The sequence below is a fragment of the Robertmurraya kyonggiensis genome (assembly GCF_005116465.1).
Taxonomy (GTDB): domain Bacteria; phylum Bacillota; class Bacilli; order Bacillales; family Cytobacillaceae; genus Robertmurraya; species Robertmurraya kyonggiensis.
The window spans coordinates 2,188,700-2,232,037 of the sequence record NZ_SWBM01000001.1 but is presented as its reverse complement, the minus strand read 5'-3'; the positions used below and the strand labels follow the sequence as shown (position 1 = coordinate 2,232,037).

At 39.1% G+C, this 43,338-nt stretch carries 40 protein-coding genes, 1 other RNA gene, 1 pseudogene and 2 other annotated features; of the genes and pseudogenes, 38 read left to right on the top strand and 4 right to left on the bottom strand.

Annotation, left to right across the window (positions count from 1 at the left end; translation table 11 throughout):
• Positions 1–118 precede the first annotated feature (118 nt).
• From FA727_RS11270 to pheA, 16 genes and pseudogenes are all read left to right on the top strand, one after another.
• Positions 119–322 (top strand): annotated as a pseudogene (locus FA727_RS11270) (JAB domain-containing protein); the annotation flags it as partial.
• Between the two features lie 207 nt (positions 323–529).
• The gene (locus FA727_RS11265) at positions 530–1,552 is read left to right on the top strand and encodes a rod shape-determining protein (protein ID WP_136830968.1); all 1,023 of its coding nucleotides are present in this window, start codon (positions 530–532) and stop codon (positions 1,550–1,552) included.
• Between the two features lie 154 nt (positions 1,553–1,706).
• Positions 1,707–2,591 (top strand): rod shape-determining protein MreC, encoded by an 885-nt coding sequence (mreC, locus tag FA727_RS11260; RefSeq protein ID WP_136830967.1) that lies wholly within the window; start codon positions 1,707–1,709, stop codon positions 2,589–2,591.
• A complete protein-coding gene (mreD, locus tag FA727_RS11255) occupies positions 2,588–3,106 on the top strand; it encodes a rod shape-determining protein MreD (RefSeq protein ID WP_136830966.1) in 519 nt (172 codons plus the stop codon). Before mreC ends, mreD begins: the two co-directional genes overlap by 4 nt.
• A gap of 228 nt (positions 3,107–3,334) precedes the next feature.
• Entirely contained in the window at positions 3,335–4,015 is a 681-nt protein-coding gene (minC, locus tag FA727_RS11250) for a septum site-determining protein MinC (protein WP_136830965.1), read from the top strand.
• 1 nt (position 4,016) lies between these two features.
• Positions 4,017–4,820, top strand: a complete 804-nt coding sequence (minD, locus tag FA727_RS11245) for a septum site-determining protein MinD (protein WP_136830964.1) — start codon at positions 4,017–4,019, stop codon at positions 4,818–4,820.
• 102 nt (positions 4,821–4,922) lie between these two features.
• Positions 4,923–5,717 (top strand): peptidoglycan DD-metalloendopeptidase family protein, encoded by a 795-nt coding sequence (locus FA727_RS11240; protein WP_438646615.1) that lies wholly within the window; start codon positions 4,923–4,925, stop codon positions 5,715–5,717.
• Positions 5,710–6,576, top strand: coding sequence for a M50 family metallopeptidase (locus FA727_RS11235; RefSeq protein WP_194138512.1), 867 nt, complete (start codon positions 5,710–5,712; stop codon positions 6,574–6,576). The genes FA727_RS11240 and FA727_RS11235 overlap by 8 nt, the downstream gene beginning before the upstream one ends.
• 64 nt (positions 6,577–6,640) lie before the next feature.
• Entirely contained in the window at positions 6,641–8,098 is a 1,458-nt protein-coding gene (locus tag FA727_RS11230; protein WP_136830963.1) for an Rne/Rng family ribonuclease, read from the top strand.
• A 72-nt stretch (positions 8,099–8,170) separates the two neighbouring features.
• Positions 8,171–8,249 (top strand) — a sequence feature (ribosomal protein L21 leader region).
• Between the two features lie 13 nt (positions 8,250–8,262).
• Positions 8,263–8,571, top strand: a complete 309-nt coding sequence (rplU, locus tag FA727_RS11225; protein WP_019154671.1) for a 50S ribosomal protein L21 — start codon at positions 8,263–8,265, stop codon at positions 8,569–8,571.
• 11 nt (positions 8,572–8,582) lie between these two features.
• Positions 8,583–8,915, top strand: coding sequence for a ribosomal-processing cysteine protease Prp (locus FA727_RS11220; protein ID WP_136830962.1), 333 nt, complete (start codon positions 8,583–8,585; stop codon positions 8,913–8,915).
• Between the two features lie 14 nt (positions 8,916–8,929).
• Positions 8,930–9,220: a 50S ribosomal protein L27 gene (gene rpmA, locus FA727_RS11215; RefSeq protein WP_126407387.1), complete on the top strand. Its 291-nt coding sequence runs from the start codon at positions 8,930–8,932 to the stop codon at positions 9,218–9,220.
• Positions 9,221–9,584: 364 nt separating this feature from the next.
• On the top strand, positions 9,585–10,127 hold the full coding sequence (locus tag FA727_RS11210; RefSeq protein ID WP_136830961.1) for a Spo0B C-terminal domain-containing protein: 543 nt from the start codon (positions 9,585–9,587) through the stop codon (positions 10,125–10,127).
• Positions 10,128–10,192: 65 nt separating this feature from the next.
• Positions 10,193–11,479 carry a GTPase ObgE gene (obgE, locus tag FA727_RS11205; protein ID WP_136830960.1) on the top strand — a complete coding sequence of 429 codons (1,287 nt, stop codon included), beginning with the start codon at positions 10,193–10,195 and terminating at the stop codon, positions 11,477–11,479.
• Positions 11,480–11,506: 27 nt separating this feature from the next.
• Positions 11,507–11,962, top strand: coding sequence for an ACT domain-containing protein (locus FA727_RS11200; RefSeq protein WP_136830959.1), 456 nt, complete (start codon positions 11,507–11,509; stop codon positions 11,960–11,962).
• 64 nt (positions 11,963–12,026) lie between these two features.
• Positions 12,027–12,887, top strand: coding sequence for a prephenate dehydratase (gene pheA / locus FA727_RS11195; protein ID WP_136830958.1), 861 nt, complete (start codon positions 12,027–12,029; stop codon positions 12,885–12,887).
• 423 nt (positions 12,888–13,310) lie between these two features.
• Here pheA and FA727_RS11190 read toward each other — a convergent pair whose 3' ends face one another.
• Positions 13,311–13,844, bottom strand: coding sequence for a transcription repressor NadR (locus FA727_RS11190; RefSeq protein ID WP_136830957.1), 534 nt, complete (start codon positions 13,842–13,844; stop codon positions 13,311–13,313).
• 225 nt (positions 13,845–14,069) lie between these two features.
• Between FA727_RS11190 and safA the strand changes: the two genes are divergently transcribed.
• From safA to yajC, 9 genes are all read left to right on the top strand, one after another.
• The gene (gene safA / locus FA727_RS11185) at positions 14,070–16,091 is read left to right on the top strand and encodes a SafA/ExsA family spore coat assembly protein (protein ID WP_136830956.1); all 2,022 of its coding nucleotides are present in this window, start codon (positions 14,070–14,072) and stop codon (positions 16,089–16,091) included.
• A complete protein-coding gene (locus FA727_RS11180) occupies positions 16,084–17,073 on the top strand; it encodes a phosphotransferase (RefSeq protein ID WP_158318838.1) in 990 nt (329 codons plus the stop codon). Before safA ends, FA727_RS11180 begins: the two co-directional genes overlap by 8 nt.
• 61 nt (positions 17,074–17,134) lie before the next feature.
• Positions 17,135–17,824: a YhcN/YlaJ family sporulation lipoprotein gene (locus FA727_RS11175; RefSeq protein WP_136830954.1), complete on the top strand. Its 690-nt coding sequence runs from the start codon at positions 17,135–17,137 to the stop codon at positions 17,822–17,824.
• 388 nt (positions 17,825–18,212) lie between these two features.
• Entirely contained in the window at positions 18,213–18,725 is a 513-nt protein-coding gene (locus FA727_RS11170) for an intercompartmental signaling factor BofC (RefSeq protein WP_136831067.1), read from the top strand.
• A gap of 117 nt (positions 18,726–18,842) precedes the next feature.
• A complete protein-coding gene (gene ruvA / locus FA727_RS11165; RefSeq protein ID WP_136830953.1) occupies positions 18,843–19,454 on the top strand; it encodes a Holliday junction branch migration protein RuvA in 612 nt (203 codons plus the stop codon).
• 60 nt (positions 19,455–19,514) lie between these two features.
• Complete coding sequence (gene ruvB, locus FA727_RS11160) at positions 19,515–20,516, top strand: Holliday junction branch migration DNA helicase RuvB (RefSeq protein ID WP_136830952.1); 1,002 nt, start codon at positions 19,515–19,517, stop codon at positions 20,514–20,516.
• Positions 20,517–20,557: 41 nt separating this feature from the next.
• A complete protein-coding gene (gene queA, locus FA727_RS11155; RefSeq protein WP_136830951.1) occupies positions 20,558–21,586 on the top strand; it encodes a tRNA preQ1(34) S-adenosylmethionine ribosyltransferase-isomerase QueA in 1,029 nt (342 codons plus the stop codon).
• Positions 21,587–21,635: 49 nt separating this feature from the next.
• Positions 21,636–22,775 carry a tRNA guanosine(34) transglycosylase Tgt gene (gene tgt, locus FA727_RS11150; RefSeq protein ID WP_126407364.1) on the top strand — a complete coding sequence of 380 codons (1,140 nt, stop codon included), beginning with the start codon at positions 21,636–21,638 and terminating at the stop codon, positions 22,773–22,775.
• A gap of 38 nt (positions 22,776–22,813) precedes the next feature.
• Positions 22,814–23,110 (top strand): preprotein translocase subunit YajC, encoded by a 297-nt coding sequence (gene yajC / locus FA727_RS11145; protein WP_126407362.1) that lies wholly within the window; start codon positions 22,814–22,816, stop codon positions 23,108–23,110.
• Positions 23,111–23,153: 43 nt separating this feature from the next.
• On the opposite strand, the gene FA727_RS11140 is transcribed toward yajC, so the two are convergent.
• Positions 23,154–23,546 (bottom strand): TIGR04086 family membrane protein, encoded by a 393-nt coding sequence (locus tag FA727_RS11140; protein ID WP_136830950.1) that lies wholly within the window; start codon positions 23,544–23,546, stop codon positions 23,154–23,156.
• 229 nt (positions 23,547–23,775) lie between these two features.
• On the opposite strand from FA727_RS11140, the gene FA727_RS11135 reads away from it, so the two are divergent.
• Positions 23,776–24,420 carry a DUF421 domain-containing protein gene (locus FA727_RS11135; protein ID WP_136830949.1) on the top strand — a complete coding sequence of 215 codons (645 nt, stop codon included), beginning with the start codon at positions 23,776–23,778 and terminating at the stop codon, positions 24,418–24,420.
• 40 nt (positions 24,421–24,460) lie between these two features.
• Here FA727_RS11135 and spoVB read toward each other — a convergent pair whose 3' ends face one another.
• Positions 24,461–26,023, bottom strand: a complete 1,563-nt coding sequence (gene spoVB, locus FA727_RS11130; RefSeq protein WP_136830948.1) for a stage V sporulation protein B — start codon at positions 26,021–26,023, stop codon at positions 24,461–24,463.
• A 205-nt stretch (positions 26,024–26,228) separates the two neighbouring features.
• Here spoVB and FA727_RS11125 point away from each other — a divergent pair, with 205 nt between their 5' ends.
• The 7 genes from FA727_RS11125 to dtd all read left to right on the top strand — a co-directional run bounded on the left by FA727_RS11125 (position 26,229) and on the right by dtd (position 36,292).
• Positions 26,229–26,522 carry a post-transcriptional regulator gene (locus FA727_RS11125; RefSeq protein WP_136830947.1) on the top strand — a complete coding sequence of 98 codons (294 nt, stop codon included), beginning with the start codon at positions 26,229–26,231 and terminating at the stop codon, positions 26,520–26,522.
• A gap of 134 nt (positions 26,523–26,656) precedes the next feature.
• On the top strand, positions 26,657–28,921 hold the full coding sequence (secDF, locus tag FA727_RS11120; protein ID WP_136830946.1) for a protein translocase subunit SecDF: 2,265 nt from the start codon (positions 26,657–26,659) through the stop codon (positions 28,919–28,921).
• 106 nt (positions 28,922–29,027) lie between these two features.
• Positions 29,028–29,924, top strand: a complete 897-nt coding sequence (locus tag FA727_RS11115; protein WP_136830945.1) for a cation diffusion facilitator family transporter — start codon at positions 29,028–29,030, stop codon at positions 29,922–29,924.
• A gap of 118 nt (positions 29,925–30,042) precedes the next feature.
• Positions 30,043–32,403, top strand: a complete 2,361-nt coding sequence (gene recJ / locus FA727_RS11110) for a single-stranded-DNA-specific exonuclease RecJ (protein WP_136830944.1) — start codon at positions 30,043–30,045, stop codon at positions 32,401–32,403.
• On the top strand, positions 32,394–32,906 hold the full coding sequence (locus FA727_RS11105) for an adenine phosphoribosyltransferase (RefSeq protein WP_136830943.1): 513 nt from the start codon (positions 32,394–32,396) through the stop codon (positions 32,904–32,906). Before recJ ends, FA727_RS11105 begins: the two co-directional genes overlap by 10 nt.
• Positions 32,907–33,310: 404 nt before the next feature.
• Complete coding sequence (locus FA727_RS11100) at positions 33,311–35,506, top strand: RelA/SpoT family protein (RefSeq protein ID WP_136830942.1); 2,196 nt, start codon at positions 33,311–33,313, stop codon at positions 35,504–35,506.
• Between the two features lie 345 nt (positions 35,507–35,851).
• The gene (dtd, locus tag FA727_RS11095) at positions 35,852–36,292 is read left to right on the top strand and encodes a D-aminoacyl-tRNA deacylase (protein ID WP_136830941.1); all 441 of its coding nucleotides are present in this window, start codon (positions 35,852–35,854) and stop codon (positions 36,290–36,292) included.
• 140 nt (positions 36,293–36,432) lie between these two features.
• Here the strand turns inward: dtd and FA727_RS11090 are convergent, their stop codons facing one another.
• The gene (locus FA727_RS11090) at positions 36,433–38,166 is read right to left on the bottom strand and encodes an N-acetylmuramoyl-L-alanine amidase family protein (RefSeq protein WP_136830940.1); all 1,734 of its coding nucleotides are present in this window, start codon (positions 38,164–38,166) and stop codon (positions 36,433–36,435) included.
• 202 nt (positions 38,167–38,368) lie between these two features.
• On the opposite strand from FA727_RS11090, the gene FA727_RS24400 reads away from it, so the two are divergent.
• The 5 genes from FA727_RS24400 to FA727_RS11070 all read left to right on the top strand — a co-directional run bounded on the left by FA727_RS24400 (position 38,369) and on the right by FA727_RS11070 (position 43,274).
• Complete coding sequence (locus FA727_RS24400) at positions 38,369–38,545, top strand: hypothetical protein (RefSeq protein ID WP_170209257.1); 177 nt, start codon at positions 38,369–38,371, stop codon at positions 38,543–38,545.
• A gap of 58 nt (positions 38,546–38,603) precedes the next feature.
• Positions 38,604–38,848: a binding site (T-box leader), on the top strand.
• 69 nt (positions 38,849–38,917) lie between these two features.
• Positions 38,918–40,189: a histidine--tRNA ligase gene (gene hisS / locus FA727_RS11085; protein WP_136830939.1), complete on the top strand. Its 1,272-nt coding sequence runs from the start codon at positions 38,918–38,920 to the stop codon at positions 40,187–40,189.
• Positions 40,190–40,202: 13 nt separating this feature from the next.
• Complete coding sequence (aspS, locus tag FA727_RS11080; protein WP_136830938.1) at positions 40,203–41,969, top strand: aspartate--tRNA ligase; 1,767 nt, start codon at positions 40,203–40,205, stop codon at positions 41,967–41,969.
• 211 nt (positions 41,970–42,180) lie between these two features.
• A non-coding RNA gene (gene ssrS, locus FA727_RS11075) (6S RNA) lies at positions 42,181–42,366 on the top strand.
• A 140-nt stretch (positions 42,367–42,506) separates the two neighbouring features.
• Positions 42,507–43,274: a tRNA threonylcarbamoyladenosine dehydratase gene (locus tag FA727_RS11070; RefSeq protein ID WP_126407334.1), complete on the top strand. Its 768-nt coding sequence runs from the start codon at positions 42,507–42,509 to the stop codon at positions 43,272–43,274.
• The last annotated feature ends 64 nt before the right edge of the window (positions 43,275–43,338 follow it).

Here is a 43,338-nt window from a genome sequence, read left to right as displayed (position 1 = left end):
GGGAAGTTAGATTGATAAATGGAAAGCCGTATACTCTGAGAGGAGTACGTACGGTTTGGGGGGGAGTTCTTGGAAACCTACTTAGGAAACTAAGCAAGGCACTGGGTTCTTACCCTACTTCAAGGAAGCACTTCGGCGCTCTGCAGCATCCGTTATTTGCCTTCATAATCATCCCTCAGGAGACCCCCAACCGAGTAGAGAAGATATTGAAGTTACTAAGCGTCTTGTGGAATCAGGGAAAATCATTGGCATTGAGGTCTTAGACCACTTAATCATAGGGGAAAATAAATTCGTTAGTTTAAAGGAAAAAGGATATTTGTGAGCCATTATGAAATTGATTCAACATTTATGCTCTAATGGCACTATGATTTTAAGTATGGTTGATCTATAATAATGGTTGTGATTTTAGAGCTTGATTAACTAATTAAATTTAATGAAACATGCTATAACAAACGAGGCATGGATGAACTTTTAAATCAAGGCATTTTAAGATTGCTTTACGATTCGTTTCAGAAAGGGAGATACAACTATGTTTGGAATTGGAACAAAAGACCTTGGAATAGATTTAGGGACAGCGAATACGCTCGTGTATGTTAAAGGACGAGGTGTCGTCGTTCGTGAACCATCTGTTGTCGCGTTACAAACTGATACAAAGCAAATTGTTGCTGTCGGAAATGACGCAAAAAATATGATCGGACGTACGCCAGGAAATGTTGTCGCACTTCGTCCAATGAAGGATGGAGTAATTGCTGATTATGAAACAACAGCAACGATGATGAAATATTATATTCGCCAAGCGACGAAATCGAAGGGTGTATTTAATGGAAAACCATATATTATGGTTTGTGTCCCTTCAGGTATTACAGCGGTTGAAGAACGTGCTGTTATCGATGCAACACGTCAGGCTGGCGCAAAAGATGCTTATACCATTGAAGAGCCGTTTGCAGCTGCCATTGGAGCAAATCTTCCTGTATGGGAACCAACAGGTAGTATGGTTGTCGATATCGGTGGAGGAACTACTGAAGTAGCAATCATTTCCCTTGGAGGAATTGTAACTAGTCAATCAGTACGCGTTGCTGGTGATGAAATGGACGAGGCGATTGTCAACTACATAAGAAAGACGTACAATCTCATGATCGGTGACAGAACCTCTGAAATGATTAAGCTAGAAGTTGGAAGCGCAGGAGATCCAGAAGGAATAGAAAACATGGAAATCCGTGGTCGTGACCTATTAACTGGTCTTCCAAAAACAATTGAAATTACGGCAGAAGAAATTTCAAAAGCTTTACGCGATACAGTGTATGCAATTGTGGATGCTGTAAAGGTAACATTAGAAAAGACGCCTCCTGAACTTGCGGCAGATATTATGGATCGAGGCATTGTTCTTACTGGTGGCGGTGCACTTCTTCGTAATCTTGATAAAGTAATTAGTGAAGAAACAAATATGCCAGTTTTAATTGCTGAAAATCCTCTTGATTGTGTGGCAATTGGAACAGGTAAAGCACTAGATAATATCAATTTATTTAAAAATCGAGCTAAGGAATCTCGTTAAGAAAATAAGGGGTGGCATTTTATGCCTCCTCCCTATTTTTTCTTTTATAAGAAAGTGTGCGTTGCCAAAGAATTATCTTAGATTACTATTTGCTTATGCCTTTCTTATATTCGAGATCTATTCTATTAATATGGTGATAAATGAGGTGTAACAGGTGCCACAATTCTTTCTGAATAAACGCCTGATTCTTTTGCTTGTCAGCATTATTATTCTCGTGGCATTAATTGGATTTTCTTTAAGAGAACGAGAAGAATTAACCGTGCCTGAGCAATTTTTGAAGGATGCAACTGGGTGGATACAAAATGTTGTTTCCCGGCCCCAAAGCTATGTAACAGGGATCTTTGAAAATATTAAGGATCTACAAAATACATATTCTGAAAATAAAGAGCTAAAGTCCCGTTTAGATGGATTGGCGAAGCTTGAATCAGATGTTCAACAACTAAAAAAAGAAAACAATGAGCTACGTGAAATATTGGATAAGAAGGATTCATTAAGTGCCTATTCTCCAATTCAAGCAACGGTAATAGGGCGAAATCCAGACCGTTGGCATGAGCTTTTAATCATTAATAAAGGGAAAACAAATGGGATTGAGCAGAACATGGCTGTTGTCTCTTCTAATGGTTTTATCATCGGAAAAGTTAAGAGCACGCAGCAATTTACTTCAACGATTCAGCTCTTAACCGCAATGGATCCAACAAATCGCATTTCAGCAGAAATTCAAGGAACTGATTCCTATTTTGGTACCATTGAGGGCTATGATGTTGAGCGTGAATTATTGGAGCTAAAGCGTATCCCGTATGATGCCAAAATCGAAAAGGATCAAACAGTCGTTACATCGGGATTAGGTGGGATTTTTCCAAAAGGATTACCGATTGGAAAAGTGGTTGACACTGAGCCGGATGAATTTGGTTTGAATCAGACTGCTTATGTGAAACCTGGAGCAAACTTTTATGATATTCAAAATGTAATGGTTGTGAAGAGAGACATGATGCAACCAGATTTAAGTGATATGGTGGATGATGAGGAGGAGGAACTTTGAGAAAATATCTTCTTCCTCTTTTGTTCATTCTCTTTTTTATCCTAGAGAGCTTATTTGTTCAAACACTTCCGGCAGAAGTTTTTAATAGTGAACGAATTCTCGCTCCACGATTCTTAATGATTGTGATATTGTTTATGACTCTTTATGGTCATCGCGATCAAGGATTGGTTTATGGCTTAGTATTCGGTCTTCTCTTTGATGTCGTCTATACAGAAATCATCGGGATTTATTTGTTCATGTTCCCTTTAATTGCCTATATAGCTTCGAAATTGATGAGAATTCTCCAATCGAATATAGTCGTTGTTTCTGTCATTTCTATCTTATGTGTTGTCTTACTTGAGCTAGGCGTGTATGAAATGAATTACTTAATCAATATCACAAATATGGACTTTTCGTTATTTTTAAATCAACGATTATTTCCAACGATCGTCTTAAATTTGGCGTTTATCATTATTTTTGCATATCCTTTAAAGCGAATTTTTGAAAAATATGCAACTTCTTTACGAGAGGACTAATGGAAAAAGATTGATTCCTTCTTGTGTTTTATACGATAAGGATCAACTAAGAGAAAATAACTTTCAAACAAAGTACGTGAAAAGATTATTGGAAAAAGGACTTTTTGCTATCTTTGTCGAATTGAATAGTGGTATATGTTTCGTAGAAAAAAACCGAATTTAAATCGATTAAAAAAATAAATCACTGCAATAAGTGAATTCGCTTTTCCATGAGGTGAACATCTTGATATGAAGAAAACACAAAATGTCCTGATTAAAGGGACAAAAGACGGTTTAACATTGCATTTAGATGATCAATGTTCCTATGAAAAATTAAAAATGGAACTGAATGAGAAACTGACAGAAAATCAAAGGGTGAATGAAGATCATCCCCTTATAAGTGTCAGTGTTAAAATCGGCAACAGATTTTTAACGGATGTGCAACAGGAAGAAATCAAAACGATTATCCGTCAAAAAAAGAATCTAGTTGTTGGCTCAATTGACTCAAATGTAATAGCTAAATCAGACGCTGAGCAAATGATGCGAGAAAATGAAATTGTTTCCGTAGCGCGAATTATTCGCTCGGGACAAGTCCTTGAGGTTCCTGGCGATTTATTGTTAATTGGCGATGTAAATCCAGGTGGCAAGGTCGTGGCAGGCGGAAATATTTTTATTATGGGTGCATTAAAAGGAATTGCTCATGCAGGTGCCAATGGTAATTCGAATGCGGTCATCTCAGCTTCTCTTATGATGCCAACACAATTAAGAATTAATGATGCCATAAGCAGATCTCCAGATATTACTGGAGATGAGGAGAAACGAGAAATGGAATGTGCTTATATTGATCATACTGACCAAATTATTATTGATAGATTACAAGCTTTGATGCATCTAAGACCAAATTTAACGAGATTGGAAGGGGGATTCTAAAGTGGGAGAAGCAATTGTTGTAACATCTGGTAAAGGTGGCGTTGGAAAGACGACCACATCTGCTAATATTGGTACGGCTTTGGCCCTTCAAGGTAAAAAAGTTTGTTTAGTAGATACTGATATTGGTTTAAGAAATTTGGATGTCGTAATGGGCCTTGAGAATCGCATTATTTACGACTTAGTGGATGTCGTTGAAGGCCGTTGCAAAATTCATCAAGCTCTTGTTAAGGACAAGCGTTTTGAAGATCTACTTTATTTATTGCCAGCTGCTCAAACAAGCGACAAGTCTGCAGTGAACCCAGAGCAAATGAAGGTTCTAATGGAATCTCTTAAACAGGAGTACGACTATATTATAATCGATTGCCCAGCAGGAATCGAGCAAGGTTATAAAAATGCTGTTGCAGGTGCTGATAGGGCGATTGTTGTCACAACTCCTGAAGTTTCTGCTGTAAGAGATGCGGATCGAATTATTGGCCTTCTTGAAAAAGAAGAAAATGTTGCTCCACCTAAATTAGTCATTAATCGTATTCGTAGTCATATGATGAAAAGCGGAGATATGCTTGATGTAGATGAAATTACGACACACTTATCAATTGAGTTAATTGGAATTGTAGCTGATGATGATGAAGTGATTAGAGCTTCAAATCATGGCGAACCAATTGCTTTAAATCCAAATAGTCGTGCATCTATTGCTTACCGCAATATCGCCCGAAGAATTTTAGGGGAATCAGTCCCCCTTCAACCGCTTGATGAAGTGGATACAGGTGTCTTTTCCAAACTAAAAAAATTCTTTGGAGTTAAATAATATTACACACAAACACCGAGGGAAACCTCGGTTTTTTCTATGCGATTTTTTCCCTACCATTCTTGTCATATCTCAGGTGGACAACTCATAGACTTGTACAAAATGGTTAAAGGGAATGGTGGGGACATGTCTAGAGCGGATGATGTAAGAAGAAGATTGGCAAAGCGGAGGCGTGATAGAGAGAAATTTTCTCGAAATAGTGATGCAGATCGCTATTTGGTAGTGGATGATGAAGAGAAATATGGCTTTGATAAGTTTTCTTCTTATGAAGGTGGGCCTGGAGAAGGAGGTCACCCTTTATTCAATAAAGAGATGTTTCTTTTTAAAATATTGGCTTCTGCCAGCTTAGTGCTTGTAGTGGCCATTCTTTTTCGCAACGGAGAGGCAAAACTAGAGCCGATCAAGAATTTTGTAGCACAATCGATGGAACAAGATTTTCAATTTACTGCCGTTTCTGATTGGTATGAAGAGCAGTTTGGGAAACCATTGGCACTCCTTCCAAGCGACAACAAAGAGGAAGCGAATGAAGCAGAGGTCACACAGGAATATGCTCTTGAGGCTGCCCGCATTTTAGAAGACTTTGAAGAAAATGGGCAAAAGGTTTCGATTGAAACAGAAAAGGGTGCGGCCGTTAATGCGATGAGTGAAGGAAGAGTACGCTATGTTGGTAATGAGGAGGGCTTTGGAAAAACAGTCATCATCCAGCATGCCGATAAAAGTGAAACTTGGTATGGAAACTTGCAATCGATTGACGTGAGTCTTTATGAATCGATTAAAAAGGGGACAAGTGTTGGGGTGGCATCTGATAATGCAGACGGTACAAAGGGAATGTTTTACTTTGCTATAAAAAAAGGGGATGATTTTATCGACCCGATACAGGTGATACAATTTGACTAACTTCCTTTCCATGTTAAATAAGATCTATATCCATCCATTGCTATGGGTTGTTGTGGCAATAGCGGTTGTGACTGCGCATTTTATTGAACTATCCCTCCTCCTTTTGATTATTTTCTTTCATGAAATGGGACATGCGGTCGCAGCTTCTTTTTTTTCATGGAGAGTAAAACGGATATCTTTTCTACCCTTTGGTGGCGTGGCGGAAATTGATGAACACGGAAATCGTCCTCTAAAAGAAGAAGCTATTGTGACCTTGGCTGGACCGATTCAGCATCTGTGGTTACTGGTTGTCGCTTTTTTACTTTATCAATTTAATCTAATCTCCGATTTTATTTATACGAATTTCGTCCAATTTAATTTAATGATTCTTATTTTTAATTTACTCCCCATTTGGCCTTTAGATGGAGGGAAATTTGTATTTCTGTGGCTTTCTTTAAAGGAATCATTTCCGAAAGCGTTCAGACTAACGTTACATATTTCAATATTTGCATTAACGATATTTGTCCTCATGATTCTTTTAATTGAACCGATCAATTTGAATGTGTGGATTATTGTCGCCTTTATTATCTTTACTTTGCATTATGAATGGAAGCAAAGTCGCTATGTGTTTATTCGATTCCTAATGGAACGGTATTATGGAAAAACGAGTGAATTTCGAAAGCTTAAGCCGATTGTGGTTGAAGAAGATGCTCTCGTTATGGATGTTTTAGAGCAATTTCAAAGGGGCTACAAGCACCCAATAGTTATTGAGAAGGATGGGAAAGAAACGGGACTTCTTGATGAAAACGAACTGCTCCATGCCTATTTTGCTGAAAAACAACTAACAGCCAAGGTCGGAGAGCTATTATATCCATATTAAGATTTGAGAAATCCAGCCTCTTATCAGATAATATAAGGAATGTAGAAGATAAGGGGTATTTGGAGTGGAACAATTAATTGTAAATAGTTTGGGAAGAGAAAAACGGTATGCATTATTAAATAAAGGTGTACTTGAGAAGTTAGTCATTGAACAGCCAGCGATGCAATCAATGGTTGGGAACATATATTTTGGAACGGTTGAGAAGGTTCTTCCTGGGATGAATGCCGCTTTTATTGATATTGGCCTAGAGAAAAATGGTTTTCTCCATCGAGATAAGCTTCCTTCTTTTTTAGCAAAGAAAGAGGATAAGAATATTTCTTCTTATGTTCATCAAGGTGAAAAATTACTTGTTCAGGTGGAAAAGGATCCAACAGGTAATAAGGGTCCGAGGCTTACTGGGATTATTGAATTGAACGGAGAATTCTTAGTTTATATGCCAAAAGGTAGGCAAGTGGCTGTTTCGAAAAAAATAGAGAACTCAGAAGTTCGAGAACAGTGGCGCCAATTTGGGAATCAAGTAAAGAACGAAGAAGAAGGATTTCTATTTCGAACGAATTGTGTGGAACGGACGGAAGATGAGGCTAGTAGAGAGTTGTTGCGATTAAGAGAAAAATACGAGCAATTGCTCACATTCGCAAAAGGGATGAAAAGGACGGGGCTTCTATATGAGAAAAATTCCTTTTTGGCAGAAGTGACAGCAATCATGAAACAAATGAAGACTGGAGCAGTGGTTGTTGATCAGCTTGAATGGAAAAAAGAGCTTTCGTTATTGAATCCGAATCCAGAAATTGAAGTCGTATATCATCAGGCAAAGGAAAATATTTTTTCCACCTATCGAGTAGAGCATGAAATTGAAAGAGCATTGAACTCGGTCGTTCCTTTAGAAAATGGTGCCTATTTGATTTTTGATGAAGCCGAAGCATTAACGATTATTGATGTGAATACGGGGAAGTTCTCAGGAAAGCAGCTATTACAAGATACGGTGTTAAAAACAAATGAGCTAGCAGCAGAAGAAATTGCTCGTCAAATTCGAATTCGAGATTTAGCAGGTATTATCCTTATCGACTTTATTGATATGGTCGATTCAAAAGCGCGAGAGCAAGTAAAGCGGAAAATGGAAAATGCGCTAAAAAAGGATGAGCGGAGGACGAGAGTTGTTGGCTTCACTCCACTCGGCATTTTACAGTTAACAAGAATGAAAACAAAGGTGTCTATTTCAGAAAGCCTGATGACATCGTGTAACACTTGTGAGGGCCTCGGAAAGGTGTTAAGCCCTGCGACTGTTGCCTATCAAATGGAGCGAGAATTGCTGGAACAAAGAGGTCGTGATGAAGAAGCCATTTTAATTGAGGCAACAGCTGTAGTAAGAGATGCTTTTGCTGGTGAAAGTAATATGCACCAGAAAACATTGGAAGAAATCATCGGGATGAAAATCTTTTTTACAATCGAAGAAGCTCCTAAACCTTACTATTTGATTAGACAGTTAGGTGGATTGAGGGATATTGAGCAAGAAACGAATTAGACGTGCTCTGGAATTAATATTGACACGTATAGTCGGTCTATGATAATATTTTCATGTTATGTTTGTAGCGCACCCGTGCTACAACCGCACAGACCAGGTCTTAAAGTTTTTCTTTTTGAAAACACCTGAAATGGCGAGTCTGAGTCTAAGAGGAGGTGCAGTTCATGTACGCAATTATCGAAACTGGTGGTAAGCAAATCAAAGTAGAAGAAGGTCAAGCTATCTACATTGAAAAGCTAAACGCTGAAGCAGGCGAAACAGTTACATTTGATAAGGTTTTATTCGTTGGTGGCGAAAACGTTAAAGTTGGTAGCCCTGTTGTAGAAGGAGCTTCTGTAACAGCTAAAGTTGAAAAACAAGGTCGCGCTAAGAAGATCATTGTTTTCAAATACAAAGCGAAGAAAAACTATCACAAGAAGCAAGGTCATCGTCAGCCATACACTAAAGTTGTTATTGAAAAAATCAACGCGTAAGGCGGTTTAAGATGATTCAAACAACGATTTATCGTACTGAATCTGGACGAATACAATCGTTTACTATTAGTGGTCATGCCCTCTTTGCAAACCATGGCAATGACATTGTTTGTGCAGGAGCTTCTGCTGTTTCCTTCGGAGCGATTAATTCCATTATCGCCCTCACGAAAGTGGAACCAGAAATTGAGCAAGAAGAAAATGGCTTTCTCCGCTGCGTTATTCCTGATAATCTCTCGGAAGACGTTCAAGAGAAGGTACAGCTATTGCTTGAAGGGATGATCGTGTCTTTACAGACGATTGAAAGAGATTATGGGAAATATATAAAAATAACCTTCAAAAAGTAGGAGGTGGAATAGTAATGTTAAGATTAGATCTTCAGTTTTTCGCTTCTAAAAAGGGAGTAGGTTCTACAAAGAACGGTCGTGACTCAATCTCTAAGCGCCTTGGTGCTAAACGTGCAGATGGTCAGTTCGTAACAGGTGGTTCTATCCTTTATCGTCAACGTGGAACAAAGATTTATCCAGGTGTGAACGTAGGTAAAGGTGGAGACGATACTCTATTCGCGAAAGTGGATGGTGTCGTTAAATTCGAACGCCTAGGACGTGACCGTAAGCAAGTGAGCGTCTACCCAGTAGCTCAAGAAGCTTAAGTCTTTAAAAACTCTAACCGCTTTGGTTAGAGTTTTTTTAGCTTTTAGGGGCGGTGGCATTTGAGTGTGATTTTTGGTTTTGACCGATATAATCGATTGAAGACCGATATTTTTGGACGAAGACCGATATAATTGGATAAAGACCGATATACTTGGACGAAGACCGATATACTCGATTGTAGACCGATATGTCAGTTTTAAGCCAACATTTTTAGACCGAATTACCCTTATTTCACAGTTAAGAATCAGGGTGAATAACTCATTTTTAACGGATATCAAAAAACGAATCTGAAAACTAGCCTATATACTGATTTTTTTTGATATACTAGCAAGAAGAAGGCAGTTATACTTAGGAGTGCTTTGTATGAAAAAAGATTGGGACACTGTTGAGATATTACGACACACTCGACATGATTGGCTAAATAAAATTCAATTGATAAAAGGGAATCTTTCTTTAAACAAAATCGACCGCGTCAAAGAGATTATTAATGAAATCGTGGATGAGACTAGGCAAGAAACGAAGCTATCCAACCTTAACATTCCTCAGTTTGCAGCATTGCTTCTTACATATAATTGGGAAAGTCATTCCATTCACCTTGAATTTGAAATCATAGAAGACATACATGGTTCAACAAGTAGTTATATTAATGATGAGCTACTTGCTAATTGGACAATTGGATTTCTAGAAGAATTAGACAAATCCATTAAAGCTTTTCACGAAAATCATTTGTCTGTAACGATTGAAAGACAACCATCAGGCATCGGTTTCTTTTTTGATTTTAGAGGAATAATAACAGACATAGAGCAAGTTCAACAATTTTTACAACAGCAATCATCCATTGAAAATAAAGTGCATGAGCTTTCAGAACAAGAGCTATCACTTGAAGTATTTTTACCATATCAATAAAAAATGGTGGATTCTCGTCATGTGATGATTCATTGATTTAGCTACTACCGACGGGAGGAACAAAAATGTTCGTAGATCAGGTTAAGATATATGTTAAAGGCGGAGATGGCGGCAATGGAATGGTCGCATTTCGTCGTGAAAAATATGTACCAAAAGGTGGCCCAGCTGGTGGCGACGGCGGAAAGGGTGCAGACGTTGTTTTTGAAGTAGAAGAAGGTCTAAGAACGTTAATGGATTTTCGCTACAAACGTCATTTTAAAGCACCACGTGGTGAGCACGGCATGTCTAAAAATCAGCATGGTCGAAATGCGAAGGACATGATTGTAAAAGTACCACCGGGCACAGTTGTGACTGATGCAGCAACAAAAGAAGTTATCGCTGACTTAACGGAACATGGTCAAAGAGCGGTTATTGCTCGAGGTGGACGTGGCGGAAGAGGAAACTCAAGATTTGCGACACCTGCCAACCCAGCTCCTGAGCTATCTGAGCATGGAGAGCCTGGAATTGAAAAAGAAGTGGTATTAGAATTAAAGCTTCTTGCTGATGTGGGTCTTGTAGGGTTCCCGAGTGTTGGAAAATCAACCTTACTATCGGTTGTTTCTTCTGCGAAACCGAAAATTGCAGACTATCATTTCACAACCATTGCTCCAAACTTAGGAATGGTTGAAACCGAAGATAGCCGAAGCTTCGTTATGGCTGATTTACCGGGATTAATTGAAGGTGCCCACTCTGGCGTAGGGTTAGGTCACCAATTCCTAAGACATATCGAAAGAACGCGTGTAATCGTTCATGTCATCGATATGGCTGCAATGGAACAAAGAGATCCATATGAGGATTATGTAACCATCAATAATGAATTAAAAGAGTATAACTTAAGGCTGACAGAAAGACCACAAATTATTGTTGCGAATAAAATGGACATGCCAGAAGCAGAAGAAAATTTAGAGAAATTTAAATCTCAGCTGCAGGAGGACTATCCGATTTTTCCAATATCAGCAGTGACGAGAAAGGGATTAAGAGATCTTCTATTTGCAATTGCTGATAAAATTGAAGAAACACCTGAATTCCCTCTTGTACATGAGGAAGAATCAGAGGTTAATCGAGTTCTTTATAAGCATGAAGCAGATCAAAAGGAATTTGTCATTACAAGAGAGTCTGATGGCAGCTTTGTTGTTTCGGGTGATGCAGTTGAGCGTCTATTTAAGATGACAGACTTCTCAAGAGATGAATCAGTCCGCCGTTTTGCAAGACAGCTTCGAGGAATGGGTATAGATGATGCCCTTAGAGAACGTGGTATCAAGAATGGCGATATCGTTAAACTGTTAGATTACGAATTTGAATTCCTTGATTAATTGCCGTTTTGTACTGGAGTGGGGAATATGAGTAAAGATAAATTAGATAAGAAATTCTACTTGGTTCGTGAGGATGTTTTGCCTGAAGCAATGAAGAAGACTCTTGAGGCAAAGGAAATGATCGAGCGAAAAAAAGTAGAATCAGTATGGGATGCTGTACAACAGGTTGATTTAAGTCGCAGTGCTTTTTATAAGTACCGCGACACGGTTTTCCCTTTTCACACAATCGTAAAAGAAAAGTTAATCACCTTATTTTTTCATTTAGAGGATCGTTCAGGCACGCTCTCTCAGCTATTAGGGGTCGTTGCTTCAGCTGGATGTAACGTGTTAACGATCCACCAAACCATTCCGTTACAAGGAAGAGCTCAAGTGACGCTTTCTTTGAATATTACAGGGATGGTGATCGAAATTAATGAGCTTTTATCGAACTTAAGAAAGCTTGAATTTGTTGAAAATGTAGAGGTATTAGGTTCGGGGGCATAAGAGAATAGAGTAAAGGCGTCCTGTATATAAAGAAAAGGATGAGCTTCAGGGGAGGAAAGGCATAATGAAAATAGCTTTTTTGGGTCCGAATGCAACGTTTACGGATATTGCAGTACGTGAACTTTTTCCGAATGATGAAGGTATTCCCTATATTACGATTCCAGATTGCCTGGATGCTGTTATAAAAGACGAAGTAGATGCTTGTGTGGTACCGTTAGAAAACGCACTTGAAGGTTCGGTCAATATTACACTTGATTACTTAATTCATGAAATGAATCTTCCGATTTTAGCAGAAGTAACAGCTCCAATTCGACAGCATTTAATGGTTCATCCCGATCATCAGCACGATTGGCAACAGATAGAGGTCATCTATAGTCACTCTCATGCCATTGCTCAATGCCATAAATTTCTTCATCATCAATGTAAGGGTATGAAAAGAATTAGTGTTACCTCTACAGCAGCGGCAGCAAAATATGTTCTGGAGCATCCAGAAATAAAGGCTGCTGCTATTGCGAATGAGCTTGCTGCAAAGGAATATGGATTAACGATTGCGAAGGCTGATATTCATGATTTTGATTTTAACCATACGCGTTTTATTGTTTTAGCGAAACAACCCATTGAAATGGTGAACCAAACATTACAGGTTGCAGGTAATAAAACGACTTTGATGATTACTTTGCCAGATGACGACCGCTCTGGTGCGTTACATCAAGTTTTATCCGCTTTTGCTTGGAGAAAGCTGAATTTATCTAAAATCGAATCCCGTCCAACGAAAACGGGATTAGGCAATTATTTCTTCATTGTCGACATTGAAATGAGCATGGATGATGTCTTGATTCCAGGTGCCATTGCAGAATTAGAAGCTCTAGGCTCTACAGTTAAAGTGTTAGGGAGTTATCCATATTATCATATTAATAAAAAATAAGGCAGGGATATTTCCTGCCTTTTTAGATCCACTATGGGCAAAATCCTTCGCTTGCATGGTTCTCTCTTTTAATTAGGATGTCTTGACTTGAATCGAGTACCCTGCAAAAGTAAGTTAGCGGAGATTATCCGGTTAAATGCAGAATGGAGCTCGTTTCGAGGGAAATAAGGGAAAGATTTCCGTTTTTGCAAAGAAAAATCCCCCATATTCGCATTTTTCGAGTCCATTGACGGAATTTCTACGTCTATTTAAGCCTTTTTTTATACTTATTACTGAATAGAGGAAATTTTTCCTTCTATTTTAAAAAAAAATCAATTGAATCCTCTTATCCCCCGATTGATAAGCTCTCCAACACCCAGATATGGTACTGAAAACGGCACTACAAACGCCAGAAGGTTTGACAATCTGCAGCTGCACTAACACTTATTCAATTAGAAATCCATTTTCCCTAAGGGCTTCTACAGCTTTGTCCAATGCTTCTTCAGAAGGAGCTGAAATCGTATGAAGATGAATGCCTTCTGTTAATTCTGAAAGATAGGACGCTTTAGTCGTCTTGATTTTTTCTACAAAATGTTCGACTTCCTTTGGCGAAGAGACCATGATGGAAGCAGTTAAGTCTCCGTAAACAGAATGTTCGATTTTAACATCTACTACTGTCACACCATGATTCACTAATAGGAGTAATTCCTCTTCTGCTCTTTCCGGTGTATGGGAAGAGGCAATGATCCGTTTGAATTTTTTAAAGGTAGAAGATTGGCTCATATATAAATATCCTTGACTTGTTGCAATAATCGGTTCATTTTTAGCCTTTAAGAGTGTGATGTCTCCAACAATGACTTGTCTGCTGACATTGGTTCTAGTGGCTAATTCACTCCCAGTAAGGGGCTCTCTGCTTGTTTTAAGTAAACTTAAGATGAACTCTCTTCTTTCTTCACCTAGTATTTTTTTTCCATTCAATGTAACTCACCCTTTTTTATTCCATATATTTAAAGTTTATCGTAGATCGTTTAACAGGTCGACCAATTCGATCAGAATAATGATATTTTTCGACTCATTTAGAAATTGTTCCCACATCCAATATCATAATTTTTCTTGGTAAAGCATAAGTTTTTTTGAAGATTATTAGCAAATTACCTACACCATCATACAATATATGGACATTTGCATAGGAGGGAAGACAGCGTGAAGATCCATATCGTTCAGAAAGGGGATACTCTTTGGAAAATCGCCAAGAAATATGGCGTGAATTTTGAAGAGCTGAAAAAATTAAATTCCCAGCTCAGTAATCCTGACATGATTATGCCCGGTATGAAAATAAAAGTTCCGACTGCAAGTGGAAGCGTAACAAAAGAGGCTACCATTGGCGGTAAAGAAACAAAAATTAATTTGGGCGTAAAGAAAGAACAGCAGCTCCCATTCGTAAAAGAACAGCCAAAAGAAGCACCTATCCAGGCAGCTGAGCAAGCACCTGCTCCTGTTCAAGAAGCACCAAAAGCAGAAGTTGCCAAAAAACCATATGTGCCAAAAATGCCAAAACCGATTCTTCCAGAGATCGATATTAATAATTACTTTACGATGAATATGGCCAATATTAATGCAGCGCCGAAACCAGCGCCAAAGTCAACGAATATTATGCCAAAAATACAACCATACGAACCTAAACAAAAGGCTGCGAAGGAAGAAGAACAGCCAACCAAAGGAGGTACGCAACAACCGATGTATCCCAATAAACCATTTTATCCTGTTTCTCCAGCGATGCAAGGTGCAGGATATCCGAATCAACCATTCCCGCAGGTTCAAGGTGCGTTTGACCAGCCTAATTTTCCAAATTTACCTGGAGTAGAAAGTGCTTACGACGAAGAAGAATCACCGATGTTTCCGAATCAACCATTAGGGGTAATGGGTGCACAAGCAAATGCACCATTGTCACCTATGGCAAATATGCCAGCAATGCCACAAGAACAGGTGGCGCCAATGATGCAAGCGCCATATCCATTTCCGCCTTATCCAGCTCACTTATTTCCAGTGTCACCAGTGATGCCAGGTCCAGGTCCACTTCCGGCTTTTCATCACCATCATCCATGTCCGCCGCCTATGTACCCAATACCAGGAGTGGCGGGTGCATATGAGGGTCCGAATATGCCAATGATGCCAGAAGTAGCTGGAGCATATGAAGGCCCAAACATGCCGAACATGCCAGGAGTAATGGGAGTATATGAAGGTCCAAATATGCCGAATATGCCAGGAGTAATGGGAGCATATGAAGGTCCAAATATGCCGAATATGCCAGGAGTAATGGGAGCACATGAAGGCCCAAATATGCCGATGATGCCAGAGGTGGCCGGGGCACATGAAGGTCCAAATATGCCGAACATGCCAGGAGTAATGGGAGCATATGAAGGTCCAAATATGCCGAACATGCCAGGAGTAATGGGAGCATATGAAGGTCCAAATATGCCGAATATGCCAGGAGTAATGGGAGCATATGAAGGTCCAAATATGCCGAATATGCCAGGAGTAATGGGAGCATATGAAGGCCCAAATATGCCACAAATGCCAGGAGTAATGGGAGCATATCAAGGTCCAAATATGCCACAAATGCCAGGAGTGATGGGAGCATATGAAGATCCAAACATGCCGAACATGCCAGGAGTAATGGGAGCATATGAAGGCCCAAATATGCCACAAATGCCAGGAGTAATGGGAGCATATGAAGGTCCGAATATGCCACAAATGCCAGGAGTAATGGGAGCATATCAAGGTCCAAATATGCCACAAATGCCAGGAGTAATGGGAGCATACGAAGGCCCAAACATGCCGAATATGCCAGGAGTAATGGGAGCATACGAAGGCCCAAACATGCCGAACATGCCAGGAGTAATGGGAGCATATGAAGGCCCAAATATGCCACAAATGCCAGGAGTAATGGGAGCATACCAAGGTCCAAACATGCCAAATATGCCAGGAGTAGCTGGAGCATACCAAGGTCCAAACATGCCAAATATGCCAGGAGTAGCTGGAGCATACCAAGGTCCTATGGATGACTGTGGATGTGGAGGTCCAAGATTATTAGGCACGTATGGTCCTAGTAATTATGGATGGAGTGGAGCTCCAATCTATCCACAACCATTCGTCGGCAATCCCTATTTGAATCCATATGGTCCGACAGGAAATCTTCCACAAAGTGAAGATTTGGATGATTAATCATACCGGAGACGATTTTTTTTTGAATCGTCTCTTCTCTTATTTAAATAGCCAATTACCATGCGAAATCATGTACATAAAACCATTCGGGAGAAAAATATATTTCGTTGAAAGTTCTCTTGGCCCATTTATATTAAAAAGCTTTCGTTTTTATGAGCTTCTGCGCAAGCAGCAATTATTAATAGCGGATTTAAAGAAAGCTGGTTTTCTTCACACATCTTTTTTTCTTTTTGAAGAACAGGAACCATTGTTTTTTGAAAATGTATACTATGGATGTTTAGAATACATTCCCCCATCATCAACGCCTTTCACCTTTAACAATCCAAAAGATAGACATGAAGGTCTAATTCTTTTAGAAAAATTTCATCGCTTATCTGAGAGTTCGGTCGAGCTAAGTATGTATCCACTTAAAAAATACCCTCTCGTCAACAAGTGGAGACGGCGCGTTACCGAATTTATAAGCAATCTTACTTTCATCAAATTATTAATAAAAGAAGAACTGCTCTACGAATTGCTCGCATGGGCAACTTGGTCTTTGGAAGGTATAGAAAGAGAGTGGGCCACTATCGAAGATGAATCAGTTGTAGTATTGCATGGGGATCTTGCGCATCATAATTTTATTCGTTCTTTAAATGGAGAGTTATACTTAATCGATTTTGATTTGATTGCGCTTGGAAATCAACGATTCGATTATCTCCAATTCGCGAATCGAATTCTGCCTTTTATCGATTGGTCCATGGAAGAACTTAATCGTTTTGAAAAAATGAAGCCATTCCTGAAGGAGAAGTTTTTTCTGTATGGCTTAGCTTTTCCGACGGATATTTTTCGTGAGTGGAATTATTTGATTCGAGAAAACCATTACGATAAAACGGAATTCGTGCAACAATTGCTTGATTTCACAGTTAGTCAATTCCATTCAAGACGACGATTTTTTGATCAAATCCAAAGAATGGTCGTATCTGACAGAATGAAAAATGAATAACCCTCACACTCTAATAGAGAGCATTGGTCATGCTCTTATCTAGTGTAAGGGGGGTATTTCAATGCAAAAAAAATTAATGGTTCCGGCCACGATTCTTATGGCGATAGGACTGACAGCCTGTGGGAATAATGATGAAGCAACGGATGGAGATGTAAACCCAGCTCTCCCAATGGGCTATTATTCAAATGAACATCATGAGGAAAGTGGAGGAAACACAGATTGGATAAATGAAGATAACGATGGTCCTGCAACAGAATTAATGGACCATACCCTAGGCGGCGAGGGTGAAGAAAGCACCATAAGAGGAGTTAATAATGAATCAGCACCAGATGGGAAGTATAGGGATACTTTATTTAGTCGCAGTGACCGAAATTATCATGGCCATTTAAATAATCTAAATGGTGGGGCAAGAAGTGCCTATTATACAAACTATAGTGGGACTTTGGCTAAAAAAATCGGTAAGAATGCCGCTTCTGTTGTGAATGTGGCAGATGCTCGTGCACTTATCCATGGCGATCAAGTTCTCGTGGCGGCGGTGCTAGAGGATCAAGGGCGGGTAAATGAAACAAAGGCTTCTATCGAGGATGCGGTAAATCCACAATTAAATGGAAAATCTCTTACAATTGCTACCGATGATAGTACGTATAGTCGAGTTCGTACGCTTGATAATGATCTACGTGAAGGTGGCCCAAAAGATATGGTCAATGAGGAAATCGATAATATCTTTAAGTCCATCAATAATAACCGCTAGCAGGAAGAAGTCAGCCGCAATTCGAGCTGGCTTCTTTCTTTGAGGCTCTTTTCTCAAACTTTGTTGCTATTGGAGCAAAAAATCAATGAATTTATCTTTGTTTTTAATGATAATTAGTCGTAAATCAATGAGAAAAGAGCTTGTAAACTATTTAGGAAGCACTAAATAGCAATTTCTACGTTAAAATCGGCTGATAGCCAGCGGCCGCTGGCCAACGGTAGTAGGATTTTAACAACAATCAATACGAAAACAGCCTTCTTTGAAAAAATCCTTTCCGAAAAAAAGGATATTTTATGAAAAAATGGTCACAATAGTATTGGAGTTTTTAAAATGAATTTGGCCAAAACAGGCGCTAAACGAGGTGACCAATGTGCTAAACAAAAGGTCTATGATTTCTATATTGTTTGCAATTCTATTCATTGGATTTGAATATAGTGTGCCAGTTCATGGGCAAATGAATGATTCAAAAGAAACGATGGATTTTGACCCAATCGAAGTACAGGTTGTCCTAGAAAGAATGTACTTAGATGGGGAATACAGCCAAGAAATCGTCAAGGAAACGATTTGGTCGATGGAAGATTTTTGGGCTAAATATGAGGACTGGGAGTTAATAGACATGACGGAGAATGAAGTGGTTTTTCGTGAATATGTCGATGATATCTCTCCTTTATTAAAAACGAATGGCTATTTCGGGATTTCTAGCGATGGTACCTTAACGATTTTTAATGGTAGGCCGCAAACGTCGAAAATCATCCATACTTTTTTTCAATTAGACATGGGAAAGCTTGAAAGCAAGAAACAAGAGGAATTGAAACAAGGTATACGGATAAAAAATAAGGATCGTTATGTGGAAGTGCTAGAAACATTTAAACATTATACCTTGGATAAACAAGCAAATTAGGGACCGAGTAAATCGGTTCTTTTTATTTTGCCCACTCATTTTTGAACGCTATAGTTTCTTTATGAGAAACCGAAACTATGATACAATGGGGTACAGCAAAATAGAGGGGCGAATGTAGTGTTTGAGTTTATCGAAGGTAAGGTTGATTTTGTAGGACCTGAATATATAGTACTAGCAACGAACGGGATTGGGTTTCAAATTATGACGCCAAATCCGTTTATTTATTCAAAGGATCAAGGTCAAGAAGCAAAGGTGTATACATATCATTATGTCCGTGAAGATATCATGGCGTTATATGGCTTTCAATCTCGACAGGAAAAAACACTTTTTACAAAATTACTAAACGTTTCGGGAATTGGCCCAAAAGGTGCTTTAGCCATTCTAGCATCAGGCGAACCAGAACAGGTTGTTGATGCAATAGAAAATGAGGACGAAGCTTTCTTAGTGAAGTTCCCAGGGGTCGGGAAGAAGACTGCAAGACAAATGATTCTTGATTTAAAAGGAAAGCTTCAAAATGTGGTACCGGATTTCTTCCCAGACTTATTTGCGCCAGAAAGAGGCGAAAGAACGGTTCAGGCTACGAATCAAGAGTTGGAAGAAGCAATGTTGGCTCTGAAGGCATTAGGATATTCTGAAAAAGAAATCAAGAAGATTGAGCCAGTTCTTCAGAAGGAATCTTTATCAACGGATCAGTACATAAAATTGGGATTACAAAAATTATTACGCTGATCGTGCATTTAAAAGCGTAAATTTGTACTAAAATGGAAACCTACGAAAGGGGTGACGAGAATGGATGAACGGATTGTTTCAGGTGAGGCGGATATGCAGGAACTCTCCCTAGAACAAAGCTTACGTCCTCAAACCCTTAGACAATATATTGGGCAAGATAAAGTAAAAGAAAATCTCGAAGTATTTATACAAGCTGCTAAGCTACGAAAAGAAACGTTGGATCATGTTTTACTATATGGCCCGCCAGGCCTTGGAAAAACGACTTTAGCTACGATTATCGCGAATGAGATGGGTGTACATATTCGAACAACTGCAGGTCCAGCGATTGAACGACCAGGCGATTTAGCCGCCATTTTAACAGCATTAGAGCCAGGAGATGTCCTATTCATTGACGAAATTCATCGACTTCCACGTTCAATTGAGGAAGTCCTTTATCCTGCAATGGAGGATTTTTGTCTAGATATCGTAATTGGAACTGGTCCGAGCGCTAGGTCCGTTCGCTTGGAACTCCCACCTTTCACACTAGTTGGAGCGACAACAAGAGCGGGAGCTTTATCTGCACCTCTTCGTGACCGATTTGGTGTACTAAGTAGATTAGAGTATTATCGTGAAGACCAATTAAGGGAGATTGCCATTCGAACAGCTGAGGTTTATGAAATTGAGATTGAACCTCAGGCAGCAGTTGAAATTGCGAGACGATCAAGGGGAACTCCAAGGATTGCTAATCGTCTATTACGAAGAGTCCGTGATTTTGCTCAGGTTCGTGGCAATGGAGCAATTGACCATCAATTGGCACAGGAGGCGTTGGAGCTTCTTCAGGTCGATCGTTTAGGCTTAGACCATATTGACCATAAATTATTAAGAGGGATCATTGAGAAATTTCGCGGTGGTCCAGTAGGATTAGAAACGATTGCGGCCACAATAGGAGAAGAAGCGACAACTATTGAGGATGTATATGAGCCATATTTGTTACAGATTGGTTTTCTTCAAAGAACTCCTCGAGGGCGCATGGTAACAGACCTTGTATATCAACATTTCCACATGGAATTACCGTCGCAATAAAAAATATTTAGCAGCTATTTACTAGAAACAGGGTGACATCATTGAAGGTAGATTTATTTGATTTTCATTTGCCAGAAGAATTGATTGCGCAAACCCCGCTGCAAGATCGTACGAGCAGTAGACTTATGGTTTTAAACAAAGAAACTGGTGAAATTGAACATGAGACTTTTAAAAATATAAAAAACTATTTGCGTGCGGGAGACTGTATTGTTTTAAACGATACGAGAGTTTTACCTGCAAGGCTATTCGGCGAGAAAGAAGACACAGGTGCAAAAATTGAAGTGCTTCTTTTAAAACAGGTCGAAGGAGATACATGGGAAACCCTTGTAAAACCAGCGAAGCGGATTAAGGAAGGTTCTGTTATTACTTTTGGTAATGGCCTTCTTTCCGCTATTTGTGTTGGTGAAAAGGAGCATGGTGGCCGACTCCTTAAGTTTAGTTATGAGGGAATCTTTTATGAAGTGCTAGAAGCCTTAGGCGAAATGCCTCTACCACCTTATATAAAGGAGCAACTAGAGGACAAAGACCGCTATCAAACGGTATATGCCAAGGAACGGGGATCAGCGGCAGCACCAACGGCAGGACTTCATTTTACGGAAACTCTTTTAGAAGAGTTAAAGGAAATGGGCGTACATATTGCTTTTATTACGTTGCATGTAGGGCTTGGTACATTCCGTCCTGTAAGTGTGGATGATATCGATGAACATGAAATGCATGCAGAATTCTATCAAGTATCAGAAGAGACAGCAACGTTGCTTAATGAGGTTCGCCAAAATGGGGGAAGAATAGTTACTGTAGGGACGACTTCCACAAGAACGTTAGAAACCATTGCGAGTGCATATGATGGGAAATTTGTTGCGGCTAGTGGATGGACAAGTATTTTTATTTATCCAGGCTATGAATTTAAAGCGATTGATGGAATGATTACAAATTTTCATTTGCCAAAATCAACGCTCATTATGTTAGTGAGTGCGTTAGCAGGTAGAGAACATGTGTTGAACGCCTATAATACAGCAGTTGAGGAAAAGTATCGTTTCTTTAGCTTTGGCGATGCGATGTTAATTATTTAGACAAAGTTATTATTTAGTAGCTTCTAAAAGAAGCAGGAGGTACGGTAGATTGACAGCAATACGTTATGAATTAATTAAAACATGTAAACAAACTGGTGCAAGACTTGGGCGCGTACATACACCACACGGTTCTTTTGAAACACCTGTATTTATGCCAGTTGGGACACTTGCGACGGTTAAAACGATGTCCCCTGAAGAATTAGTACAAATGGGAGCAGGGATTATCCTAAGTAACACTTATCATTTATGGTTACGCCCTGGACATGAAATTGTCAAAGAAGCTGGTGGACTTCATAAATTTATGAATTGGGACCGCGCCATTTTAACAGATTCAGGTGGATTCCAAGTGTTTAGCTTAAGTGAGTTCCGTAAGATTGAAGAAGAAGGTGTTCACTTCCGAAATCATCTGAACGGAGATAAGCTATTTTTATCTCCAGAAAAAGCGATGGAAATTCAAAATGCCCTTGGTTCTGATATTATGATGGCATTTGACGAATGTCCTCCTTTCCCCGCAACTTTTGATTATATGAAGAAGTCGGTTGAAAGAACGTCTAGATGGGCGGAGCGATGCTTAAATGCTCATCAGCGTCCAAATGATCAAGGTCTCTTTGGAATTGTTCAAGGTGGAGAATATGAAGAACTACGAAAGCAAAGTGCGAAGGATCTTGTGTCTCTTGATTTCCCAGGCTATGCAGTCGGTGGTTTGTCAGTTGGTGAGCCGAAGGATGTCATGAACCGTGTGCTTGAATTTACAACACCATTGCTACCGAACAATAAGCCAAGATATTTAATGGGAGTTGGTTCTCCTGATTCATTGATCGATGGAGCGATTCGTGGAATCGATATGTTTGATTGTGTGTTGCCATCAAGGATTGCCCGCAATGGTACATTGATGACAAGCGAAGGTCGTCTTGTTGTGAAAAACGCTAAATTTGCGAGAGATTTTGGACCAATTGATCCGAATTGCGATTGCTATACATGTAAAAATTATAGCCGCGCTTACATTCGCCACTTAATTCGTTGTGATGAAACGTTCGGAATTCGACTTACGACTTATCATAACCTATATTTTCTGTTAAAATTAATGGAGCAAGTCCGTGAAGCAATTCGTGAGGATCGATTAGGGGACTTCCGAGAAGAATTTTTTGAAAGATATGGCTTCAATAAGCCCGATGCAAAAAACTTCTAAATAAGTTATGAGAATAGTTTTGAAGGGAGGTTAAATATATGGGAGGCACTTTAGGAACAATAGCACCACTTATTTTAATGTTTGCGATTTTCTACTTTTTATTAATTCGCCCACAACAAAAGCGTCAAAAAGCAGTTCAACAAATGCAAACGAACTTAAAAAAAGGTGACAAGATTGTCACGATTGGTGGATTACATGGTATCGTCGATGCAGTTGATGAAGGTAAAATTGTTATCAAATGTGGAGATGGAAGCCGTCTTACATACGACCGTGCAGCTGTACGTGACGTAGTTGAGTCTGCACCAGAAACAAGTGATATGTTAGCAAAGAGCTAATAATAACAGAAAGCGCCCTATTCAATCTAGGGCGCTTTTGTTTTTATACACTCCGAGTTTTCGGTGTTGTTATATTGACTCCAAGAATACCACCCATCATAGCCGTTAAAATGTAGCAGACATGATAAATGATTTGTTCGACGGAAAATAAGCTATCATACCCCAGATATTGAAATAAGAAAATGATTAGGGTATATAGAATTCCTGTTAATGATCCGATAAGCCAACCTTTTTGCTTGCCCTTACCTCCTGAAACAAAACCTCCAACAAATAGAGTAATAAAAGTAATGGCAGTCGTCACAATTCCAAGTGAAGATTCCTGTGTAGACGTAAATCTTAAAATAAGTGAAAAAATAAAACTACTAATAATCAGCAGTAAAAAAACCGCAATTACGCCGAATAAAACCGCACTCCCAAAGCTTTTTGACTCCTCTATTTTGAACCTCTCCCCTCAACTAAAAGTAGCAATGTTTTCTTTATAGAGCTATTCCATATTCTTAGTACATGCTTATTCAAATTGTAGGAAAAATAGAATCTTTTTGTTATCTAATTTCTTAGTTTTCACAAGTTAAGAAGAGAAGAAATTAGGACATATTGAAATATATTTGTCATTAACGTTCATAATAAGAGAGTACAGGTATTTTTTATGAAAAAGGGGATCAGGGATGCATGAGATTTTCACCATATTAATTAGGACGGTCTTTTTGTATGCACTTATTATCGTGATTTTTCGTGCAATGGGTAAACGCGAGATTGGAGAATTAAGTATTTTAGATTTAGTTGTGTATATTATGATTGCGGAAATGGCTGTTATCGCGATAGAAAAACCACGTGACGAGCTATATCATAGCGTTATACCAATGATTCTTTTAATGACGATCCAAATTGTTTTTGCCCTTATCTCGCTCAAAAGCAAAAAGTTTCGGGATGTTGTGGAAGGAAAACCTATTTTGATCATCAATCATGGGAAAATTGATGAAAAAGAGATGAAAAAACAAAGATACAATTTTGATGATCTGTTGCTACAGCTTAGAGAGAATAATATTCGTAACATCGCTGATGTGGAATTTGCGATTTTAGAAACTTCTGGAAAGCTGACTGTTTTTAAAAAGGAAGAGAAAATTGGAGGGATTACGATTCCTCTCATTGTCGATGGCGAGATACAGGAAAAAAATCTCGAACGAATTGAAAAAAATCAGTTATGGCTGAGACAAGAGCTTCGAAAAAAGGGCTATAAGGAGATCAAAAACATCTCCTTTTGTAGTTTTCAGGACGGGGAGTTCTTCATTGATGTGAAAAGTCCAATGTGAAAGGAGGCGGGTACACTACCTGCCTCCTTTCATTCTGTTCCTATCGAAAGGCTAACCTTGAAAGTGCTTGGCCAATTATCGGGATGCGATTAAGGTCGTTCTTGCGAATTAATCCAAATGCCAGTAGAAGTGAACAATATGCGAAACTAATAACAAGTGTAGCAATGATAAGTTTCATCACGATCGACATTTCTCCTGATAACTGTTGATAGGTTAGTGCTCCAGCCCAACCAGAGAGTCCCATTACAAGAAATGCTAACAAATAATCTCGTACATAAAAGGTAAAGGAAATCTTTTTCATGACTGTGGCAAAGTGAAGGAAGGTCACTAATACGATACCGACAATGATTCCCAGTGCAACCCCATTAATGCCGAAGTTCGGCTGACTCGCAAGTGCGAAAATAACAGCTAGTTTTACAGCAGAGCCTATTAAACTGTTGATCATAGCAGCTCTTGCAAGATCTAATGCCTGTAGAGTCGCTTGAAGGGGACCCTGATAATAATAGAGCAGGTAAAATGGAGCCATTATTTTAATAAAAAAGAAGCCTGATGCAGAACCGTACATCGCTTTCATAAGCGGTTCTGCTAATACATACATAATGACGATAGCTAGTCCACCAGTCAAAAAGACAAAGCGAAGAGCCTGCTGCAACCGGTATTCGATTAACCCTGTATCTTGTTTCGAATGGGCTTCACTAATAGCTGGTACGAGCGATGTGGATAAGGAATACGTAATAAAAGAAGGTAATGCCAAAAGTGGCATGGCAAATCCCGTAAGTGAGCCGTATTGTTTTGTTGCAAGAGCAGTCCCAATCCCTGCCAGAGCCAAACTCAGAGAAACTACGATTGGTTCAAAAAACCACGAAAGATTCCCAATTAATCTGCTCCCAAGTGTCGGAAGACTTACCCCCATCAGCTCTCGAAATGTGGATCTTCCAGCCTTTATTTGTGAGAAAAACTTTTTTCTTACCCGGAACTTCTTTTTCATCTTAAACGCTGTAAACAAATAAATCATCGAAAGTAGTTCACCGATAACAGCTGCTAGCATTGCTCCTGCTGCAGCATATTCAATTCCATATGGTAAAAACATTTTGGTGAATACGGCAATTAACGCAATCCTCACGATTTGCTCAATCACTTGCGAATAGGCTGCTGGTTTCATGTTTTGTCGACCTTGGAAGTACCCTCGAATGACCGCAGATACGGCGACAATTGGAATGATTGGTGTAATCGCAAGTAACGGCCATTTTGTGCGATCGTCTGTAAATAAAAGGTCTGACAAGTATGTTGCACTGAAAAATAGGGCTGGTGTAAAAATAAGCGATAAGGAAACCGTGGTTGCTAACGATACGACAAGGATTTTCTTAATCTTTCTAAAATCGCCTTGGGCCTCTGCTTCTGCAACACTCCTTGAAATTGCTACTGGTAGGCCGAGCTGGGTAATGGCAATGACAAGCATAAGAGTCGGGAATACCATCATGTACAATCCTACGCCCTCTTCCCCAATCATTCGGGCTAGGACAATACGATTAATAAATCCAAGAATTCTTGTTACTAACCCTGCAACTAGTAAAATAATCGTACCTTTCAAAAACTTGGACATTATGCTCCCGCCTTCTTCTCTATGTAAATCAAGCAAAATATGAATCTAAAAAAGTGTTTCAACGAGATTTAGGTATATTTTGCTACTTTTTTATCGAAGTTTCTTTATGAAAGTCGTTTGATCATATACAATTATTTATATGCACCTTAGTGGACAAAGCATGACAAGTGCAAATAATTTAGTTTTATACTAGGGGGAGTCTCAGATGGCCGTTCATGCGTATGAACGATTTCGCAATGATGTTAAACCAGCATTAAAAAGTAAAGTAGAAGAATTGAGTCTCCTTGGATATGGGACGATTCAAGAGCAGCAATTGTGGGATTTCCTAATTAATAAGAAATGGAAGCGTGTAAAGGAAGACATCAAATTGTTTGAGATTGTAGAAGAGGTCATGTCTGTTAAGGCTGGAGAATATATGAATTATGCTTCAGTAGAAGCCCTAAAGCTAACAGAGTTTTCCTTTGATAATGAGGAGGAACTGAAAGAACTTTTAAAATAAAACGACCCGAATGAAAATTGACACTTGTTTGAAACTGTTTCATAATTACAATATTGACTTTTGCTAATTTGGTAGTAAAACCCAGAGTTTCTAACTGACGTTTTTTGCTTAACCGTAAGGAGGATATCTACATAATGGTAAAACGTGGTAGAATCGTTGCTTTTTTTCTATTTTTGATAATCGCTATTGGAATATTTGGAGCAACGACAAAAAATATTGTTGGCAATATTAAACTTGGACTTGATCTTCAGGGTGGCTTTGAAGTTTTATATGAAGTAAGCCCTGCTGAAAAAGGACAAAAAATTACTGACAAAGTACTAGCTAGTACTGCTGACGCGTTGGATCGACGTGTTAACGAATTAGGGGTTAGTGAACCTAATATTCAAATTGAAGGTACGGACCGTATCAGGGTTCAGCTTGCTGGTGTACAAGATCAAAATGAAGCTAGAGAAATGCTTTCAACGGAAGCAAATCTATCTTTCCGTGATGCCAATGATCGTCTTTTAATGGACGGATCAGATTTAAAGGAAGATGGAGCAAAACAAACCTTTGATGAAAATGGAAAGCCGAGTATTTCATTAGAATTAAAAAGTGCTAATAAGTTCAAAGAAGTTACTGAAGAAGTTTTAAATATGGCGCCTAATAACGTTTTAGTTATTTGGTTAGATTTTGAGGAAGGTAAGGATTCCTATAATGAAGAAATAACAAAAGAGAATCCTAAATTCTTATCTGCGCCAACTGTAAGTCAAATTTTCAACCAAGATAATGTTTCAATTGTAGGGAATTTCACATTAGAAGAGGCTACTAATTTATCCTCTCTCTTAAATGCAGGGGCATTACCTGTTAAGCTTGACGAAAAATACTCCATGTCTGTAGGAGCAAAATTCGGTGAGCAAGCGATGGAAAAGACAGTTATTGCTGGGATTATCGGAGTAATTGCCATTTTCTTATTCATGATGTTCTATTATCGTTTCCCAGGAATTATTGCAACGATCACGCTAACAGTATATTGCTATATTACTCTGCTTATTTTTGATTGGATGAATGTTGTATTGACGTTGCCTGGTATTGCCGCGTTAATTCTCGGGGTTGGTATGGCGGTTGATGCGAATATCATCACGTATGAAAGAATTCGAGAAGAGTTAAGGGTAGGAAAGTCTGTTAAAGCAGCTTTCAAAGCAGGGAATGAGAGTTCCTTGTCTACTGTAACAGATGCAAACTTAACAACTCTTTTAGCTGGTGTAGTATTGTTTTACTTTGGCCAAAGCTCTGTTAAAGGATTTGCAACAAGCTTAATCATTAGTATTCTCGTGAGTTTTATCACCAATGTATACTTATCAAGATGGCTATTAAGTCTATGGGTTAACAGCGATGCACTCGCAAATAAACCAAGCTGGTTTGGGGTTAAACCGAGTCAAATACATGATATTGCCGAAGGCGTCGATACATTAGACTTAACTACAAAATTTGATCGTTTCGATTTCGTGAAGAGTCGTAAAAGATTTTTCCGAATCTCAATTATCTTATTTGTTGTGGGTGTAATTGCACTTGGCATCCTTCGTTTGAATCTAGCGATTGATTTTTCACAAGGAACGCGTGTTGAAATTCTTTCGGATTCACCGCTTACGACAGAGACTGTGGCAAGTGAATTTGAAAAAATCGGTTATGAAACTGACGATATAGTCATATCAGGCGAAGATAAAGAAATCGGTGTGGCACGATTTAAAGATGCCCTATCAAAAGATGAAATTGCTGAATTAAAAGCGTCATTTAAAGATACGTTTGGTTCAGAACCGAACGTAAGTAGTGTAACGCCTACTGTAGGAAAAGAAATAGCGAAAAACGCAGTATATGCAATGGTTATTGCAACAATCGGATTAGTTATTTTCGTAACTTTCCGTTTTGAGTTCCATATGGGAGTTGCTGCAATAATTGCTTTATTGTATGCGACATTCTTTATTTTCCCAGTGTTCAGCATAAGTCGTATGGAAGTTGATCTAAACTTCATTGCGGCCGTGCTAACGATTATCGGTTATGCCATCAACGATACGATTGTCACCTTTGACCGTATGCGTGAGAATATGCAAAAGAGAAGAAAAATCAAGTCGTTTGAGGATATTTCGGATATTGCAAACAAGAGTCTTCGACAAACACTTGGTCGTTCCGTTAATACAGTATTAATGGTTACTTTAACAGTTATTGCGCTCATGATTTTCGGAAGTGAGTCCATTCGACCATTCTCAATTGCTTTGTTAGTTGGATTATTAGTTGGTACTTACTCCTCTATCTTTATTGCAGCTCAGTTATGGGTTGAATTCAAGAAAAGAGAACTTAAGAAAAAGGGTGTCATCATTACGTACAAAGAAAAACGTAAGAAGACTGACGAACCACAAGTGTAACTACAACCCTAACCGCAGGAAAATCCTGCGGTTTTCTTTTCTTTGTTTTGAACTTCTTTTTGGGGTACACTAGTTGGGTATGATTTAAAAAGGAGAGAGTTTTTCTGTGCAAAAGGATGAACGCTTTAAAAAAGCGGAATTTGTAGCAATCGTAGGGATTGTGGGAAATCTTATTTTAGCGTTATTGAAGTGGGGAATTGGATTATATGCAAACAGTCGGGCATTAATGGCAGATGCAGTGAATTCAGCTTCTGACGTTGCCGGCTCCCTAGCTGTATTAATCGGTTTAAAGGCAGCAAAACAGCCTCCTGATGAAGATCATCCCTATGGACACGGGAAGGCTGAGTCGATTGCGGCAATTATAGTAGCTGTATTACTTGTATTAGTAGGCTTTCAAATTGGAGAATCGTCGTTTCGTTCTTTCTTTGCGCCGATTGAAGCGCCAAAAACAGTGGCAATATATGCTGTTATTCTTTCAATCGTAGTGAAAGAAGTGATGTTTCGCTATACATATGATCAGGCGAAAAAATTAAAAAGTGATGCCTTAATTGTTACAGCCTATGACCATCGTTCAGACGTCTATTCATCATTTGCAGCGTTAATCGGAATTGGTGCGGCAATTGTCGGCGGTTACTTCCAAATCGAATGGTTGGAATATGCTGATCCAGTTGCGGGTATCGTTGTTTCAATTATGATTTTAAAAATGGCATGGACATTAGGCAAGGAAGCCATTCACAATACCATGGATCATGTTCTACACGATGAAGATACGTTGGAATTAAGAAAGCTAGTCGAGACCGTTCTAGAGGTCAAGAAGATAGATGCGTTGCATGCAAGAGAGCACGGACCTTACGTCATTATTGATTTGAAAATCTCAGTCGATCCCCATATGACTGTTGAAGAAGGTCATTTAGTCGGAAAGGCCGTAAAGAAGAAACTAATGGAAAAAGCACATGTTGAGGACGTGTTTGTTCATATAAATCCGTATAATCCTGAAGATTAATTGAATAAGGCTTACACTTGAAAGCTGCGAGAAAATTCGCAGCTTTTTTTCTTACAATGAATCTTTCTTGAACAGCCATTCACCCTCTAGTATAATAGAACAGTTGAGAGGTGGACGTATGTTAAAACCGAAAACAAGATGGATTTGCGAACCGGTTGACGTTGAAAAAAAAGAAAAGCTTGCAGAGGAATTGAGCATTACACCTCTTGTTGCGTCATTACTGGTTAAGCGTGGAATAGATTCGCCTGAAGATGCGAATTCATTTCTTTTTGAAAAAGAGCTTGAGTTTCATGATCCATTCATCTTATTAGGGATGGATATTGCAGTGTCTCGCATAAAAGAGGCCATTACAAATAATGAACCTATCTTAATTTTTGGCGATTATGATGCAGATGGTGTTACGAGTACCTCTGTTATGATGATTACCCTACGAGAATTAGGTGCAAACGTTCAATATTATATTCCAAATCGCTTTACAGAAGGATATGGACCTAATGAACAAGCCTTTAGATATGCTGCGGATAATGGGGTTCGACTCATTATTACGGTCGATACAGGAATCGCGGCTGTACATGAAGCACAGGTAGCGAAGGAACTAGGGCTGGACTTAATCATTACAGACCATCATGAACCTGGACCAGAATTGCCTGAAGCTATTGCTATAATACATCCAAAGCTTGAAGACAGTCCTTATCCATTTCGAGAATTGGCTGGGGTAGGTGTGGCTTTCAAACTTGCACATGCTTTGCTTGGAAAAGTACCTGAGCACTTATTAGAATTTGCAGCCATTGGTACGATTGCCGACTTGGTCCCCTTAAAAGATGAAAATCGATTGATTGCAAAGCGGGGAATTCGTGCATTACAGAAGTCGGAAAACCATGGTTTAAAAGCATTATTGAAATTAGCAGGAACTGATATATCCACTGCTAATGAAGAAACAATTGGCTTTGCCCTTGGCCCAAGAATCAATGCTGCCGGTCGACTAGATAGTGCTGATATTGCGGTTGAGCTTCTTCTTACAGAAGATGCAAGTGAAGCGGAAACAATTGCTGAGGAAATAGATGCTCTAAATAAAGAAAGACAAGCTATTGTAACTGAAATGGCTGAAGAAGCGATAAAAGAAGTAGAAGAGAATTTTCCAATCGAGGAAAATCCTGTTATTGTTGTCGGGAAAGCTGGTTGGAATGCAGGAGTCATTGGAATTGTTGCTTCGAAATTAGTCGATCGTTTTTATCGACCAGCCATTGTCTTGAGCTATGATGAAGAAAAGGGCTTGGCAAAAGGCTCAGCAAGAAGTATTGCTGGTTTTGATTTATTCCAAAACCTTTCGACTTGTCGAGAGATTTTACCTCATTTTGGTGGGCATCCGATGGCGGCTGGAATGACCTTGAAGATAGAGGATGTTCCACTTCTTCGCAGTCGTTTAAATCAGCTAGCAGGTGAACAGTTAACTGAGGATGATTTTATTCCAGTAACAAAGCTTGATAGTGAAGTTGATTTGCGAGATGTCAATTTAGCTGCTATTGAGGAAATGCAAATGCTTGCTCCGTTTGGAATGCATAATCCAAAACCGAGAGTTTTGATAAAAGAGGCGAACATTGCTCAGATTAAAAAAATTGGTGCGGACCAAAATCATTTGAAGCTCATGCTAGAGGATCAAGGAAATACACTAGATGGTGTTGGTTTCGGTCTTGGGGCGTTAGTTGATGAGGTATCTTCTCATTCTAAGCTAGCAGCCATTGGAGAGTTGGCCATTAACGAATGGAATAATATTCGAAAACCACAAATCTTTCTACAAGATTTAGCGGTTCACGAATGGCAACTGTTTGACTATCGTGGCTTAAAACGAGTGGAGAAGCTTTCAGGACTTGTTTCGAATGGAAAATGGATTCTTTTTAATGAAAAAAATGCTCATAAAGTTGCCAAAGAAGAAATAACTAATGCCGTTTTCATCAATTCCATTGAAGAAGCTAAAGCATTAGAGATTTCAGACCAAAATATCGTGCTTTTGGATTTACCTCCTTCTAAGGAAATTCTTAATGCGTTAATAGAAGGGAAGTCACCAGCTAGAATATATGCCCATTTTCATAGTGAGGAAAGTGATTATTTCTCGACGATGCCAACGCGAGAACATTTCAAATGGTACTATGCATTTTTAACGAAAAAAGCTCCATTTGATTTGAAGAAATATGGTGATGATCTTGCGAAGCATCGTGGGTGGACAAGGGCAACGATTGACTTTATGTCCGAAGTATTTTTAGAATTAGATTTTATCAATCAAAATAATGGATTTATTACCTTAAATCAGGTTAAAAATAAAAAAGATTTATCAGAATCGATCACATACCAACAAAAGCAAGCACATTATGCTCTTGAAGGAGAGTTGTTATATTCATCGGTCGAACAGCTAAAGGAAAAGTTTGACCAAATGATGCACGGGTCGGTTAATAATGAGGAGGCAGTTGAAAAATGGATTTAAAGCAACATGTTGCAATTGTAGATGGATGGCCAAAGCCAGGAATTAAATTTAAGGATATCACTCCTTTGATGAACGATGGAGAAGCGTATCGTTATGCTACAGATAAAATCGTTGAGTATGCACGTGAAAGAGAAATTGATTTAATTGTTGGACCAGAAGCTCGTGGATTTATCATTGGCTGTCCAGTTGCTTATTCTTTAGGAGTAGGTTTTGCTCCTGTTCGTAAGGAAGGCAAGTTACCAAGAGAAACGGTTAAAGTGGAATACGGCCTTGAGTATGGTACGGATATTCTAACTATCCATAAGGATGCAATTAAGCCAGGTCAGCGCGTTCTAATTACAGATGACCTTCTTGCAACAGGCGGTACGATTGAAGCTACAATCAAGCTCGTGGAAGAACTAGGTGGAGTCGTTGCTGGAATTGCCTTTTTAATCGAATTAACGTACTTAGATGGAAAAACAAAGCTAGATGGATATGACGTTTTAACATTAATGCAATATTAATAGGTAGGAAAGCTGTCCCGGTAGGTTGCTCTAGTATCAATTAGTGGACAGCTTTCTCTATTTCTTTTTAGTGGACAAACAGTTGGAATCAGAGGTAATTCTGCCCAATAAACTACCTTTTTAGGACAACCTCTACTAGATTCCTAGTTAATTGCAGGGACACCAAGATTCGTTGTAAAATAGGCGGATTTCGACATATTTCTTATTTTTCTCGAAAAAGAGTGCTCGATCTCTTTACAGATTGGCTTTTTTTTTCGATAATAGTAACAATTATAATTTTTTTAATGAAACAATTGCGGTACTTATTTATCATGTATAGAATTTGAACATTTTTAATATAGACTCAGTAAAAAATCAATTTTTCACAAGCGATTAACAAATACCTCTATAGATAAGGTGATTACATGGCCAATGAACAAGTTTTGACAGCCGAACAGGTCATCGATAGAACAAGGGAATATTTAAATGATGAACATGTCAAGACTGTTCAAAAAGCATATGAATTTGCAAGACATGCTCATCGTGACCAATATAGAAAATCGGGAGAACCGTATATTATCCATCCTATTCAGGTTGCTGGAATCTTAGCCGATCTGCAAATGGACCATGATACGGTTGCAGCTGGTTTTCTCCACGATGTTGTAGAAGATACAGATGTTACGTTCGATGATATCCGTGAAGCTTTTAATGACGAAGTCGCAATGCTCGTTGATGGTGTGACAAAGCTCGGTAAAATTAAGTATAAATCCCATGAAGAACAACAAGCTGAGAATCATCGCAAAATGTTTGTGGCGATGGCACAGGACATTCGGGTCATTTTGATTAAGCTAGCTGACCGTCTTCATAATATGCGTACATTAAAGCACCTGACTGCTGAAAAGCAGAGACGTATTGCTAATGAAACATTAGAAATTTTTGCACCATTGGCACATCGTCTTGGAATTTCGAAGATTAAGTGGGAGCTTGAGGATACGGCATTACGCTATCTAAATCCACAACAATATTACCGCATAGTTAACTTAATGAAGAAGAAGCGTGCAGAACGAGAGCAATATCTAGAAGATGTTATTAAGGAAATGCGGACTGGTTTAGATGAAGTCGCAATTAAGGCAGATATTTCTGGAAGACCAAAGCATATCTATAGCATTTATCGTAAAATGGCTCTTCAAAATAAGCAGTTCAATGAAATCTATGATTTGCTTGCTGTTCGAATTGTTGTTAACAGCATTAAGGATTGTTACGCAGTACTAGGAATCATCCACACTTGCTGGAAGCCGATGCCTGGTCGATTTAAAGACTATATCGCGATGCCTAAGCCAAATATGTATCAGTCCCTTCATACTACGGTCATTGGTCCTAAGGGCGACCCATTAGAAGTTCAGATTCGTACTTCTGAGATGCATCGTATCGCTGAATTCGGGATTGCCGCCCATTGGGCTTATAAAGAAGGAAAAGCAACGAATGAAGGCTCATCTTTAGAGGATAAGCTATCCTGGTTTAGAGAGATTTTAGAATTCCAGGATGATGCAACGAATGCAGAAGAATTCATGGAATCTCTTAAAATTGATCTATTCTCCGACATGGTCTTTATTTTTACACCGAAGGGCGATGTTATAGAGTTACCAGCGGGCTCTGTTCCAATTGATTTTGCTTATCGGGTTCATTCCGAAATCGGAAACAAGACGATTGGAGCAAAAGTGAATGGGAAAATGGTCACCCTTGATTATGAATTAAAAACAGGGGACATTGTTGAAATTCTTACATCAAAGCATTCTTATGGTCCTAGTCAGGATTGGATCAAGATTGCGCAAACGTCACAAGCTAAAAATAAGATTCGCCAATTTTTCAAGAAGCAGCGGAAAGAAGAGAATGTTGAAAAGGGCCGCGAGCTAGTTGAAAAAGAAATTAAAAATATGGAGTTTGACTTAAAAGAAATTTTAACTCCTGATAATATCAAGCGTGTTGCTGAAAAATTCAACTTCTTCAGTGAAGATGATATGTATGCAGCAGTTGGTTATAACGGGATTACAGCTCTTCAGGTGGCTAATCGCTTAACGGAAAAATGGCGTAAGCAAAGAGATCTGGAGCAGGTTACAACGATTGCCAACGCTGTTAGTGAGTTAAAGTCCTTCCCGACGAAAAAGAAACGGGAGTCCGGTGTTCGTGTAACAGGAATAGATAACCTCTTAATCCGACTTTCAAGATGCTGTAGCCCTGTCCCTGGTGATGATATCGTTGGATTTATTACAAAGGGTCGCGGGGTTTCTGTACACCGTGCTGATTGTACAAATATCGATACGGCTGATGCCAAGGCGCGTCTCATTCCGGTTGAATGGGAAACTTCCCTAAATGATCGGAAGGAATACAGTGTAGATATTGAAATATCAGGCTATGATCGTAGAGGATTGCTAAACGAAGTATTGCAGGCGGTTAGTGAAACAAAAACAAATATTTCTGCCGTTACAGGTAAATCCGATCGGAACAAAATGGCAACGATCAGCATGACAATTATGATTGTTAATGTTGCTCATCTACAAAAAGTTGTAGAGCGAATCAAACAAATTCCAGATATATATTCTGTAAGAAGAATAATGAATTGATCTTTCGCTATGGAAGATCTTTCTTTTTTTTAGGCACTCTAATTGTTTATTGTCGATCTTTTGATTTTCGACAGGTGTCCCCACTTAACCGGAGAAACTCCTTTTATTTTGAAAAATGAATGGTTATTAGGTGAAATAGGCGGAGATTTTTCCCTAATTGACCTAAAAAGCCTTAAAATCATGAAAAATCAATAGCTTAACCGGAAAATTTCCGTTTATCTACAGAGAAATAGGTGAATGTCTTGATTTAGCCGGAATTTTTCCACCTATTTTCAATGTAATGCCAGCAGCAGTAGGATTTTTACAAAGATGTTTAAGAGACAGCCTTTATAGAGGAGGATTTTAATGAGAATTGTTGTCCAGCGAAGTAAGGAAGCAAAGGTAACGGTTGATGGTTCTATTATTGGAAAAATTGAAAAAGGTCTAGTCCTTTTGGTGGGAGTCACTCACGGGGATAAAGAAGAGGATGCTGTTTACCTTGCTGACAAGGTCGCTAATCTTCGGATATTTGAGGATGAGGACGATAAAATGAATTTTTCTCTCTTAGATGTGGGGGGAGAGATTTTGTCTGTTTCTCAATTCACGTTATACGGTGATTGTCGAAAAGGCAGAAGACCTAATTTCATGGATGCCGCAAGACCTGAACATGCTGAACAGATCTATGAGGGATTTAATCGTATTTTAAGAGAAAAAGGTATCAAGGTCGAAACGGGTAAGTTTGGCGCGATGATGGACGTGCAGTTAACAAACGATGGCCCTGTGACACTAATTCTAGAGAGTAAATAAAAACGAGAGCTTGAGGGCTCTCGTTTTTTGTTCATGAAGACAACTAACTTCAATAGTGTCCGCATGAACAAAGCCCTCCCAAAAAGGTAATTAGGCACTTTTAGGAGGGCTTCGATATAGTTTTAAAAAGCAATATTGCTCTAATTAAAATAGTTGCTCAATCCTTGCACAATGCCATTGGTGACTTGATCTTGGTATTGGCTAGTTTTTACGAGCATCTCTTCTGTCGGGTTACTTAAGTAACCTAGCTCTAGCAAAATTGCATCCTGTCTGTTCTCACGAATGACATGGTAATTTCCTTGGCGAACACCACGGTCCTTCATTTTGGTCTGTGCAATGGTAGCCTTATGTACAGTCTGCGCTAAATCCTTTTGATAGGAATGATAGTAATAGCTTGTCATCCCTCTCACAGTACGGTCATTAATGCTGTCAAAATGAATACTGATAAACGCATCAGCATTTTGATAATGAGCCATACTTACCCTTGTAGCGAGCGAAACATATTGGTCATTGCTTCTTGTTAATACTACGTTTGCTCCTCGAGCTTTAAGCTTATTATATAAAAGTTGACTCGTTTTTAGTGTAAGCTCCTTTTCAAGAGAACCTTGAGCCCCTATTGTCCCACTATCTCTTCCACCATGACCAGGATCAATCACGATCTTTTGGTTTTTTAAATCAGAGCTACTATTGGTCTTTTCAACCTGAGGAACTCCACTGCTTACTGTAACGATCCAACCAGCAACGAATCCACTCTTACCATTTGCTAATTTTATCTCGTACCAATCATTGTGAATCTTAACAATAGAAAACGTCTGACCTGCATCTGCTCTAGCAATTACACTAGCATTTAAACTTGCACTAGATCGAATATTCGTTCCATTATTGTCAATGGTTAAGGTACTATTTTTGACGGAATCACTACTAGAAGAAGTTGAAGCTGATTTTTCGATATACCAGCTCGCAATCCAGCCCGTTTTTCCAGTCTTATACTCGATTTTAACCCAATTATTTGCTTCTTCTAATATTTTTAAGGATTGACCTTTTGATACATTCCCGACAACTTGCCCACTCAGATCGCCCTTACTCCTAACATTGAGTGAGGTTGCCGTTACTTTTCCCGTTACACCGGCTGTACTAGCGGACGGTGTAGATGGAGTAGATGGAGTAGTGCTAGTAGGTGTAGATTGTGTTGAGACAAATTCACTGCTTACCCAAGCTCGTTGTCCATTAAAAGTAATCTCGACCCAGCCAGTTTTTTCAGAATGAATGGTAACGGCTGTCCCTTTTGCTAGTTTTCCGAGGACCTTGCCATTAAGAGCAGGGGTCGAACGAACGTTTAAGTTGCTAGCGGTCACCTTTCCTGATTTAGTAGCTGCTGCTTGGACTTGATTTGTTTTAACATAATCTTTTGAAATCCAGCCCTTACCAATCTTGGCGTTTATTTTTAGCCAGCTGCCACTTTGCTCAAGAATTTCAACTGTATCGCCTTTGTTTAATGAGCCTACAACTTGATAGCTTGTCCCAGCTCCTGTTCGAACTCTTACATTACTACCTGTTATTGTGCCATTTTGGCTTGTTGCATTCGTCGTTGAAGTCGTCTCCTTTTTCGAAACGAGCCAATTGGCAACCCAACCAGATTTCCCTGAACTTAATTTGATTTGGTACCAGTCACCTTGCTCTTTAACTAAAGTGAACTGTTTATTTTTCTGTACCTTCTCAATTACCTTATAGCTAAGGCCCGGGCCCTCACGTACATTCAAGTCCTCTACAGAAATCGTAATCGTACCTGCAGCGCTTGTCTGCTTTGCTGGGGTTATTACGCCGACAAAAAGTATTAGAGAAAGTAATAGGTATATTTGTTTGGTTTTTAACATTCGTGCCTCCCTTTGTTGCCTGAAAAATTCCATTTACATTTCCAATCTAGTAAATCGATTCCATTATATAAGGAAACAACTCCTATTGGAAGGGATAATTTTCCTGATGTTAAGCCTTTTTGCTCTTTTTCTCATTGGTTATGAAAATTTTTTGCCCCTTTCGGGAAAGAATAATAGTAACAAACATAAAAGGGTGGTAGTGATGAGATTTAGTGATAAAGGGCTGTCGACTCAACAAGGAGAAAATCAATTATTTGGAGTAGACTTTCATGATTTTACTCAAAAAGAACAAAGTTTAAACATGGTCGAATTAGCTTCGGAATTTGGATTAACCGTACGCGATGTTCGAAAGTTGAAGAAACATTTAGAACGCTCGTAAATGCACTTGACAATTGAGTCTTTCGTCCGTAATATTATATAAATAAAGTAAGAGAACATCATAACCGTTGATGGAGCAAAGTAGTTAAGAAACATATGACTAGAGAGGAAATGTCGCAGGCTGAAAGCATTTCTACATAATGACTTAATGAACGAACACTCCGTAGGCTTCACTCTGAAAGAGAGTTTTTCTTTAGTAGGAGAGGAACGTGAACAGGCGTTAACTGTAAAAGTGGAGGAGCGTATATTTTATTACGCCTTCAATTAGGGTGGCACCACGGGAATTCAAACTCTCGTCCCTTGTATATTCATATACAAGAGACGGGAGTTTTTTGTATTTATTCGGAAGAAATTGTTTTCAAGGAGGATTTTCATGTCTATTAGTATTCCAAGGGGAACGCAGGATATTTTACCTGGGGAAGTTGAAAAATGGCAGCTTATCGAAAAAAATGCACGTGAGCTTTGTGAAAAATTTCAATACAAGGAAATTCGTACTCCTATTTTTGAACAAACAGAACTTTTTACAAGAAGTGTAGGGGACACAACAGATATCGTTCAAAAAGAAATGTACACTTTCGAGGACAGAGGTGGAAGAAGCCTTACTCTACGTCCTGAAGGAACTGCTGGAGTTGTTCGCTCATTTGTTGAGAAAAAAATGTTTGGTTATGCCGACCAGCCTGTTAAGCTCTACTACATGGGACAAATGTTCCGTTATGAAAGACCACAAGCAGGACGTTTCCGTCAATTCGTACAGTTTGGGGTAGAAGCTTTAGGTAGTGCTGATCCAGCGATTGATGCAGAAGTCATTTCATTAGCATTCAGTCTCTATCAAAAAATGGGTCTGAAAAAGCTGAAGCTTGTCATCAATAGCTTAGGTGACAAAGAGAGTAGAACAGCGCACCGTGAAGCGCTTATTAATCACTTTAAACCAAGCATTGGCGAATTCTGTGGCGATTGTCAAAATCGTTTAGAAAAGAATCCACTAAGAATTCTTGATTGTAAAAAAGACCGAGATCATGAATTGATGAAGTCTGCTCCTTCGATTCTTGAATTCTTAAATGATGATTCTCGCGCTTATTTTGAAAAGGTTCAAAGCTACTTAACGGCATTAGAAATTCCGTTTGAAGTGGATTCAAACCTTGTACGTGGACTAGATTATTATAATCACACTGCTTTTGAAATCATGAGTGATGCAGAAGGCTTTGGAGCAATTACAACTCTATGTGGGGGAGGACGCTACAACGGCTTGGTAGAAGAAGTTGGCGGACCTGAAACTCCAGGGATTGGATTTGGTCTGAGTATTGAACGCTTAATCGCGGCTCTTGCAGCAGAGAATATTGAACTTCCTCTAAACGAGGGAATCGATGTATATCTTGTTGGTTTAGGAGAAGCGGCACAGGATTATACGGTTGGGTTACTTCACAAGCTTAGACAAGCAGGTTTCTCAGCAGAGCGTGATTATTTGGATCGAAAAATAAAAGCACAATTTAAAGCGGCTGATCGTCTAAATGCCAAATACGTGGCAATCCTTGGGGAAGACGAGTTGAAAGCCAATAAAATCAACGTTAAATCGTTAGCATCAGGCGAGCAAGTTGAATACAGCCTTGATGAGTTCATTGATAAATTTAAGGCTTCATTTGAATAAGGGAGGTTTTTTCGTGTACGGGAGAACATTTTTTTGCGGAGAGGTACCAGAGCAAGCAATTGGTGAACAAGTAACGTTAAAAGGTTGGGTGCAAAAGCGTCGTGACCTAGGTGGACTTATTTTTATCGACCTACGCGACCGTACTGGGATTGTTCAGGTTGTATTTAATCCAGAAGAATCACCAGAAGCACTAGCAGTTGCTGAAAAAATCAGAAACGAATATGTCCTTGATATAAAAGGTACGGTTGTTGCTCGTGAAGCAGGAACCATCAATGAAAATTTAAAGACTGGCAAAATTGAGGTTAAGGCGAAAGAAGTTACAATCATTAACGAAGCGAAGACACCTCCTTTTACTATTACTGATAAAACAGATGCGTCTGAGGATGTTCGTCTAAAGTATCGTTATCTTGATCTAAGACGTCCAGTGATGTTTGAAACGTTTAAAATGCGCCATCAAGTAACGAAAGTCGTTCGTGACTATTTGGATAGTGAAGGCTTCTTAGATATTGAAACACCAATGTTAACGAAGAGTACGCCTGAAGGTGCACGTGATTATCTCGTTCCTAGCCGTGTTCATCCTGGTGAATTCTATGCATTGCCACAATCACCACAGATTTTCAAACAGCTCTTAATGGTCGGTGGAATTGAGCGTTATTATCAAATTGCTCGCTGTTTCCGTGATGAAGATTTACGTGCTGACCGTCAGCCTGAATTTACACAAATCGATATTGAAACAAGCTTCTTAAGTCAAGATGACATCATCGCGATGATGGAAGAAATGATGCAGAAGATGATGAAAGAAGTCAAAGGATTAGAAGTGACAATTCCTTTTGCTCGTATGCCATATGATGAAGCGATGGGACGTTTCGGTTCTGACAAGCCAGATACACGTTTTGGACTAGAACTTGTTGATTTATCAGAGATTGTGAAGGATTCTAGCTTTAAGGTATTCGCAGGTGCAGTTTCTTCAGGTGGTCAAGTAAAGGCGATTAATGTGAAAGGCGCTGCAGCGAACTATTCTCGTAAAGATATTGATGCGTTAACAGAATTCGTTGCCGTTTATGGAGCAAAAGGTCTTGCTTGGTTAAAAGCTGAAGAGGATGGCTTAAAAGGTCCTATTTCTAAATTTATCACTGAAGAAGAAGCAGCTGGAATTAACTCTGCTTTAGAAGTGGAAGCAGGAGACTTATTACTATTTGTAGCAGATAAAAGAAGCGTTGTTGCTGATGCACTTGGAGCCCTTCGTTTGAAGCTTGGAAAAGAGCTTGGACTAATTGATCAAAGCAAGTTCAACTTCCTTTGGGTTACTGACTGGCCATTATTAGAGTACGATGAGGATGCAGGTCGTTATTTTGCTGCTCACCATCCATTTACTATGCCAGTTCGTGAAGACTTACCATTGTTAGATACAAATCCAGGAGAAGTACGTGCACAAGCATACGACTTAGTGCTAAATGGTTATGAGCTTGGCGGAGGTTCCCTACGTATTTTTGAAAAGGACGTTCAAGAAAAAATGTTTGCTGTTCTTGGCTTTACACAAGAGGAAGCAAGAGAGCAATTTGGTTTCTTACTTGAGGCGTTTGAATACGGAACACCTCCACACGGTGGAATTGCATTAGGATTGGATCGTCTTGTGATGCTACTTGCAGGCAGTACGAACCTTCGTGATACAATTGCCTTCCCGAAAACAGCAAGCGCAAGCTGCTTGTTAACAGAAGCACCTGGCGAAGTAAGCGAAGCACAATTAACTGACCTTCATTTAGCTTTGAAATTGAAATAATTAATAGAATTAGGTTAGGCTGATTGAAAACGTTTGGCTTTCGAGGCGCGAAGCCTTGGGAGGAGCGGAGTTACCAAGATAGGTAATGAGCACCGGACAAGGAGAAGCAATGAAGAAAGCGAGCGTTTATCAACAGCTTAACTGGAAATATATTCAAGGCTTGTTCCCTTGAATGGTAAGCCTCAATATGCTAAGATAATACCAATAAGAGAGAGTCCTGATGTGTTTGTGGTAGACCCTATGTTTTGACCTAACATACTACCTTCGGGAGTTCGCGTTTTCGAGTGAAGTAAATGCCTAGCACATAGGACTTACAAAAGCTTGGAACAGAACACCCACCTGCTGAGTGCGGGTTCAAAACGAAGGAAAATAATGCGACGGCACAATTGGGACTCTTTCATTTTTTAAACCCGTTCATGCAGCTATGCATGAATTTTTTTTGCGCAAATAAAACAAATACATAAAAGTATGGTATATTCTTAACGGGTAAAAATAGAAGCATGCCTTAATTATAATGAATGTTGGAGTGGTTATTACATGTTGCATCAATTTTCACGAAATGAGCTAGCCATTGGAACAGAAGGGCTAGATATCATGAAAAATAGTACAGTTGCTGTACTTGGAATCGGTGGAGTAGGCTCATTTGCAGCTGAAGCACTTGCTCGTTCTGGAGTAGGAAGATTAATTCTTATCGATAAAGACGATGTAGATATTACGAATGTGAATAGACAAATTATTGCTTTATTATCTACGGTTGGTAGGCCAAAGGCTGACTTAATGAAAGAGCGCATTAAAGATATTAATCCGGAATGTGAAGTCATTGCGTTGAAAATGTTTTATACAGAAGAAACGTATGAGCAAATTTTTGAATATGGCTTGGATTTTGTTGTAGACGCATCTGATACGATTGTTTATAAAATTCACCTCATGAAAGAGTGTTTAAAGCGAAATATCCCGATCATTTCGAGTATGGGAGCAGCGAATAAAATGGACCCTACTCGCTTCCAAATAGCTGATATTTCAAAGACACATACGGATCCGATTGCGAAAGTGATTCGTACAAAGTTAAGAAAAGAAGGCATTCGCAAAGGAATTCCAGTTGTCTTTTCTGATGAGAGCCCGGTTGTCATCCGTGAAGATGTACGCAAGGTTGTTGGGAAGGAAGATGCACCAATTCGTAAGGCGAAAATGCCTCCAGCATCGAACGCTTTTGTTCCATCTGTAGCAGGATTGGTTATGGCGAGCTATGTGGTGAGGGAATTATTAAAAGATATCAAAATCACTCGTGTTAGTGACGAGAAGTAAGTAAAATATGAGATCATAATTAGCACCCTAAGAAGCATTTTGACAATGGCTATTGTCATCGTGT

Bases quoted from the DNA above. Each gene is read 5' to 3' on its own strand.
- FA727_RS11265 (WP_136830968.1), top strand. From the start codon at position 530: ATGTTTGGAATTGGAACAAAAGACCTTGGAATAGATTTAGGGACAGCG.
- minC (WP_136830965.1), top strand. From the start codon at position 3,335: ATGAAGAAAACACAAAATGTCCTGATTAAAGGGACAAAAGACGGTTTA.
- FA727_RS11240 (WP_438646615.1), top strand. From the start codon at position 4,923: ATGGTTAAAGGGAATGGTGGGGACATGTCTAGAGCGGATGATGTAAGA.
- rplU (WP_019154671.1), top strand. From the start codon at position 8,263: ATGTACGCAATTATCGAAACTGGTGGTAAGCAAATCAAAGTAGAAGAA.
- FA727_RS11220 (WP_136830962.1), top strand. From the start codon at position 8,583: ATGATTCAAACAACGATTTATCGTACTGAATCTGGACGAATACAATCG.
- rpmA (WP_126407387.1), top strand. From the start codon at position 8,930: ATGTTAAGATTAGATCTTCAGTTTTTCGCTTCTAAAAAGGGAGTAGGT.
- FA727_RS11210 (WP_136830961.1), top strand. From the start codon at position 9,585: ATGAAAAAAGATTGGGACACTGTTGAGATATTACGACACACTCGACAT.
- obgE (WP_136830960.1), top strand. From the start codon at position 10,193: ATGTTCGTAGATCAGGTTAAGATATATGTTAAAGGCGGAGATGGCGGC.
- FA727_RS11200 (WP_136830959.1), top strand. From the start codon at position 11,507: ATGAGTAAAGATAAATTAGATAAGAAATTCTACTTGGTTCGTGAGGAT.
- pheA (WP_136830958.1), top strand. From the start codon at position 12,027: ATGAAAATAGCTTTTTTGGGTCCGAATGCAACGTTTACGGATATTGCA.
- FA727_RS11180 (WP_158318838.1), top strand. From the start codon at position 16,084: ATGATTAATCATACCGGAGACGATTTTTTTTTGAATCGTCTCTTCTCT.
- FA727_RS11175 (WP_136830954.1), top strand. From the start codon at position 17,135: ATGCAAAAAAAATTAATGGTTCCGGCCACGATTCTTATGGCGATAGGA.
- FA727_RS11170 (WP_136831067.1), top strand. From the start codon at position 18,213: ATGATTTCTATATTGTTTGCAATTCTATTCATTGGATTTGAATATAGT.
- ruvB (WP_136830952.1), top strand. From the start codon at position 19,515: ATGGATGAACGGATTGTTTCAGGTGAGGCGGATATGCAGGAACTCTCC.
- yajC (WP_126407362.1), top strand. From the start codon at position 22,814: ATGGGAGGCACTTTAGGAACAATAGCACCACTTATTTTAATGTTTGCG.
- FA727_RS11135 (WP_136830949.1), top strand. From the start codon at position 23,776: ATGCATGAGATTTTCACCATATTAATTAGGACGGTCTTTTTGTATGCA.
- spoVB (WP_136830948.1), bottom strand. From the start codon at position 26,023: ATGTCCAAGTTTTTGAAAGGTACGATTATTTTACTAGTTGCAGGGTTA.
- FA727_RS11125 (WP_136830947.1), top strand. From the start codon at position 26,229: ATGGCCGTTCATGCGTATGAACGATTTCGCAATGATGTTAAACCAGCA.
- secDF (WP_136830946.1), top strand. From the start codon at position 26,657: ATGGTAAAACGTGGTAGAATCGTTGCTTTTTTTCTATTTTTGATAATC.
- recJ (WP_136830944.1), top strand. From the start codon at position 30,043: ATGTTAAAACCGAAAACAAGATGGATTTGCGAACCGGTTGACGTTGAA.
- FA727_RS11105 (WP_136830943.1), top strand. From the start codon at position 32,394: ATGGATTTAAAGCAACATGTTGCAATTGTAGATGGATGGCCAAAGCCA.
- FA727_RS11100 (WP_136830942.1), top strand. From the start codon at position 33,311: ATGGCCAATGAACAAGTTTTGACAGCCGAACAGGTCATCGATAGAACA.
- dtd (WP_136830941.1), top strand. From the start codon at position 35,852: ATGAGAATTGTTGTCCAGCGAAGTAAGGAAGCAAAGGTAACGGTTGAT.
- FA727_RS11090 (WP_136830940.1), bottom strand. From the start codon at position 38,166: ATGTTAAAAACCAAACAAATATACCTATTACTTTCTCTAATACTTTTT.
- FA727_RS24400 (WP_170209257.1), top strand. From the start codon at position 38,369: ATGAGATTTAGTGATAAAGGGCTGTCGACTCAACAAGGAGAAAATCAA.
- hisS (WP_136830939.1), top strand. From the start codon at position 38,918: ATGTCTATTAGTATTCCAAGGGGAACGCAGGATATTTTACCTGGGGAA.
- FA727_RS11070 (WP_126407334.1), top strand. From the start codon at position 42,507: ATGTTGCATCAATTTTCACGAAATGAGCTAGCCATTGGAACAGAAGGG.